This is a genomic window from Nitratifractor salsuginis DSM 16511 (genome assembly GCF_000186245.1).
Lineage (GTDB): Bacteria > Campylobacterota > Campylobacteria > Campylobacterales > Sulfurovaceae > Nitratifractor > Nitratifractor salsuginis.
The window spans coordinates 1,699,544-1,757,214 of sequence record NC_014935.1 but is presented as its reverse complement, the minus strand read 5'-3'; the positions used below and the strand labels follow the sequence as shown (position 1 = coordinate 1,757,214).

The 57,671-nt window shown below is 47.7% G+C and carries 54 protein-coding genes (1 of these 54 cut by a window edge); 37 read left to right on the top strand and 17 right to left on the bottom strand.

Annotation, left to right across the window (positions count from 1 at the left end; all coding sequences use genetic code 11):
* Window positions 1-105: 105 nt before the first annotated feature.
* Window positions 106-282, bottom strand: a complete 177-nt coding sequence (locus NITSA_RS11425) for a hypothetical protein (RefSeq protein WP_013554685.1) — start codon at window positions 280-282, stop codon at window positions 106-108.
* Window positions 283-309: 27 nt separating this feature from the next.
* Window positions 310-1,782 (bottom strand): NAD(P)/FAD-dependent oxidoreductase, encoded by a 1,473-nt coding sequence (locus NITSA_RS08880; RefSeq protein ID WP_013554684.1) that lies wholly within the window; start codon window positions 1,780-1,782, stop codon window positions 310-312.
* Window positions 1,783-1,988: 206 nt separating this feature from the next.
* Here NITSA_RS08880 and NITSA_RS08875 point away from each other — a divergent pair, with 206 nt between their 5' ends.
* The 9 genes from NITSA_RS08875 to NITSA_RS08835 all read left to right on the top strand — a co-directional run bounded on the left by NITSA_RS08875 (window position 1,989) and on the right by NITSA_RS08835 (window position 11,246).
* Entirely contained in the window at window positions 1,989-3,503 is a 1,515-nt protein-coding gene (locus NITSA_RS08875) for a peptide-binding protein (RefSeq protein WP_013554683.1), read from the top strand.
* 161 nt (window positions 3,504-3,664) lie between these two features.
* Window positions 3,665-4,339: an HAD family hydrolase gene (locus tag NITSA_RS08870; RefSeq protein WP_013554682.1), complete on the top strand. Its 675-nt coding sequence runs from the start codon at window positions 3,665-3,667 to the stop codon at window positions 4,337-4,339.
* A 62-nt stretch (window positions 4,340-4,401) separates the two neighbouring features.
* Window positions 4,402-4,965, top strand: a complete 564-nt coding sequence (locus NITSA_RS08865; protein ID WP_013554681.1) for a pyruvate flavodoxin oxidoreductase subunit gamma — start codon at window positions 4,402-4,404, stop codon at window positions 4,963-4,965.
* Window positions 4,966-5,034: 69 nt separating this feature from the next.
* Window positions 5,035-5,427: a 4Fe-4S dicluster domain-containing protein gene (locus NITSA_RS08860; RefSeq protein WP_042204402.1), complete on the top strand. Its 393-nt coding sequence runs from the start codon at window positions 5,035-5,037 to the stop codon at window positions 5,425-5,427.
* A 9-nt stretch (window positions 5,428-5,436) separates the two neighbouring features.
* Entirely contained in the window at window positions 5,437-6,678 is a 1,242-nt protein-coding gene (locus NITSA_RS08855) for a 2-oxoacid:ferredoxin oxidoreductase subunit alpha (protein ID WP_013554679.1), read from the top strand.
* Between the two features lies 1 nt (window position 6,679).
* On the top strand, window positions 6,680-7,633 hold the full coding sequence (locus NITSA_RS08850) for a thiamine pyrophosphate-dependent enzyme (RefSeq protein WP_013554678.1): 954 nt from the start codon (window positions 6,680-6,682) through the stop codon (window positions 7,631-7,633).
* 513 nt (window positions 7,634-8,146) lie between these two features.
* Complete coding sequence (locus NITSA_RS08845; protein WP_013554677.1) at window positions 8,147-9,226, top strand: TRAP transporter substrate-binding protein; 1,080 nt, start codon at window positions 8,147-8,149, stop codon at window positions 9,224-9,226.
* Between the two features lie 140 nt (window positions 9,227-9,366).
* Window positions 9,367-9,906: a TRAP transporter small permease subunit gene (locus tag NITSA_RS08840; protein WP_013554676.1), complete on the top strand. Its 540-nt coding sequence runs from the start codon at window positions 9,367-9,369 to the stop codon at window positions 9,904-9,906.
* On the top strand, window positions 9,903-11,246 hold the full coding sequence (locus NITSA_RS08835; protein WP_013554675.1) for a TRAP transporter large permease: 1,344 nt from the start codon (window positions 9,903-9,905) through the stop codon (window positions 11,244-11,246). The genes NITSA_RS08840 and NITSA_RS08835 overlap by 4 nt, the downstream gene beginning before the upstream one ends.
* 126 nt (window positions 11,247-11,372) lie before the next feature.
* Here the strand turns inward: NITSA_RS08835 and NITSA_RS08830 are convergent, their stop codons facing one another.
* Window positions 11,373-11,774, bottom strand: coding sequence for a tetratricopeptide repeat protein (locus NITSA_RS08830; RefSeq protein ID WP_013554674.1), 402 nt, complete (start codon window positions 11,772-11,774; stop codon window positions 11,373-11,375).
* Between the two features lie 129 nt (window positions 11,775-11,903).
* Between NITSA_RS08830 and NITSA_RS08825 the strand changes: the two genes are divergently transcribed.
* From NITSA_RS08825 to NITSA_RS11320, 4 genes are all read left to right on the top strand, one after another.
* Complete coding sequence (locus NITSA_RS08825) at window positions 11,904-12,908, top strand: TRAP transporter substrate-binding protein (RefSeq protein ID WP_013554673.1); 1,005 nt, start codon at window positions 11,904-11,906, stop codon at window positions 12,906-12,908.
* A gap of 115 nt (window positions 12,909-13,023) precedes the next feature.
* Entirely contained in the window at window positions 13,024-13,626 is a 603-nt protein-coding gene (locus tag NITSA_RS08820; protein WP_013554672.1) for a TRAP transporter small permease, read from the top strand.
* A complete protein-coding gene (locus tag NITSA_RS08815; RefSeq protein WP_013554671.1) occupies window positions 13,623-14,906 on the top strand; it encodes a TRAP transporter large permease in 1,284 nt (427 codons plus the stop codon). Before NITSA_RS08820 ends, NITSA_RS08815 begins: the two co-directional genes overlap by 4 nt.
* A gap of 273 nt (window positions 14,907-15,179) precedes the next feature.
* On the top strand, window positions 15,180-15,473 hold the full coding sequence (locus tag NITSA_RS11320) for a c-type cytochrome (protein ID WP_148224969.1): 294 nt from the start codon (window positions 15,180-15,182) through the stop codon (window positions 15,471-15,473).
* Between the two features lie 31 nt (window positions 15,474-15,504).
* Here NITSA_RS11320 and NITSA_RS08805 read toward each other — a convergent pair whose 3' ends face one another.
* The 7 genes from NITSA_RS08805 to NITSA_RS08775 all read right to left on the bottom strand — a co-directional run bounded on the left by NITSA_RS08805 (window position 15,505) and on the right by NITSA_RS08775 (window position 24,305).
* The gene (locus tag NITSA_RS08805; RefSeq protein ID WP_148224968.1) at window positions 15,505-16,611 is read right to left on the bottom strand and encodes a hypothetical protein; all 1,107 of its coding nucleotides are present in this window, start codon (window positions 16,609-16,611) and stop codon (window positions 15,505-15,507) included.
* Window positions 16,612-17,068: 457 nt separating this feature from the next.
* A complete protein-coding gene (locus NITSA_RS08800; protein WP_013554668.1) occupies window positions 17,069-18,502 on the bottom strand; it encodes a DEAD/DEAH box helicase in 1,434 nt (477 codons plus the stop codon).
* A 212-nt stretch (window positions 18,503-18,714) separates the two neighbouring features.
* Window positions 18,715-19,362 carry an outer membrane protein gene (locus NITSA_RS08795; RefSeq protein WP_013554667.1) on the bottom strand — a complete coding sequence of 216 codons (648 nt, stop codon included), beginning with the start codon at window positions 19,360-19,362 and terminating at the stop codon, window positions 18,715-18,717.
* A gap of 72 nt (window positions 19,363-19,434) precedes the next feature.
* Complete coding sequence (locus NITSA_RS08790; RefSeq protein ID WP_013554666.1) at window positions 19,435-20,451, bottom strand: glycosyltransferase family 4 protein; 1,017 nt, start codon at window positions 20,449-20,451, stop codon at window positions 19,435-19,437.
* Between the two features lie 3 nt (window positions 20,452-20,454).
* Window positions 20,455-21,186 (bottom strand): polysaccharide biosynthesis/export family protein, encoded by a 732-nt coding sequence (locus tag NITSA_RS08785; protein ID WP_013554665.1) that lies wholly within the window; start codon window positions 21,184-21,186, stop codon window positions 20,455-20,457.
* A gap of 24 nt (window positions 21,187-21,210) precedes the next feature.
* Window positions 21,211-21,966, bottom strand: a complete 756-nt coding sequence (locus tag NITSA_RS08780; protein ID WP_013554664.1) for a tyrosine-protein phosphatase — start codon at window positions 21,964-21,966, stop codon at window positions 21,211-21,213.
* Window positions 21,963-24,305, bottom strand: a complete 2,343-nt coding sequence (locus tag NITSA_RS08775; RefSeq protein ID WP_013554663.1) for a GumC family protein — start codon at window positions 24,303-24,305, stop codon at window positions 21,963-21,965. The genes NITSA_RS08780 and NITSA_RS08775 overlap by 4 nt, the downstream gene beginning before the upstream one ends.
* 210 nt (window positions 24,306-24,515) lie before the next feature.
* On the opposite strand from NITSA_RS08775, the gene tviB reads away from it, so the two are divergent.
* From tviB to NITSA_RS11165, 21 genes are all read left to right on the top strand, one after another.
* Entirely contained in the window at window positions 24,516-25,799 is a 1,284-nt protein-coding gene (gene tviB, locus NITSA_RS08770; protein ID WP_013554662.1) for a Vi polysaccharide biosynthesis UDP-N-acetylglucosamine C-6 dehydrogenase TviB, read from the top strand.
* Window positions 25,800-25,818: 19 nt separating this feature from the next.
* Window positions 25,819-26,691, top strand: a complete 873-nt coding sequence (gene rfbA / locus NITSA_RS08765) for a glucose-1-phosphate thymidylyltransferase RfbA (RefSeq protein WP_013554661.1) — start codon at window positions 25,819-25,821, stop codon at window positions 26,689-26,691.
* Window positions 26,692-27,768: a dTDP-glucose 4,6-dehydratase gene (rfbB, locus tag NITSA_RS08760; protein WP_013554660.1), complete on the top strand. Its 1,077-nt coding sequence runs from the start codon at window positions 26,692-26,694 to the stop codon at window positions 27,766-27,768.
* Entirely contained in the window at window positions 27,761-28,825 is a 1,065-nt protein-coding gene (locus NITSA_RS08755) for a DegT/DnrJ/EryC1/StrS family aminotransferase (protein ID WP_245526330.1), read from the top strand. The genes rfbB and NITSA_RS08755 overlap by 8 nt, the downstream gene beginning before the upstream one ends.
* Window positions 28,825-29,400 carry an acyltransferase gene (locus tag NITSA_RS11725; RefSeq protein ID WP_013554658.1) on the top strand — a complete coding sequence of 192 codons (576 nt, stop codon included), beginning with the start codon at window positions 28,825-28,827 and terminating at the stop codon, window positions 29,398-29,400. Before NITSA_RS08755 ends, NITSA_RS11725 begins: the two co-directional genes overlap by 1 nt.
* Complete coding sequence (locus tag NITSA_RS08745) at window positions 29,397-30,860, top strand: lipopolysaccharide biosynthesis protein (protein WP_013554657.1); 1,464 nt, start codon at window positions 29,397-29,399, stop codon at window positions 30,858-30,860. Before NITSA_RS11725 ends, NITSA_RS08745 begins: the two co-directional genes overlap by 4 nt.
* Entirely contained in the window at window positions 30,857-31,849 is a 993-nt protein-coding gene (locus NITSA_RS08740; protein WP_013554656.1) for a glycosyltransferase, read from the top strand. The genes NITSA_RS08745 and NITSA_RS08740 overlap by 4 nt, the downstream gene beginning before the upstream one ends.
* Before the next feature lie 76 nt (window positions 31,850-31,925).
* Window positions 31,926-33,266 carry a glycosyltransferase family protein gene (locus NITSA_RS08735; protein ID WP_013554655.1) on the top strand — a complete coding sequence of 447 codons (1,341 nt, stop codon included), beginning with the start codon at window positions 31,926-31,928 and terminating at the stop codon, window positions 33,264-33,266.
* Entirely contained in the window at window positions 33,259-34,449 is a 1,191-nt protein-coding gene (locus NITSA_RS08730) for a glycosyltransferase family 4 protein (RefSeq protein WP_013554654.1), read from the top strand. Before NITSA_RS08735 ends, NITSA_RS08730 begins: the two co-directional genes overlap by 8 nt.
* Entirely contained in the window at window positions 34,439-35,452 is a 1,014-nt protein-coding gene (locus NITSA_RS08725) for a glycosyltransferase family 2 protein (protein WP_013554653.1), read from the top strand. Before NITSA_RS08730 ends, NITSA_RS08725 begins: the two co-directional genes overlap by 11 nt.
* The gene (locus NITSA_RS08720) at window positions 35,439-36,701 is read left to right on the top strand and encodes an O-antigen ligase family protein (protein ID WP_042203928.1); all 1,263 of its coding nucleotides are present in this window, start codon (window positions 35,439-35,441) and stop codon (window positions 36,699-36,701) included. Before NITSA_RS08725 ends, NITSA_RS08720 begins: the two co-directional genes overlap by 14 nt.
* Window positions 36,698-37,894 (top strand): glycosyltransferase, encoded by a 1,197-nt coding sequence (locus tag NITSA_RS08715; protein ID WP_042203926.1) that lies wholly within the window; start codon window positions 36,698-36,700, stop codon window positions 37,892-37,894. The genes NITSA_RS08720 and NITSA_RS08715 overlap by 4 nt, the downstream gene beginning before the upstream one ends.
* Window positions 37,881-38,402, top strand: coding sequence for an acyltransferase (locus tag NITSA_RS11170; protein ID WP_013554650.1), 522 nt, complete (start codon window positions 37,881-37,883; stop codon window positions 38,400-38,402). The genes NITSA_RS08715 and NITSA_RS11170 overlap by 14 nt, the downstream gene beginning before the upstream one ends.
* On the top strand, window positions 38,395-39,411 hold the full coding sequence (locus tag NITSA_RS08710) for a glycosyltransferase family 4 protein (protein WP_013554649.1): 1,017 nt from the start codon (window positions 38,395-38,397) through the stop codon (window positions 39,409-39,411). Before NITSA_RS11170 ends, NITSA_RS08710 begins: the two co-directional genes overlap by 8 nt.
* 6 nt (window positions 39,412-39,417) lie before the next feature.
* Window positions 39,418-40,716 carry a phenylacetate--CoA ligase family protein gene (locus tag NITSA_RS08705; protein WP_148224967.1) on the top strand — a complete coding sequence of 433 codons (1,299 nt, stop codon included), beginning with the start codon at window positions 39,418-39,420 and terminating at the stop codon, window positions 40,714-40,716.
* Window positions 40,713-41,501: a formyl transferase gene (locus NITSA_RS10945; RefSeq protein ID WP_013554647.1), complete on the top strand. Its 789-nt coding sequence runs from the start codon at window positions 40,713-40,715 to the stop codon at window positions 41,499-41,501. The genes NITSA_RS08705 and NITSA_RS10945 overlap by 4 nt, the downstream gene beginning before the upstream one ends.
* Complete coding sequence (locus NITSA_RS08695; RefSeq protein ID WP_013554646.1) at window positions 41,491-42,414, top strand: polysaccharide deacetylase family protein; 924 nt, start codon at window positions 41,491-41,493, stop codon at window positions 42,412-42,414. Before NITSA_RS10945 ends, NITSA_RS08695 begins: the two co-directional genes overlap by 11 nt.
* Window positions 42,415-43,635, top strand: coding sequence for a glycosyltransferase family 4 protein (locus tag NITSA_RS08690; protein WP_013554645.1), 1,221 nt, complete (start codon window positions 42,415-42,417; stop codon window positions 43,633-43,635). It abuts the gene before it with no gap.
* Window positions 43,632-44,783, top strand: a complete 1,152-nt coding sequence (gene wecB / locus NITSA_RS08685; protein WP_013554644.1) for a non-hydrolyzing UDP-N-acetylglucosamine 2-epimerase — start codon at window positions 43,632-43,634, stop codon at window positions 44,781-44,783. Before NITSA_RS08690 ends, wecB begins: the two co-directional genes overlap by 4 nt.
* 6 nt (window positions 44,784-44,789) lie before the next feature.
* A complete protein-coding gene (locus tag NITSA_RS08680; protein ID WP_013554643.1) occupies window positions 44,790-45,662 on the top strand; it encodes a glycosyltransferase family 2 protein in 873 nt (290 codons plus the stop codon).
* Window positions 45,663-45,724: 62 nt separating this feature from the next.
* Window positions 45,725-46,645, top strand: coding sequence for an IS256 family transposase, variant Zn-binding type (locus NITSA_RS11165; RefSeq protein ID WP_083799710.1), 921 nt, complete (start codon window positions 45,725-45,727; stop codon window positions 46,643-46,645).
* A gap of 38 nt (window positions 46,646-46,683) precedes the next feature.
* On the opposite strand, the gene NITSA_RS08670 is transcribed toward NITSA_RS11165, so the two are convergent.
* The gene (locus NITSA_RS08670; protein ID WP_042203924.1) at window positions 46,684-47,922 is read right to left on the bottom strand and encodes a nucleotidyltransferase domain-containing protein; all 1,239 of its coding nucleotides are present in this window, start codon (window positions 47,920-47,922) and stop codon (window positions 46,684-46,686) included.
* 187 nt (window positions 47,923-48,109) lie between these two features.
* Between NITSA_RS08670 and NITSA_RS08665 the strand changes: the two genes are divergently transcribed.
* The 3 genes from NITSA_RS08665 (at window position 48,110) to NITSA_RS08655 (ending at window position 52,399) form a co-directional block, all read left to right on the top strand.
* Window positions 48,110-50,494, top strand: a complete 2,385-nt coding sequence (locus tag NITSA_RS08665) for an H-type lectin domain-containing protein (protein ID WP_042203921.1) — start codon at window positions 48,110-48,112, stop codon at window positions 50,492-50,494.
* A gap of 7 nt (window positions 50,495-50,501) precedes the next feature.
* Complete coding sequence (locus NITSA_RS08660; RefSeq protein ID WP_013554640.1) at window positions 50,502-51,281, top strand: hypothetical protein; 780 nt, start codon at window positions 50,502-50,504, stop codon at window positions 51,279-51,281.
* A 305-nt stretch (window positions 51,282-51,586) separates the two neighbouring features.
* Window positions 51,587-52,399, top strand: coding sequence for a phosphoenolpyruvate carboxykinase (ATP) (locus NITSA_RS08655; protein ID WP_052296618.1), 813 nt, complete (start codon window positions 51,587-51,589; stop codon window positions 52,397-52,399).
* A gap of 10 nt (window positions 52,400-52,409) precedes the next feature.
* Here NITSA_RS08655 and NITSA_RS08650 read toward each other — a convergent pair whose 3' ends face one another.
* The 6 genes from NITSA_RS08650 to NITSA_RS08625 all read right to left on the bottom strand — a co-directional run.
* Window positions 52,410-53,018, bottom strand: a complete 609-nt coding sequence (locus NITSA_RS08650) for a trimeric intracellular cation channel family protein (RefSeq protein ID WP_013554638.1) — start codon at window positions 53,016-53,018, stop codon at window positions 52,410-52,412.
* A 131-nt stretch (window positions 53,019-53,149) separates the two neighbouring features.
* The gene (locus NITSA_RS08645) at window positions 53,150-54,013 is read right to left on the bottom strand and encodes an amino acid ABC transporter ATP-binding protein (RefSeq protein ID WP_013554637.1); all 864 of its coding nucleotides are present in this window, start codon (window positions 54,011-54,013) and stop codon (window positions 53,150-53,152) included.
* A gap of 11 nt (window positions 54,014-54,024) precedes the next feature.
* Window positions 54,025-55,113 carry an amino acid ABC transporter permease gene (locus NITSA_RS08640; RefSeq protein WP_013554636.1) on the bottom strand — a complete coding sequence of 363 codons (1,089 nt, stop codon included), beginning with the start codon at window positions 55,111-55,113 and terminating at the stop codon, window positions 54,025-54,027.
* Window position 55,114: 1 nt separating this feature from the next.
* Entirely contained in the window at window positions 55,115-56,269 is a 1,155-nt protein-coding gene (locus NITSA_RS08635; RefSeq protein WP_013554635.1) for an amino acid ABC transporter permease, read from the bottom strand.
* Window positions 56,270-56,398: 129 nt separating this feature from the next.
* On the bottom strand, window positions 56,399-57,415 hold the full coding sequence (locus NITSA_RS08630; RefSeq protein ID WP_013554634.1) for an amino acid ABC transporter substrate-binding protein: 1,017 nt from the start codon (window positions 57,413-57,415) through the stop codon (window positions 56,399-56,401).
* 134 nt (window positions 57,416-57,549) lie between these two features.
* Window positions 57,550-57,671 carry the final stretch of a phosphoribosyltransferase gene (locus NITSA_RS08625; RefSeq protein ID WP_013554633.1) on the bottom strand. Its footprint extends 325 nt past the window's final position, so 122 of the gene's 447 nt are visible here — the last part of the coding sequence; the start codon falls outside the window, past its right edge — the gene reads right to left on this strand; the stop codon is at window positions 57,550-57,552.

Genomic DNA, 57,671 nt, shown 5'->3' with positions numbered 1-57,671 from the left:
CTTTTGCAAAAGACTTCGTGAAGTCCTTGACAAAGGCGACGTAGTTTATAAAAAAAGGTGGATAATTAAGTGAGGCTCGAAGGCTATGAGCAGCCTTCGGGGTCTTTAGCCGTGGCTTTTCTTCACGACCAGGATCATCTTGATGTTGATGATGATGAAACGGATGAATTGCCAAATCAGGCAAGTCCGGAAAAACTTGACCATGGGAGTGGGAACCATGGTCTCGAAGCTGGGCTCGTATGCTTGAACGTGCTTGGTGATGGAGTGATCTACACTGGCCATTCTTTCTCCTTTGTTTTATTGTTTGTATTATTCGGGAATCAGGGTCCAACCCGGCTTGAGCTTGGCTTTATAGATGAACAGGTGATGCAGGATATGCTTGATCCAGTGTCCTGCAAGACCGACTTCACCGAAGGTGTAGTCAAGATCACGACCGAGTCCGGGATACTTTTCGAAATCGGGAACGACGGGATAGACGGTCAGCGCAGCTGCCAAACCTTTGGTGAGGCTCTTACCGGCAGAGGCGACGCACGCCGCACCCATTTCCGCCATGGAAGCTTCGTGAAGCTTGGCGGTGGGGCCTTCTTTGATCAGATCGACGACGGTATGTGCGACGTTCTTCCCGATGATACCGGAGGGCATACCGGTTCTCGGAGGCGTCGGGTTGATGGGAGTACCTTTGGGTGACTTCATCGGCTTGGAAATTCCATGCGGGGGAGCGAAGGCGATTCCCACGGCGAAGATGTTCTTGTAAGTGGGGTTCTGATAGGTACGGGGCCAGTCGCTCGCTTTCCACTCTTCGTAAGGCTTGGCGGTATAGTCGGCATCCACTTTCAGGAAGCCGTTGGGTGCGAAGATCTCTCCGGTGATGTCCTCTCCCGCTTTGTTGTAGGCTTTGAGGCCGACACCGGAGAAGGGGGGAATCAGCATTGCGAAGTCGAACTCTATTTCTCCTTCACTTCCGTCGAGTTGCTCATAATGGAGCTTGCCTTCTTCGACTTTGTTTACATGGGCACCGATGGTCCAGTCAACCCCACGCTCGACGAAGAGCGACTCGGTAAAGAGCTTGGAACTCGCGGCATAACCACCACGTTTGATGTGCAGACCGCCGATACCGAAATCACCGAGGAACGATTCGTTGGAGATCCATTCGATGTCGAGCATATCGCGGATGCCGGCTTTTTGGGCTTCAAATTCGATGTTGAAGATATATTCAAACGCGGCTCCCTGGCACGTACACATTCCGTGACCGGTTCCGACGACGATCTTCTGTTTCTTGCCCTGTTTGGCTTTTTCGAAGATTTTGCGCAGTTCGTTATTGGCATGTACGGCATGATCGGCGGTACAGACAGAGACGGTATGGGGCCCGAGCTGGCCCTGGCCATTACCCAGTCCGGGAGTCGCGTCGAAGTTAAGTTTGGGGCCGGTGGCGTTGATCAGATAATCATAAGTGATCTGATCGGTCTTGCCCTCTTTGCCCTGACCGGTATACTCGATGGTGATGAAGGGTTTTTCCAACTCTTCACTCCCCTCGGGATGAATGGAGACTGCTTTGGCCTGGCGGTAATCGATCCCCGCTTTTTCGTAAACGGGGGCGAGGGGGAAGACGACTTCCTCCTTCTTCATTTCGCCAACACCCACCCAAATGTTGGAGGGGATCCAGTTCCAATTCGCATTGGGGGTGACGACGACTACCTCGTGTTCGTTGCCCAGCCATTTCTTGGCGAAGGTTGCAGCGGTATGTCCTGAAACACCACCGCCCATAACTACTACTCTAGCCATGCCTATCCTTTCGATTGATTTTGATTGGCTTCTATTCTAGTCCGGACTTGATTAAACTCCAATTAAAAATGAAAAATTTTCTATAAAAAATAGTAATGCTTATAAGTAATATATCTTTAATTAATACTTTAATTACCTATCGTCCGTTTCCTCTGGATAGAGCGGGGAAAAACTATGTTAAAATCCGCTCACATCAGGAGGTGTGGATGAAGCGATGGCTGGGAATCATGCTCTTTTTGACGGGAATGCTCCTGGCGGATTCTGCGACCTTCCACCGGGCGATCTCCTCCTCGCCCACCCGACTCAATCCCCTGCTTGCCACCGACAGCTCCAGCAGTGAAATCGCCGATTGGATCTTCAACGGTCTGCTCAAATTCGATGCCGACGGTTCGATCGTTCCGGATTTGGCGCAAAGTTGGCATTTCGAAGACAACCGGACCCTTCTTTTCAAATTGCGTCAAGGGGTGCGCTGGCACGACGGCCATCCCTTTACAGCCAGGGATGTGAAATTCACCTATGATTTCCTCCGCTCCGATAAAGTAGTCACCCCCTACAAGAGCGATTTCAAATATGTGAAATCGGTGGAGACTCCGGATGAGTATACGGTAAGGGTCCATTACGCCCAACCCTATTTCAAGGCCCTTTCGATCTGGATGATGGGGATGCTCCCGGAGCACCTCTGGAAAAAAGAAAAAGACCCCATGCGCAGCCGGCTCAACAAATTGCCCGTTGGAACCGGCCCCTACAAAATGACCAAACCCTTCGGCATCAACGAGCGGATCGTCCTCAAAGCCAACGAGCACTATTACGAGCATCCACCTTTTATCAAGAAGCAGATCTATCATTATATAGGGGATCCGGCCACCGAGTTTATGATGCTCAAAGCCGGCAAACTCGATATCGGCGGATTGAGCCCCCTCCAGCTCACCCGCCAGGCGGGTCCGGGATTTCGCGAAAAGTATGCCATCTACGAGCAGCTGAGCTACAGTTACACCTATCTGGGCTTCAATCTCCGCGACCCGAAATTCCGTGATCGGCGGGTGCGGCGGGCGATCGCCCTGGGGATCGACCGGCAGGAGATTATCGATCTGCTCTTCTTTTCCCACGGTTCTCCCTGTTACGGCCCCTTTATGCCCGGAAGCGCTGTCTATCCCAAAGATTTCACCCCCGAAGGCTATAACCCCCGAAAGGCGAAAGAGCTTTTGAAACAGGCGGGCTATGATACGAAGCACCCCTTGAAATTTACCCTGGTGACCAACACCGGCAACGAAACCCGCATCTACGCGGCCCAGATCATTCAGCAGCAGTTGCTCAAGATCGGCGTGCAGATGAAGATCCGCACGATGGAGTGGCAAGCCTTTCTCAATACCGTGGTCTTCCCCCGTCATTTCGAAGCGGTGCTGCTGGGCTGGAGCCTGAGCCTCATCCCCGACGCCTACAGCATTTGGCACAGTGACGGGGACAAAAAGGGGGGCTTCAATTTCGTGGGCTACCACAACCCCCAAGTGGATCGCCTCATCAAGGAGAGTGAACGCCTGGTAGATCCCGAAGCCTTCGCCGCCAACTACCGTAAAATTTTCAAACTCATCGTTCGGGATTACCCCTATGTCTTCCTCTATATCCCCAACTCCATCACAGCGGTGAGCCGGCGGATCAAGGGAGTCACTCCCTCCATCATCGGTATTCAGCACAACTTTATCGATTGGAAAATCAGGGATTGAGCGGAGCTCAATCCAGTGAGGAGTGAGGAATGAGGAGTGAGGAACCGAAATTGAGAATTTTTGATTTGCTGCAACCGAGAAAAACTCTCAACACTCAGCGCTCGACGCTTAACACTCAAAAAATACTTGCGACTTGTGACTATTTATAATATGGAGTAAAAATGCCAATATCCGACAACCGACGACCATACACCATCCTCTTCGATCTCGACGGTACCCTGATCGATTCGACGGAAGCGATTCTGGAGAGTTTCGCCCGGAGCTTCGAAATTCTGGGGGGTGAAGTGCCTGATGTGGAGGTGATCAAAGCACAGGTGGGGCATCCACTGGCCGATATGTATCGCAAGCTGGGGGTACCCGAAGAGCGGATCGACGACTATGTCCGGACCTACAAAGAGAATTACCGGCAGGTCCACACTCAAAAGACCGTTCTGCTCCCCGGGGCTGAAGCTGCAGTGAAAAAAGCGGCGGAGTTCGCCCGCCTGGGGATCGTGACCACCAAGACCGGCCTCTACTCCCAGGAACTGATGGAGCATTTCGGGCTGATGGAGTATTTCGATGTGTTGATCGGCAGCGAAGATGTCACCCGGCACAAACCCCACCCCGAGCCGATCCTCTCCGCTCTGAAGCGGATGGGGTGTCCCCCAAAGGGATGCTGGATGATCGGCGATACCTGTATGGACCTGGAGGCGGCGCGCCGGGCGGGGATCGAGGGGATCGGGCTGCTCTGCGGCTACGGGAAAGAGGAGGACCTGCGGCGTTGCGGAGAGCGTTTGGCCCCCGATGCGTTGAGCGCTGTGACACTGATCGCCCAAACACCCGTTGAACCCTCATAAAAAAGGCTCTTTTAAGCTCAGCCGATTACAATAGGTTCAATTTCCAAGTTCGAGGAGGATTTATGATAGAGATCAGATGGCATTCCCGTGCCGGACAGGGAGCCGTGACCGGTGCCAAGGGTTTGGGAGACGTCGTCTCCACGACCGGCAAAGAGGTTCAAGCCTTCGCCCTTTACGGTTCCGCCAAGCGGGGGGCGGCGATGCGCGCCTACAACCGGATCGACGATGAGCCGATCATCAACCATGAAAAATTCATGCGCCCCGACTATGTTCTGGTCATCGACCCGGCGCTTGCCTTTACCGACAACATCACCGAAAACGACAAGCCCGAGACACAGTATGTCATCACGACCCATATGAGCAAAGAGGAGCTGATCGCCCAGATCCCCGAGCTTCAGGATAAAAAAGATCGTGTCCATGTGGTCGACTGCATGCAGATCTCCATGGATGAGATCGGGCGTGCCATCCCCAATGCCCCGATGCTGGGTGCCTGGGTCAAAGTCTCCGGGATGTTCGAGCTCGACTTTTTCCTGGATGCGATGAAACGGGTTCTTGCCAAATTCCCCCAGAAGATCATCGACGGGAACATGCGCGCGATCACCCGTGCCTACAACGAAGTGAAATAAGAAAGGATCGACATGAAAGGTGTATTGGCAACCGACAAACGCGGTATCCGGGAACTGGGTGCCGAAGAGCTGGTAGGCTGGGATGAAGTGACCCACGGGGTCGTCCTCAACTCCTTCGAACAGGAAGTGGAAAATGTGGCGCATATCCGTCCTGAAGAGCGCCCCTACAGCGATTTCAGCAGCTATACGGCGACCGTCGCCTCCTGGCGGGTGATCAAGCCGGTCTACAACCGGGATATCTGCATCGACTGCCAAAACTGCTGGGTCTGGTGCCCCGATACCTCCATCATCTCCCGGGACAAGCAGATGCTGGGAATCGATTACGATCACTGCAAAGGGTGCGGCGTCTGTGTCGAAGTCTGCCCCACCAACCCCAAGTCCCTGCTGATGTTTGCCGAAGCGGAGGATCTGGAGAGTGCCCTCTCCCAGTGGCCCGAGAAGAAAAAGAAAGAGAAAAAGTAAAGGATTGTCATGGCTGAGAAAATGCAACTGAATGAAGTCGAAGTCTGGGACGGAAACTACGCCGCCGCCCAGGCGCTGCGGCAAGCCCAGGTGGATGTGGTCGCCGCCTATCCCATCACCCCCTCCACCCCGATCGTGGAAACCTATGGAGCCTTCGTCGCCAACGGGTATATCGACGGTGAATATGTCATGGTCGAATCGGAGCACGGCGCGATGTCTACCTGCGTCGGTGCCGCCGCTGCCGGAGGACGGGTCGCGACCGCCACATCGTCTCAGGGATATATGCTGATGGTCGAGGTGCTTTACCAGGCATCCGGAATGCGCCTGCCCATCGTCCTCAATGTCGTCAACCGGGCTCTGGCTTCTCCGCTGAACGTCCGGGGTGATCACGGCGATATGTATCTGGGACGCGACAGCGGCTGGGTCCAGCTCGATGCCTTCAATGCCCAGGAGGCTTACGACCTGAACCTCTGCGCTTTCAAAATCGGCGAAGACATCAATGTCCGCCTGCCGGTGATGGTCCATCAAGACGGCTTTGTCACTTCCCACACTGCCCAGAATATACATCCTCTCAGCGACGACGAAGCCTACGCTTTTGTCGGTGACTATAAGCCCGTCGAAGAGATGCTCGACTTCTCCAAGCCCGTCACCTACGGAGCCCAGACCGAGGAGGATTGGCACTACGAGCATAAAGCGAAGCAGCACCGCGCGCTGATGGATTCCTATACGGTGATCGACCGGGTCTTCGACGAGTTCGAGAAGAAGACCGGACGGAAATACAAGCGTCTGGAAACCTATATGATGGAAGATGCCGAAGTGGCGATCCTCGCCCTGGGCAGTACCGTCGAAACTTCCATTCTTGCCGCCAAGCAACTGCGGGAAGAGGAGGGGATCAAGGCAGGGGTCGTCGCTCCCCGCTGTATCCGCCCCTTCCCCTTCGAAGAGCTCAGAGAGAGCCTGGCGGGACTGAAATGCGTCGCAGCCCTCGACCGCTCCTGCCCTATGGGAGCCATGGGTGCCCTCTATAACGAAACCTGCGGAGCCTTGGCGACCATCCCCGCCGATCAGCGCCCGATGGTGACCAACTTTATCTACGGACTCGGAGGCCGGGACTTCTCCGTCGAAGAAGCCAAGCGGATCTTCAGAGAGCAGAAGGCCAATGCCGATGTCGGATACATTACAACACCCGTACAGCAGTTCAGCGGTCTGCGCGGACCCAAGCTGGGATTTTATGAGATGAAAAGGAGCTGAAATGGCATTGCAATCCATTAAAAACCTGAAAGAATTTTCCACCGCCAACGAGCGCTTCGAAGGAGCGCATCTCCTCTGTCCCGGCTGTGCCCACTCGATGATCGTTCGGGAACTGATGAACGCTACCGACGACAACCTGGTGATCGCAAGCGCCACCGGATGCCTCGAAGTCTGTACGGCGGTCTATCCCTACACCTCCTGGGATACCTCCTGGATCCACATCGGATTCGAGAACGCTGCCTCCGCCGCTTCGGGTGCCGAAGCGATGTACAAGGCCCGCAAGCGCAAAGGGACCCTCAAAGATCCCGATGCTCCCGTCAAGTTCGTCGCGTTTGGCGGGGACGGTGCGACCTACGACATCGGATTCCAGTGGCTCTCCGGTGCAGTCGAGCGTGGCCATGACTTTACCTACATTTGCCTCGACAATGAAAACTATGCCAATACCGGCGGCCAGCGCTCCTCTTCGACTCCGATCGGTGCCCATACGTCGACCGCCCAGGCGGGCCGGGTCAGCTACGGGAAGAAGCAGAAGAAAAAAGATATGGTCGCCATCATGGCTGCACACGGAGCCCCCTATGTCGCCCAGCTGGCTCCCAACAAGTGGAAGATCATGGCCAAAGGTTTCCAAAAAGCCCTCGAGACCGAAGGGCCCTGTTTCATCAACACCGTCAGCGCCTGTACCACCGAGTGGAAGTTCAACCCCAAAGATACGATCCACATCACCGACCTGGCGACCGACACACTGATGTTCCCCATCTATGAGATCATCAACGGGACCGAGCTCAACATTCTCTACCGACCCAAAAACGTCATCCCGGTCGAGGAGTACCTGGCGGCCCAGGGACGCTACAAGCACCTCTTCAAGCCGGAGAACCGGCACGTGATCGATCGGATCCAGAAAGAGATCAATGAGAAGTGGGAGTATCTGCAACGCCGCGAAGAAGCCAAGGTATAAAGTTTCGGCTTCGGCACATCTTCGTCCGAGTCGCTTCGTTGCACTCGGTCACTTACTTTGAGTAAGCTCCTTCGCTCCACTCACACGCCTCGAACGAATCTATACCAAATCCGAAACTTTCTACATCTAAGTAGTTTTTACCGTATCTTCGCCCGAGCTGCTTCGTTCTGCTCGGTCACGTACTTTAAGTACGCTCTCTCGCTTCACTCACGCATCTCGAACAAATCTACGGCAAATCCGTAATCATCCTTGATCGCTAAAAAATATTTCTCGACGTTTTGTCACTTACTTTGAGTAAGCTCCCTCGTTCCACTCACACGCCTCGAACGAATCTATACCAAATCCGAAACTTTCTACATCGAAGTTTGTTTTGCCATATCTTCTTCGATTAATAAATTACTAGTTACTCGTTTCTAGTTACTAGTTCTTCTCTCCTCAATTCTCAATTCTCAATTTGTCATTTAGTCTCTTTGAGCTACAATTTACCGTTATTCCATTTCCCAAGGAGTGAAAATGAAAAAGACGATCCTCAAGATCAGTGCGGTGGCAGCCGCTGCGATGGTGCTGGCTTCTCCAGTAGCGGCCAAAAAGATCCGCTGGAAGCTGGCGGAGACCTGGCCTTCCACCTTGACTCCTCTGGCGTCTCCTCCGGCGAAGCTGGCGGCTTGGATGAAAGAGATGAGCGACGGTCAGTTTATTATCAAGGTGGAGGGAAAAGAGAAGCACAAAGCGCCTCTGGGGATCCTCGATATGGTCAAAGGCGGCCAGTATCAGATGGGACACAGCGGTTCCTATTACTGGAAGGGTAAAGATATCAATACCGTTTGGTTTACCACGGTTCCCTTCGGCATGACCCCCTCCGAGCAGTATGCCTGGTTCTACTACGGCAACGGGATGAAATATATGAAAGAGGTCTACGACAAGTTCGGTGTCTACAGCTATCCCGGCGGAAATACCGGCAACCAGATGGGGGGTTGGTTCCGCAAGGAGATCAAGACCGTCGATGACCTCAAGGGGCTCAAAATGCGTATCCCCGGCCTGGCCGGAGAGGTCATGGCCAAGCTGGGCGTCAACGTGACCAACATTCCCGCCGGGGAGCTCTATACAGCACTCGACCGCGGCACCATCGACGCTTTGGAGTGGGTCGGGCCCGGTATGGATATCAAGATGGGCTTCCACAAAGTCGCCAAATATTACTACACCGGCTGGCATGAGCCCGCTTCCGAGATGCAGTTCCTGGTCAACAAAAAGGCCTTCGACAAACTGCCCAAGAAGTATCAGACGATGCTGGAAGTCGGGATGAAAGCGGCGGCGATGGATATGTATATCGAGAACTTTGCCGAATCGGTCGATGCATGGCAAAAAATGAAAAAAGAGCACCCCGATATCCAGGTCAAGACTTTCCCCCTTCCGGTACTCAAGGCACTGAAAAAAGCGGCAGACGAAGTCTACGACGAGTATGCGGCCAAAAACCCCAAGTTTAAAGAGATTCGCGACGACTACTTCTCCTATATGAAGAAAGCCCGCGACTGGTCGATGATGAGCCAGTATTACTATCTGCAGATGTCCAAAGAGCTGGGCATTACAAAGTAACGAACGCTGTAGCGTTCGTTACGCGATTAGTCATTGGTATTAGAGCTCTTTATAAAATGACTACTAATCCAATCTCCCAATCTCTCAATCTCCCAATGACTAATGACCAATGACTAATAACTAAACCCAAAGGATTCTCTTTGCTGAGCAAACTGGAAAAGATCACCGACAAGATCATCGATGCCGTCGGATACCTGACCGGGATTTTGATGATCTGGCTCATTTTCAATGTGGCCTGGGATGTGATGATGCGCTATGTCTTTCACGACAGTTCCATCGCTATGCAGGAGCTGGAGTGGCACACTTTTGCCGTGATCATGCTCTACGGCACCGGCTATGCACTGCGCTACAACGCCCACGTACGGGTGGACTTCCTCTACGATCGGCTCAGCCCCTGCAAGCAGGCCTGGATCAATATTCTCGGGACCATCTTTTTCCTACTGCCGCTGGCGCTGCTGGTGATCTACGGCTCCTGGGATTTCGTGATGGATGCCTATACGACCCACGAGATCAGCGAAGATCCGGGAGGGTTGCCCTATCGCTGGATCATCAAGGCACAGATCCCTCTGGCGTTTGCTTTCCTGATCTTTTGCGCTTTTAACTTTATGCTTCACAACATCAACATCCTTCGGGGGGTCGAGCCTCCGCTTCCCGAGCCCGAAGAGGAGGTGATCGAATGATCGGCCTGATTATGTTCGGCGCGGCACTGCTGCTGCTGGTGATCGGTTTTCCTGTCGCTTTTACCTTCGGGGCGGTTTCGATCTACTTCGGAGCCTTGGCGGCGCTGTTTGAGCTACTACCTGACGGCGGGGTGACGCTGGCGGATTGGTGGGATGAATTTCTCTCCATGTTCAGCATGATGCCCTTCCGTATCTACTCCATCATGACCAACAAGATTCTGATGGCAGTCCCTCTCTTCATCTTTATGGGGATCGTCCTGCAAAAATCCCAGCTGGCCGAGCGGCTGTTGGAGAGTATGGGGACGCTCTTCGGCAAGGTGAGGGGAGGTTTGGCGATCTCTACGGTGCTCATCGGGGCGCTGCTTGCCGCTTCGACCGGGGTGGTAGGCGCCTCGGTCGTGGCGATGGGAGTCATCAGCCTGCCGATCATGTTGCGTCACGGCTACGATAAACCGCTTTCTACCGGAACCATCTGCGCGGCGGGAACCCTGGGGCAGATCATTCCCCCCTCCATCGTGCTGATCGTCCTGGCTGATGTCTTTCAGCTGCCGGTCGGCGACCTCTTCAAAGCGGCCATTTGGCCGGGAATGGCCCTGGTGGGAGTCTATATTCTCTATATTCTCGTTATTTCTTTTCTCAAGCCCGAAGTGGCTCCGGCTCTGGAGCCGGAAGAGGGGATGAAATACGGGGCCAGTGTCAAAAAGGCCCTCATCGCCATCATCCCGCCCCTGACCCTCATCGTCCTGGTGTTGGGATCGATCTTCGCCGGGATCGCCACGCCGACGGAATCGGCCTCCCTGGGCGCTTTGGGCAGTCTGATCCTGGCGGCGCTCTATCGTAAACTGAGTTACAAAATGGTCAAAGAGGCATCTTTGGAGACCGTCAAGACCACCTCCATGGTCTTCGCCATCCTGGTCGGCGCCACTGCCTTTTCGATGGTCTTTATCTACAGCGGTGCCGACGAAATCGTGGAGCACTTCATGACCCAGCTTCCCGGTGAGAAGTGGGGCTTTCTGATCCTCTCTATGGCGATCATCATGTTCCTGGGCTTCTTCATCGACTTTTTCGAAATCTCCTACATCGTCGTGCCGATCCTGCTGCCCATTGCCCAGACGATCGGGATCGATCCGATGTGGTTCGCTATCCTGATCGCACTGAACCTTCAGAGTTCCTTCCTGACACCCCCCTTCGGCTTCAGCCTCTTCTACCTCAAGGGGGTCGCTCCGCCGGAGGTCAAGACGACCGATATCTATCGGGGGGTCATTCCTTTTATCATCCTACAGATATTGGTCCTGGCTTCGATTGTTCTTTTTCCCACGCTTTATGGATTCCACGGGTAATCTGCACAGAGAGCGAGAACCCGGAGATGCGACTTCAGTCGCATAATAAAATTGCATAAAAGAGTCGTTGTGTTCAATGACCAAAGTCACTATCCCTGAAAAAGAGGGTTTGTTCGAGAGAAGTGATCAATGGGAGGCACGCAGCTCCCGCAGCTTGTCCTGGGCCAAATCATAATTGGCACAGCCGGTCCGATCACCCAGCCGGCAGGCACGGCTCCAGTAGTCCAGAGCCTTTCTATAGTCCTGCTTTACGCCCCCTTCGGCATCGGCGAAGATGAAGGCGGCTCCATTGCAGGCGCTGGCACGCCCCATGCTGCAGGCCCGTTCCAGATAGCTCACCGCTTTGTAGCCGTCGATTGGCACGCCGTCACCGGTGATATAACGGACACCGAGATCTTCATATTGTTTGGCACTATGTGCTCTTTGTCCAGTAGGAGTATGCTCTCGATGACCGTCGGGGGCTTCGGGTGAAGGAGCACAGGCGGTAAGGAGCAGAGCCATAGCCGAAACCAACATTGTTTTTTTCATTTATATTCCTATCTTCGCTTTGTTGTAAAATTGTAGCATAATGATTAGTTATTTGATAAATTTCGAAAGTCTGTCTAAGCCATCTTCCCCTATACTTGAAGCTTCAAACCCAAATTAAAAGGAGAAAAAATGAAATTGGTACGAAATGCTCTGTTGGCCCTGGGAGTCTCTGCGGCAATGTCTCTCTCTGCTTCGGCTGCGGATTATGTGCTTAAATTCAGCCACGTCGTCAGCCCCAACACTCCCAAAGGCAAAGCGGCCGACTTCTTCGCGAAACGTCTGGAAGAGTTAAGCAAGGGGCGTATCGATGTGCAGGTCTATCCTAACAGTCAGCTCTACAAAGACAGCGCTGTACTCAAAGCACTACGCCTCAATTCGGTCCAGATGGCATGCCCCTCCTTCTCCAAATTCGGCAAAATCGTCCCCCAACTGGCACTCTTTGACCTGCCTTTCCTCTTCAAAGACATTGATCATCTCCACCGGGTCCAGGACAGTGCCGTGGGTCAGAAGCTCAAAGATATGGTGACGGCCAAAGGCTTCGTTGCTCTCGATTTCTGGGACAACGCCTTCAAGCAGATCACCGACTCCAAGCGCCCTCTGATCCACCCCACCGACTGCAAAGGGCTCAAATTCCGCATTATGAGCTCCAAGGTGCTTGAAGCTCAGTTCAAAGCGGTAGGTGCCATTCCACAGGTTATGCCCTTTTCCGAAGTCTATTCGGCCCTTCAGCAGGGAGTCATCGACGGTCAGGAGAATACCAACTCCAACATTTACACCAAGAAGTTCTACGAAGTACAGAAATATATGAGCCTCACCAACCACGGCTACCTGGGCTATCTGGTCGTGATGAGCAAAAAATTCTGGAATTCGCTTCCCGATGATCTCAAAGCCGATGTGAAGCAGGCGATGAAAGAGGCGACTGCCAAAGAGCGTCAATGGGCTATTGAGCTGGACAAGAGCCAATTTGCCAAGATCAAAGAGTATGCCGACAAGACCGGCAAGCTTCAGATCACCAAGCTGACTCCCGAGCAGATCGCCGAATGGAAAAAGGCGATGGAAGTGATCTACCCCGAGTTCTACGACCCCAAACTCATCGGCAAAGACCTGATCCAGGCGGCACAGAATACCAAGTAAGCGCTCTGTCGCTTACTTGGGTCTTGGTCGTTAGTGAGTGGAATTGGATTTAGATTTTTAATCAGTCGAGTTGAAAATTTTTGAGAGTTTTGAACTCGATTGAGGGGAGGGGCAGATGAAGTTTCTTAAGAAAGTTTTTGCCTGGATTAGTCGGGTGATCGGTTGGATTAATCAATCCATTGCTGCTATCGGGATTGCCGGCGGAGTGGCTCTGGCTTTCTATAATGTCGTGGCGCGTTATGTCTTCGGCTCTTCTCTCACCTGGGCAGGAGAGTTGACGGTCTATCTTTTTCTTTGGAGTGCTTTTTTTGGGGCGGCCTATTGCTTCAAGGAAGATGCCCATATCGCCGTGACGATCCTCTTGGAAAAGCTCTCCCCCCGAGTCGCCAAAGCTTTGATGCTCTTCTCCCATTTCGTTACTTTCATCTATCTGGCAGCGGTGAGTTGGTACGGTTATCAGTATCTCCTTCTGACGATTGATTTAGATGAGCGCTCTATCGATCTGGATATTCCGATGTGGATTCCCTATTCGGTGATCCCTGTCTCTTTCGCCTTCGCCGCCTGGAGGGTGGCGGAAAAGTTCATCGAGATTTGGCACACTCCAGCCGAAGAGGTGGTACGCCACAGTGAAGCCGAGATGATCCTGGCGGAGCTGGAAGAAGCTGCGCCAGAGGAACTGGTGCGCCGGGTTGAGAAAAAGACAGGAGGGATGCTATGAGTGTTGCAGCACTCTTTGGACTCTTCGCCTTTTTGATGCTGATCGGCACTCCTCTGGCCGTGGCTCTGGGGGCCTCCACCTTTCTGACGCTGGTGAGCTTTACCCAGCTCTCACCCATCGAAATCTCTTCGATGATTTTCGAGAAGGTCGAAAGCTACTCTTTGATGGCGATTCCAATGTTCATCCTGGCCGGTAGCCTCCTCTCCAAGGGGTCCAGCGCCCGACGGATCATCGAATTCGCCAAATCGATGGTCGGCCATTTCCCCGGGGGCCTGCCTATGGCGGCGATCTTTGCCAGCATCATCTTCGCCGCCGTTAGCGGCAGCTCCCCGGCGACGGTGGTTGCGATCGGTTCGATTATGTTCGGTGCCATTGAGGAAGCAGGCTATCCCAAGCGTTACGCCATCGGTACCGTGGCTACGGCGGGAAGCCTGGGGATTTTGATCCCCCCCTCGATCGTCATGATCGTCTATGGCGTGACCGCGGAGCAGAGTATCGGCAAACTCTTCATCGCCGGGATCGTTCCCGGTTTGATGATCGGGGCGATGATGATGGCGGTGACCTACATCGGTGCCCGTCGCCTGGGTTTCAAGCGAACGGAGCCCGAGCCCTGGCGGGTCCGCCTGAAAAAGATGCGTGAAGCCTCCTGGGCGCTGATGACCATCCTCATCGTCATCGGCGGGATCTACGGGGGCATCTTCACCCCGACCGAGGCGGCGGCGGTGGCGGCGGTTTGGGGCTTCTTCGTCAGTATGTTCATCTATCGGGACATTCCCTGGCGGGACCTGCCCCGGGTTTTCCTGGATGCGGCCAAGACCTCCGCGATGATCATGTTCATCATCGCCAATGCGATGCTTTTCGCCCACTTCCTGACCTTGGAGAATGTACCGCGGATGATTACCGAGTGGCTGATCGGGATGCACGTAGGGCCGATACTCTTTCTACTCTTCGTCAATATCCTGCTCTTTTTTGCCGGGGACTTTATGGAGCCCAGCGCCATCATTATGATTATGGTGCCCTTGCTTCTTCCGGTGGCCATCGCCCTGGGCATCGATCCCATCCATTTCGGGATCGTCGTGACGATCAATATGGAATTGGGCATGATTACCCCACCCATCGGGCTGAACCTCTTTGTCACCAGCGGGATTACCGGGGTGAGCCTCAAGGATGTCATCGTCTATTCTCTTCCCTGGAGCTTGACCATCCTCGTCGGGCTCTTGTTGGTGACTTACATTCCTCAGATCGCCCTTTGGCTGCCCAATATGATGTATGGGCATTGAGCTGTTTTCATTGAGTTACCTTGATATTGGATTGAAAAGTAGAAGGAGTGGAACATAAAATATTGGCGCTGGACCATCCGATTGACGGTTGTGATCATTGTGGCTCTGGTGCTTTATGGGGTCATAGAAAGTTTGCGGAAGAGGGCAAATGAACACTCTATCCATCAAAGCCCCTCCTCGCTCATATCAAAGCCTTCGATAGACAGAGATAAGGCAAGAGAGGAGCTGCGGCAAATCGATACGCCGGAATACCTTTACCACTATATCGTCAATGTGATCAATCACGGTTCCCATACCCTGGGATTTCCCGGCGGTGAAATGGAGGGGGGATATGTGCCGCCAGAGTCGGCTCCGGAGATTGCATGCTATGTGATGAAGCTTGGCGGCCATCGATGCCCTCACTCCTATTCCCGGGATGCGCAAATGTATTTCAGCAGTGTCTGCGCCGGGTGTCACGGGCTGGATGGCAAAGGCTTGCACGGAACCTACCCCGACCTGACCCGTCCGACACTCTTGGGCATCGAGCGTCGAAAAATATTCTTGAAAGGTATCGTCCATCCCCACTGAGATACTCCCCAAGCGGGGAGATGAAGAGATTTTATTGAAACGGGAAGAAATTGTCCAAGAGATCACGGTAGATTTTGCTACATTGTGGATCGGTCAAATCGTCCCAGGAAACATTTTCATCGGGTCCACCGACAAAGGTTTGAAGTATACCCCCACTGTTGTTCAGGAATGTGACGTTTTCCTCATTGAAGACGACCGTCGCTTCACCGTCGTTCAGACTGAGGTTGCCATCCATAGGAACACTTTTGTCATTCCATTGGGGCCCTACGGTACCCTGGTAGGTGACGACTCCCTGCATACAAGCGTCACCGAACTTTCCACTGACGGTGAGATTGTCGTCTTCGCTATCATTGTCGTAAACATTGTCGATGGTCACCCCCTCGGCATAGAACTGATAGGAATCCAGAGAGGTAAGATTGCTCTCGTCATCTTCACGGAACTGCCCCTGCAGACCGGCATAGCCATCCAGGTTCACACGGACACGCTCCGGTTCATTGCTATGGTTTTGAGCCATACTCTTGCCCTGCTGTCGCACGAGAGGTTCGATCTCTGTCGTAGAGTTGATATCGACATTTAACCGGTTGAAACTTAGATTCGCTTTGAGCAGGTATCCGTCGTTGTCCGTGCCGTCAATGGCAACGCATCCGTCGGCTTGGAGTGAAGCGTAATGGATATCGTCGCTGTCGGGTCCTGCCCCTGCCCAGAGTGAGAGGTTCATACCGAAGGAACCGTTGACGTCTTCATCACTCCGTACCGTTGTTGCCGAGAACTGTGATGCATTGAAGCTCAACTCCTCGGCATAGGCACAAGATTCTTCTCCACACTCTTTCAATTCTTCAGAGACGGTCCCATTGTAATGGAAAATCGTATCGTTGGATTCAGGCTCCGGCTGGGCCATGGGCTCTCCGTTAAACAAAGCGTCAAACAGTTTTTCCATGATTTCAGAGGAATCTTCACACTCCGAGAAACGGTAGGTGTATTTGAAATCGTTTTCCACACTGTCGTTTGTAAAGCTCAGGGTTCCGCCGAATTGACACTCATAGGTCCAGTTTTGATCTGCGACGCGCAACTGTATACCTATGAGCGACGCCTCTTTTCTCTTATCCAACGTCTGCAGCATCCACTTCCCGCTCGCCATACGTTTGAAAATCCGCTTTGTAGAAGAGCTCGATTTTTCGGAGATTTGAACGGCCCCTTTACTCAACATATAAAAGTCACCGTTTTTGATGATCCAGGCAGGGGATAGAGCTTTTTTGATGTCATCAACGCTCTGTATGGAACGGGTTTGCTTTGTCCATTGTGGGACGAACTTATTGCAAACACCATTTTGGGATACCGGGGGCGTTCCACCGCCCCCTCCGCATCCGACCAACAAAACTACGCCACCTACCGTCATAGCAATAAGCCCATATTTTCTTAATATTACCATATTATCCTCCTTTTATATGGTCTATTTAATTATAGTATTGCGATTACCATTAAATAATAATTAAAATTGTTTATACATATATGCATCTTGATTAAGTTTGTCATAATATTAAATGGATTAGATGAAAGAAAAGAGGAGAAGGATTAAGAGAGGTCAGTCGTGAGCCTCAGCGGCGACCGGACTCTTTTTTGCGATATCCTCCAGAACGGTCGTTGCGGCGGCGATTGTTATTGTAGTTTCGGCCGCCCCGTCCCTTCTTGTAATGACGCTCCTCTTTCATACGGGTGAATAGACGCTCGATCTCCTTGAGATCCTTGCCAATGCGGTCAGCTCCCCGGACTTCCTCCTCGTCCCGAAGCATACTCAGAAGTTTGCAGGCGAGAGTCGTGAGGTCATACTCCTCTTTGAGTTCTTCGATCAGTTCGTAAGAGGCGGTATCGACCTCCTGCTTTTCGATGCGCTGAATCAGGGCATCGCTGCGCTGTGCGCGTACCTCTTCGATCCTCGGAATGATGCGGCTTTCGATGGAGGAGCCGACACTCTTCTGGATTCGCTGGAGGGAGCGGAACTCGTGGGGAGAGACGATGGAGATTGCCGTTCCTTCCCGTCCGGCACGTCCGGTCCGGCCGATCCTATGGACATAGCTCTCGGGATCAAATGGGAGGTGGTAGTTGAAGACATGGCTGACATCGTTGACATCCAAGCCCCTGGCGGCGACATCGGTGGCGATGAGGATCTCTGCCTGGCCGTTTTTGAAAGCGCGGATCGTCGCTTCGCGTTGACGCTGATCCATATCTCCGTGCAGACCTTTGGCGTCGTATCCCTGGGCTGCCAGGAAGTCTCTGAGGCGGTCCACCTCTTTTTTCATCCGGCAAAAGATGATGCTCTTGTCGGGATTTTTGTAATCGAGCAGCCTCACCAGGGCATCATCCCGCTCCGGCTCGTCGACGACGTAGAAGAGTTGGCGGATCTTTTCATTGGTGACATTGCCTCCCGTGATGGAGACGGTGGCGGGATCCTTGAGGATGCGTTGGGCCAGAGTGCGGATCTCTTTGGACATGGTCGCGGAGAAGAGGAGGGTTTGCCGACTCTCGGGGAGATGAGTGAAGATCTCTTTGATATCGTCGAGAAAGCCCATGTCAAGCATCTCATCCGCTTCGTCAAGGATGACGAATCGGGGAGAGAGGGAAATCTTACCGCTTTGGAGCAAGTCGATGAGGCGGCCGGGAGTGGCGACGACTACCGAGGCACTCTGGACATGCTGGATTTGCCGGGTGTAGGAGCTGCCTCCATAAACGGTGGCGGTGCGGATGCTCAGAGCTTTGCCGAAGCGGAAGATCTCATCGCTGACCTGGGTGGCCAGCTCCCGGGTGGGGACGATCACCAGGGCTTCGACGCTGCCATCGCAACTGAGCTGCTGAAGCACGGGAAGTCCGAAGGCGGCGGTTTTGCCGGTACCGGTATGGGCCTGTGCGATGAGGTCGCGCCCCTCCAGGATCAGGGGGATCGCCTCTTTTTGTACAGGGCTGGGTTCGCGGAATCCCGCCTCTTTGATGGCCTGGGCCAGTTGGGGTTTGAAGTTGAAGTCTTCGAAGGTCATAGTCTACTTTCATTTCAGGCATAGCGAGAGCCTCATTGGGTGCGGGCTGAATGCTGCCGGTGAAATGAGAGTGGATCGTGAAGCGATACAGTCTGTGACGCGGAGGTACTCAGGATCGTACGGAAGAAAAGCTCACCATGTCCTGGTGGGTTGATTTGGTGCCGTATTCTAGCGGCTTCCTCCCCCAAAAGCAAGGGGGCACGCAGGAGGGGTCAGAAGTGGTAGAGCAGACCGATGTTGATATTATCGATACTCAGTTTGTGCCATCGCTTCGGCGGATCGTAATTATAGAGTTTTTGAGGTGGAATCGATTTATTGTGAAGCATCCAGACATAGTCGGCGAAGAGCGTCCACTTTTCATTGATGTCGTAGCTGGCCCCCAGGCCCCATTGGAAACTTCCGGTAGAGACGATGGTATCCCCGATCTCGTTGGCCGGGGCGGGAACGTGTCCATCGTACTTTTCGGCATGGGTATATCCGTAACCGAGCAGACCGTAGACGGAGAAATCGTTTGTAACATCATAGATCGGCTTCAGGAAGATGCTTGCATACCAGGAGTCGGAGTAATCGCGCTCAAAGAAGCTCTTGCCTATCCGCCCTTCGATTGCCAGGTATTTATGGAAACGACATCCGGCTACCGCAAAGAGGTCAGCTACTTTGTCCTGCCCCAGTATAGTGTCGAATCCCCAATCCAGCTTGTCCGCATAGAGGCTGCGTGCACCGACTCCTCCACCGATATAGAGACAGCTTGTTCCATTCTCTACCGGCACGACAGGCACGGGTGCGACGTCACCGCCCGCAAGCAGCAGAGAGGACAAAACTACCCATCCTCCCACATACTTTCTGATCTTTTTTTGCATACTTTCCCTCTCCCCAAATAGTCTGATTCGAGTATAACGTAAGTTTTCTTATAGATTATTCAATCAAACTTTTCAACATTCAAGCCCCTGGCGACGGATCTCTTTTAGGACCCAACGATAAGTGAGCCAAAGGATCAAAGCGAAAAAGATAAGCAGTGGAGCCTGATTCGTTCCCTCAGGTATCAACACTGCCGTAAGCAATCCAAACGTTTGCAGGACTATGATCAACAGCACACTCTGAGGCACCCTGCCGAAGCGATTGAGAATCAGATGGTGGATATGGCAGCGATCGGGTTGGCTGGCGGAACGTCCGGATCTTTTTCGCCGAATCATCGCCACGAGTGTATCGACGATCGGGTAGAGACCTATGAAGAGTACCGACACCGAGGGAATGTATTTTAGAGCATAAATCGACAGAACGGAGATGAGAAAACCCAGGCTGAGCGATCCACTGTCTCCCATAAAAATTTTTGCCGGATGCCAATTGAAAAAGAGGAAAACAGTCACACTTGCCAAAAATACCGAAGAGAAAATGATCAGAAAATGATCGTGGTGAACCCACCCCAGCCAAAAGAAAAAGGCGAGGATCATCCAGGCGATCCCTCCGGCCAAGCCGTCCAGACCGTCGATCAGGTTCAGGGCATTGGTAAACCCTGCCACGGCAAAATAGGTGAAAGGGAAAGCCAACCAGCCCAGGGAAAGATCGAAGCCGAGATAGTTGCCCACTTGATCGATGCGCAAGCCGCCTTCCCAGATCAGCGCTGTCGCGGCGAGGATTCCCAAAAATTTTATTTTTGGTGTCAATTCGTGACGATCATCGAGAATCCCTGTCACCAATATGACAAGCATTGCGATATAGATCCACCAAAAACCGTTAAGATGGTTTTTGTCAAAAAGGGCGAGCACCAGAAGGGAAGAGGCGACAAAGGCAATCCCGGCCCCGCGCGGAACGGGTCGAAAATGGACACTGCGTTGGCAGGGGGTGTCCAGTAGAGAAAGCGCCTCAGCCTGTTTGATCAGGAGGGGAATCGTCACAGCCGTCAGCCCGGCCGCCAGGGCACTTGTCAAGAGTACTGCCGCAAGCTGCACGGTTTAATCGTCGAAGAGATAATGCAGGGTGACGAAGGGTTGGGCGATGTCGGAGATCGTTTTGAAGACCGAGGTGAAATTTTGACTGTTGATCCGAAACTCTTTCCAACTGCTGGGCGGTACATAAATCACATCGTCGGGCTTGATGGTGATATTGCTCAGCGCGATATTGTGGTAATTGCTCAAATCGATACGCCGTAATTCCAGATTGCCTCGGCTGTCATGGCTGAGGACCAGGATATTGTCCCGTACGGCATCGTCGGTCAAGCCTTCTCCCATCGCAATGGCTTCGAAAACAGTGGTCTTTTCCCGATCCAGCGGCACTGGACCGGGTTTTTTGACTTCACCCAGGATATAGGCGCGTTTGTTCATCACTTCCAGGTTGAGAGAGGGATCCTTCAGATATTTCCCGTAACGACGCTCCAGCATCTTCGCCGCCTGGGTCTGGGTCAAGCCAGCCAAATGGACCCGGTGGATCAAAGGGAGGGATACATACCCCTGGGAATCGACCAAAATTCCTTTTTCACTCATGCTCGTGGGGGTCAATTCCGGATATTTATAGACGGTGATCGCCACCCGATCGTTCGGTTTGATCCGGTAATCGTAAGAGATCTTTCCCTTCGTTTTGATCACGACCGGTTGATCGGTTTGCAGGAGTGTGCGGTCCCGTCCACACCCCGAAACGGCAAAAAGCACTGCAAGACCAAGCATTCCCAGCACTATTTTTCTATACATCCTACCCTCACTTTTTACAAATCGTCAAATTGTATCATTTAATATACAATTATTGCTTATGGCCTCTTTAAAGGCTTCTGCTCCAAAGCTTTTTTGCAAAAATTCCAAATGTTTCGTTCCGTGCATGTCGCTTCCCAGATAATCGATCCATCCTCTTTTTGCCAACCATAATGCCTTGTCACCGGCATCTTTTCCATAGTATCCCCCCAGTGAGTTGATATTCACCTGAAAGAGGACCCCAAGGGATTTGAGTCTGCCGTAAAAATTTTCGGGATCCTTGACATATCGATAGCGTTCGGGGTGAGCCATCAGGGGCTGATACCCTCTGGCCGAGATTTCGTAGATACGCTCTTCCAACTGCAGGGGTTCATTGTAGTAGGAGGTTTCAAAGAGCAGGAGGCGGTTTCCAACGGTCAGGACATCCCCCTGATCGAGACGCTCGAAGAGCAGTTCATCCAGATAATACTCCGCAGCCGCATCGATCTTCAGGGTGAGGCCTTCCTCTTTGGCTGCGCTTCGTAGTTTCTCCAAACCTTTTCTGATCGTTTCGCTGCTGTTTCGGTAGCTGTCGCTCATAATGTGCGGGGTTGTGTAAATCCTCCGATATCCCAATGCTTCCAACCCGCTCAAAAGCTTCAAAGACTCCTGGAGGGTTTTTGCCCCGTCGTCGATGCCAGGCAAGAGATGGGAATGCAGATCGGTCACGAAGGGCAGTACGACTTTCTCTCCGTTATCCTCTGTCCGGTCCATCCTCTTTTTTTTGAACCATCGGCCGATCACTTTTTCTTCTTTCTACCCTTTTTGTCTTCTTCCCCATAATAGCCATATCCGTAAGCATATCCGTAGCCGTAACCATAAGCATAGCCGGCATGGTGTTTGGGGTTGAAGGCGTTTAAAATGTAGCCGAGCCCTTTGTTCCCGTTGGCTTGATAGAGCTCATTCATCAGCTTGACAAAGGGTTTCCGAGAATACCCCGCCTTAAAGAGATAAATGGTGATATCCGAGAGTCGCATGATCAGTCTCGCATCGGTGACGAGGCCGACGGGCGGAGTGTCCAGCATAACCACGTCATAGTGTTGTCTCAGGACCTTCAGCGCTTCCGGGAGGATTACCCCGCCGATGAGTTCGCTGGGGTTGGGAGGTGTGGGGCCGGAGGGGATGATATCCAGGTTTTCGATCCTGCTCTTCTGGATCACCTCCTGTAGTTTGGCATGTCCGGAGAGCAGGTTGCTCATCCCTTTTTGGTTGGAAAGGTTCATCTTCTGATGAAGGGTGGGCTTGCGCATATCCAGATTCAGGATGATCACCCGCTTGCCCGCCATCGCCATAATGGCTCCCAGGTTGGTACAGATCGTCGTCTTTCCCTCTCCTTCGATCGTCGAAGTGACGGCCACCACCTGCCCGTTCTCTCTGGGGTTCATAAAGAGTAGATTGGTCCGGATACTCCGGAAAGCCTCCGCCGCCGCCGATTTCGGATCTTCCAAAACCACCATTTCGGGTGCATTTTTCGGAAAGAGGGGTACGACTCCGAGTTTGGGAACCTGTGTCGCCTCGGAGATCTCCTCTTCGCTATAGATTTTATCGTTGAGCAATTCCCGGATAAAGGCATAGGCGATGCCTGCAATGAGCCCCAGCAGAAGCCCTACGATCAGAATGATCTTTCTCTTGGGGCGGACCGGAGAAGATGGATAGAGGGCGGTATCCAGGATCCGATTGGCGCTCACGGTCGAAGCCTTTCGGATCTCCGTTTCCGTCTTCTTTTCCATCAGGTAGGAGTAGAACTTCTCGTTGGAGGCGAATCGCCGTTGCAGGGCCAGGAAATTTCGTTGGTCTTCCGGGAGCGAAGCGAGCTGCCGACGAAGCTTGTCCATATGAGCCTGGAGAAATTTCTCTTTCTCTCTGATGGAGTGGTAGAGGTTGCCTACGGATTGAATGATGATCTGTCGAAGCTGATTGATCCGCGATGTGAGCTTTTTGACCTCGGGATAGGCCGATGTGTAATCCCGGAGCAACTCTTTTCTCTTGAGGATCGCTTCGCGGAGGTTCCCGATGATCCCCGCCAGAGAATCATCTTCAACCCCCAGGCCGGCCAGGGTGAGGGTTTCCAGATTTTTCCCTTTCCTCACCTTCTTCAGCATCGAATCGAGGATATCCCCCTGCAGTTGCAGCGTGGCCAACTGCGCTTCATACTCTCCCAGCTCTTTGGAGAGGCGCTCCACTTTCTTATCGATATCGATGGTTTTGTTTTTCCGTTGGAAGCGTTCCAGATTCGCGGCGGAGATTTTCAGGTTCTCCGCCAGTGTCTTGAGTTGGGAATCGATGAATTCCAGGGTCTTTTCGGCTTCCAGAGTCCGCCGTTCGATGTTTTGCTCCAGATAAGCTTTGGCCAGGGCATTGGTAAATTCCTGATCCCTCAGAGGCACCGTATCGTTGAAGGATATTTCGATGATGGAGGCCCGTTTTCCGGCAGGTTTGGCATCGACCCGGCCGCTGAGTTGTGCGGGAAGTTTCCGAGGGTTGTCCACCCTGAAAAAGTAGTGATCCTCCTTCAGCTTGTCCCCGGGCTTTCTGCGAACGACGAGAGTAAAGTGGGAAGTGCGCACCTCTTTGCCATAATGGTGTACGGCACTATAATGGCCTCCACCCGGAAGTTTGGCTTCGAGTCGAAAACGGTTCTCATCCATGGGATAAAGGGTAAAGAAGATCCCATATCCCCGGGTCAACTCCACTGTAAAGGGGGATTTTTTGTAGAGTTCTTTGAGTTTGAAACCATGTTTTACAAAATAGTGATGGGCGAAATCGACCTGTTTGAGTGCCTTAGCGACGACGAATCGGGAGCGAATAATTTTGGTTTCCGTGGCCAGGCTGCTCACGGTCCCTCCGGTGAGTGCCACGTTGACTGCGCTTCGCTGCCCCCATCCCCAGGGGTTTTTTACTTGCACTTCAACCGTGGCCGTCGTTTGATAGATGTTGGGCTTGAAATAGGCGACATAGGCGCTGATCAGCAGTCCGAGAATGGTGGAGATGGCGATGACCCAGCGGTGTCGCCATACCGTAGTGATCAGCTGTCGAAGATCGAGTTCGTCTTCGTCTTTTTGGGTATGTACCGTTTTATTCATCAACTACACTCATCCCCTGCCCAGATCTCTTATCAAACATAAATCCGGTTATTAAAATAGACAGATTATATATAGAATAGCTTATAATCAGCTCATAAACACAATTTCTCAATGCTTGAAGCCAGCTAGTATTCTGGTTAAAAACATATAATTTATTTTTCAGTCAAGAGAGAGTACTCTACGCTTAAATATAGGATGGGAGAGATTTGAATGGCAAAAATAGCCGTAATAGGGCTCGGGTATGTCGGCTTGCCGCTGGCACATGCCTTTAGTGAAAAATATCCGGTGACAGGCTTCGATATCGCCCAATGGCGGATCGATGAGCTACGCCGCGGCTACGATCGGACGCTGGAGCTGAGTGAAGCGCAAGTCAAAGAGGCGATCGCCAACGGAATGCAATTTACCAATAAGCTCGATGAGATTGCGGAGTGCAATGTCTACATCGTGACCGTACCGACCCCCATCGACAAACACAAGCGCCCCGATCTCACCCCTCTGATCAAAGCGAGTGAATCGATCGGAAAGGTGCTCAAGCCCGGCGATATCGTCATCTACGAATCCACCGTCTACCCCGGTGCCACCGAAGAGGTCTGTGTCCCCATCCTCGAAAAAGTCTCCGGTCTGAAATATATCTCATCCGACTCACCAACGACCGAAAATGGTTTCTACTGCGGCTATAGCCCCGAACGTATCAACCCCGGCGACAAGGAGCATACGGTTACGAAGATTCTGAAAGTCACTTCCGGCTCCACCCCCGAGATCGCCAAAAAGATCGATGAGCTCTACGCCAGCGTGATTACTGCCGGAACCCACCTGGCTCCCAGTATCAAAGTGGCCGAAGCGGCGAAGGTCATCGAAAACTCCCAAAGAGATATCAATATCGCCTTCGTCAACGAACTGGCCATCATTTTCAACAAACTCGGCATCGATACCCAGGCGGTGCTGGAGGCGGCGGGGACGAAATGGAACTTCCTCCCCTTCCGGCCGGGTCTGGTGGGTGGCCACTGCATCGGGGTCGATCCCTACTATCTGACCCACAAAGCGCAAGAAGTCGGCTATTATCCCGAGATCATCCTCGCCGGACGCCGGCTCAATGATCAGATGGGGATCTATGTCGCCAATCAGGTCGTCAAACTGATGATCAAAAAAGGGCAAAGAATCGAAGGGGGCAAAGTGCTGGTCCTGGGCATCACCTTCAAAGAAAATTGCCCCGATATCCGCAACTCTCGTGTCATTGATGTTATTAGAGAGTTGCAAGAGTTCGGCACCCAGGTCGATGTCTTTGACCCCTGGGCCGATCCGGAAGAGGTGAAGCACGAGTATGGCATCTCTCTTGTTCCCGAAGAGAGTTTACAGCTCGATGCTTACGATGCAATTGTGCTTGCGGTTGCTCATAATGAGTTTAAGAATTTGGATCTCGAGAGTGATGAGCATCGAGTAGTCTACGATATCAAGTCGATGCTCGATGGTAAGAGAGTGGATGGAAGGCTGTAATAAGGTTGATGGAGTCGATATGAAAGGCATCATATTGGCTGGGGGAAGCGGTACACGTCTTTATCCTCTCACAAAATGTATTAGCAAACAGTTATTGCCGGTGTATGATAAACCGATGATCTATTATCCATTGTCCGTTCTTATGCTAGCCGGCATTAAAGAGATTTTGATTATTTCTACGCCCAATGATATTACTCGTTTTGAAGAGTTACTGGGTGATGGATCGCAATTGGGAATGAAGTTTTTCTACAAGGTGCAACCAAGTCCCAAAGGATTGGCGCAGGCATTCATCTTGGCTGATGATTTTATCGGTAATAACAGGGTGGCCTTGATCTTGGGTGACAATATTTTTTATGGACAGGGCTTTACACCCCTTCTGAAAAAAGCGGCTTCATTGGAGGAGGGAGCAATCGTCTTTGGTTATCAGGTCAAGGATCCTGAATGTTTTGGTGTCGTCGAATTCGATGAGAATCAAAGGGCCATCAGCATCGAGGAAAAACCGGAAAAGCCAAAATCGAACTTCGCGGTGACCGGACTCTATTTTTATGATAACGATGTAGTGAAGATCGCCAAATCCATCAAGCCTTCAGAGCGGGGAGAACTGGAGATTACATCCATCAATGAAGAGTATCTCAGAAGAGGTAAGCTGAAAGTCGAGCTATTGGGAAGAGGTTTCGCCTGGCTGGATAGCGGTACCCATGACTCTCTCATGGAGGCTTCGCTCTTTGTGCAAACGGTTGAACAGAGGCAGGGCTACAAAATTGCCTGTATCGAAGAGATCGCCTACCGTAACGGATGGATTGACAGGTCACAATTAATCGGTTTGGCGGAACCACTCAAAAAAACGGGCTATGGTCAATACCTTCTGGATATAGCGAAGGAAAATATTTAAATGCTCTCCAATGATAAAAAGAACATTTTGGTCACTGGTTGTGCAGGATTCATAGGTAGTAACTTTGTTCCTTACTTTTTGGAAAAATATGACAACTACAATATTGTCAATCTTGACCTACTGACTTATGCCGGTGATCTTGATAATTTAAAAGAGATCGGAAATCATCCACGATATAAATTTATCAAAGGGGATATTTGTAATCGTAAACTCGTAGAATTTATATTTGATGAATATGATATAAAGGGTGTTATTCACTTTGCCGCTGAGTCTCATGTGGACAACTCCATAAAAAATCCTGGAGTCTTTGTCGAGACAAATGTCAATGGAACGTTCACGTTGCTCGATGTCGCCTACAAACATTGGATGAAGAGTCCCTTTGTTTTCAAGGTTAAATATGAGGGATGTAGATTCCATCATATCTCGACCGATGAAGTCTACGGAAGCCTCGGCGACGACTCCAACGACCTATTTACCGAAGAGACGCCCTATGCACCCAATAGCCCCTATAGTGCAAGCAAGGCAGCCAGTGATATGATCGTGCGTAGTTATGTAAAGACCTATGGTATGAATTGCGTCATTACCAATTGTTCCAACAACTACGGTCCGAAACAACATGACGAGAAGCTCATCCCCACTATTATCCGCAAAGCTCTGGCTGGAGAACCTGTTCCCATCTACGGTGACGGAAAGAATATCAGGGATTGGCTCTATGTCCTTGACCATTGTAAGGGGATAGACCTTGTCTACCACAAAGGGAAGAGCGGTGAGACATACAATATCGGCGGTCGTAATGAGCGGACCAATCTTCAGATCGCCTATACCATTTGTAAAAGACTGGATGAAATTTATCCGGTTAAGGATAATCCTTCGATTTCAGATCCAAGATCAACCATCCAAAACTATAAAGATCTTTTGGTCTTTGTTGAGGATCGCGCCGGTCATGATAGACGTTATGCCATCGATGCGACAAAAATCGAGAGCGAACTCGGTTGGCGAGCGGATGAGAATTTTGATACAGGCATTATAAAAACAATCGACTGGTATTTGGAGAAATACATTGATCAACGTGACTAAAACTTATCTCCCAAACAAAGAGAAGTACAAGCAGTATGTCGATGAGATCTATGCCAATGGGTGGGTGACGAACAATGGCCCACTGGTCCAAATGCTCGAAAAAAGACTTGCCGAATACCTTGAGGTTAAAAATGTAGTTCTGGTAGCCAACGGCACAGCGGCTTTGGAGATCGCTTACCGGACATTGGATATCAAGGGTTTTGCCATCACCACTCCTTTCAGTTTTGTTGCGACGACGAGCTCTTTGGTCACCAATGGGATTCTTCCGATTTATGCGGATATCGACCCTAGAACCCTCAACATAGACCCCGATAATATTGAACCGCTTATTACTCCACACACCTCTGCCATCGTGCCGGTGCATGTTTTCGGTAATGCCTGCGAAGTCGAAGTGATCGATGCGATCGCAAAAAGTCATGGTCTGAAGGTGATCTATGATGCGGCGCATGCTTTCGGCGTAAAGTATAAAGGAAAGAGTCTGCTGAACTATGGCGATATTTCGACATTGAGCTTTCATGCGACGAAACTCTTCCATACCATTGAAGGTGGAGCTTTGATCATCAACGATGACCGATTAGTTGAAAAGGCGAGGTATCTAATCAACTTCGGTATCAAAAATGCAGAGTCCATTCCCGAGCTGGGGATCAATGCCAAGATGAACGAGTTCGAAGCGGCGATGGGGCTTTGTATGCTCGATGAGATGGAAGAGATATTATTGAGAAGAAAAAATGTTTATGAGCGGTATGAAAAAGGTTTGGATGGGGTTGTGGAGTTTCAGTGCAAAAACCCAGATGCTACAAAAAACTACAGTTATTTTCCAGTTATTTTCAAAAACGAACTTCAAATGTTAAAAGTAAAAAAAGCTCTTAATGATGCACAGATTTTTCCAAGACGTTATTTTTTCCCATCACTTGATAGTCTAAGTTATATTGAACCAAAGCAATATTGTCCCATATCAAGAGATGTGTCAAATCGAATTTTGGCTCTGCCTATGTATCCAGAATTGAGTGAGATTGAACAAGTAGAAATTCTGAATATAATTAAGAAAGTGCTTTGATGGATAAATTTCAAATTCCCTATGTGAAAACTTTTGAATTTACTAAAATTATCGGAATCGAAAATATTGATTTTGGGAAATATATCATCATCGATGATTTTGTGCTCATCTATGCCAAGGATAATATACGAATAGGCAATTATGTGCATATCGCTTCTTTCACCTCAATCAGTGGTGGCGGAGAATTAGTAATGGAAGATTTTAGTGCAGTTTCATCAGGTTGCCGTATTGTGACGGGAACAGATGATTTTAAGGAATATGGATTTGGAAATTCAACGATTTCCAATGAGTTTAGAAATATCAAAACTGCCAAGATTCATATAGAAAGATTTGCAATTATTGGGGCCAATAGCGTGATATTACCCGGGGTGACTATTGGAGAAGGGGCATCAGTGGGTGCCGGCTCTGTTGTGACTAAAGATTTGGAGCCATGGGGTATTTATGTTGGGAATAGATGTATAGGCAGGAGAAATAAGGAAGAAATCTTGAAAAATTATGAAAAATTCCAAAGATTGCCAGAGAGAGAACGTATAGGTTTATTATTTCGAGACAATATTAAGGATCGAGATTCTTGAGTAATCTCAGGCAGCAAGGAGCCAAAGCTTTCATTTGGGATTTTACAGGTAAAATTGCCAAACATGGTATGAGCTTTGTGATCTCTGTCATTTTGGCAAGACTACTTGAACCGTCGGATTTTGGGCTCATAGCTTTGGCTGCGGTTTTTATTGGCATAGCGAGTATTTTTGCCGATATGGGATTGGGGTCGGCTCTGATCCAACGGAGAAAAGTATTACCCATTCACTATTCATCTGTGTTTTATTTTAATCTTGTTTCCTCTCTTTTACTCACGATAATCGTGTGTATTGCTTCTAATTCTATTGCAGGTTTCTTCAATAATGATGCATTGAGTGTTCTTATTCGCGTTATCTCGCTAACATTTATCATAAATGCTTTCAGCAGTGTGCAGCGTACTAAATTGCGGAGAGAATTGAACTATGCTTTGTTGACAAAGATCACATTGATTTCTTCGCTAATGAGTGGGGTGGTAAGTGTTTCTCTGGCCTTTGCATCTTTTGGTGTATGGAGTTTGGTTGTGCAGTCTCTGCTTCAAGGTTTGTTGTTCAATATATTTATATGGTCCAAGAGCAAGTGGAGGCCATCACTAAATTTTTCGTGGAAAGCTCTTACACAGTTGTGGGGATATGGTTTTCGAATGTTCCTTTCCGGATTGATGGAATCGATATTCACACGTCTGGACACTCTTGTGATCGGAAAGCTTTTTTCTGCTGCGGATCTTGGATTCTTCAATAGAGCGAAATCTTTAGATCGCATGATAGTGAAGTACTCTTCTGGAAGCCTGATGTCTGTACTTTTTCCTATTTTAGCCAAAGTTCAAAGAGATCTGCCTAGATTTCAACACATATTTCTAAAATCACTTGGAATTATAGTTTTTATTTCTTTTTTTCTGATAGGACTATTATATGTCCTTTCCCACGAATTGATCCTTTTGCTCTATGGTCAGAAATGGTTACAGACGGTAGATTATTTTAAAATACTGGTCTTGAGCAGCTTTGGATACCCGGTAAGCGCTTTATTGGTTAATGTATTGAGCAGCAGGGGAAATTCTAGAGCTTTTTTACGTCTAGAGATCTATAAGAAGATCATTGGATTATTAAATTTAATTATAGCATTTCGATGGGGAATTGAAGGATACTTATATGGTTATTTGGCTGCTATGAGCCTGGCTGTCTATTTGAATGTTACATTTGTTCATAAGGAAATATTTATACCGATATGGAAGATCATAAGGCCAGTTTTGATACAAGGGGTTTTGACTTTGGGTATAGTCTTGATCGTTCAGTCATTAAATAAATATTTATTCTTTCAACCATTTACCAAGCTTGTTTTTGAAGGACTGATGTTCTCCTTATTATATTTGATCCTAAATAAATATCTTGGAATCCGATCATATGTTTATTTCATATCTGAGGCAATGCCAGTTTGTAAAAAAATATATAGTAGGATAAAAATATGATTAATAGAACTGAGCAAGAGATAATGAAAAATTGGCGAGGTGACATAAAATCACCTACTGTCAGTATATGCACCATTACTTACAACCATGAGAATTTCATTGAGGAAGCACTCGACAGTTTTCTTATGCAAGAGACGGATTTTCCTATTGAAATAGTTATTGACGATGACTGCTCTATAGACAAAACACCTGATATTATTAGAAAGTATGTCGAGAAATTCCCGAATATAATAAAAGCAAACCTGAGAGAGCAAAATGTTGGCATGATGTCAAATTTCATAGAGAATTTAAATAGAGCAAAGGGTAAATATATTGCATTATGTGAGGGAGACGACTATTGGACTGACCCTTTAAAGTTACAAAAACAAATAGGCTTTCTAGAAGAGAACAATGAATATATATTGGTAAGTGCCAATACTAAAATAGCATACGAAAAAGATGGTTTTGTGAAAAAAGAAATACACAAGAATTTTTCCAGAGACTTTGATTTTTCAGTAAAAGAACTTATGGTATTGGATACTAGTCCAGTTGCGACACTGACAGCTTCATTTCGTAATATAGTAAAAGATTATTCCAAAATTCCATTTGAAAGATATTGGGCAGGAGATAAACAATTGTGGATGTATCTGATGCAGTTTGGTAAAGGTAGATATATGAATCAGATTTTTGGTGTTTATCGCAAACACACGGGAGGTGTAACCTCCAATCTAAAAAAAGATAGAACGAGTAAAATCTTACACATTAGAAATAGAATGAATAATCATGAGGAATGGAATAAGTTTTATACCAATAAATATAATGATGAAATCGAAGCATTAAGACATAAAGAATATTTTGCTCTATCTATTCTATATTTGAAGGGTTTTGAAATCAAGGAAGCAATATATTCATCTAAATATGTCAAAATAGATAGACTATATAAAAAAAGGCACAAGGTTCTAATATCAGCTTTAAAAATTTTAAGAAAAATATCTACTGGTGAACGATGAATTGGAGCCAATTAAAGTTCAAAGCGTGTTTTTGCTTATCACGAATAAAACAATTTGGTTTGGATAACCTATCAATATGAAACAAGAAAATAAGAAATATCTATTCATCGTAAATTATGGAGTAGAATATCGCAATTTCTTTCTTAGTGGTTTAAGTAATCAATTTCCAAATCATATAGTTTTCGAGAGGAATCTCAACAGCTCATTATTTGTTGATTACATAGAGAAATATATTTTAGAAACTAAAAGAGTAAATCGCTCTGTTTTTGAAAAAAAACGTAATTTTATAGAAGATATATTCCAATCAGTTAGACAATCACGTATGACATTGAAGAAAATAGGGATATTTAAGAACTATAACATGAAAATCAATAAAATAAGTATAAGAGATCATATCAAAGGCAATATGGTAATATATAATATTTTGAGAACACTTGTTTTGTCGATCATCCCTAGGTATTATCGTGATGAACAGATAGTAAAGCTATTTAAAGAAAATAAAGTGACTGATATTATTATTTCCGGATACTCTTCGACAGCGAGTATAGCTTTTGCTGTGAACGCAATATCAAATGACATCAATGTATGGGTATTGGTCAATAGCTGGAAAGATCTTTACATCAACGAATTTGTGCCATTTTCACCTTCGGGGCTATTCGTCTGGAGTGAGGAGATGAAACACAATTATTTGTCGTTGAATACACATCTGAATCCTTCAAAGGTATATGCGTATGGCAACCCCGTGTTTGACAGATTCTATAAATATAAACCGAAATATTCTCGTTCATATTATGAAAAGAAGTATTCAATAAAGCCTTCTCAGCCTATATTACTTTACACTATGCTTGATCCTGATAGATATTCAAAGGAACATGTCATCATCGGGATGATAGGTGATGCTTTGTTGGAAAAGTATGATGAAGCGGTCAGACCTAAAATTGTCGTACGCAGAAATCCATTTGATCCTTCTGAAGAACTCTTGAAATATTTTGCAGATCATGAAGCTATTAGTGTTGCTGATCACTTTTCCGAAAGAGATAAGGACAATGACTTTTTCGTTCAAAGTATTGAGGGAGAAGACGAATGGATGGATCTTCTATATTATTCATCTATGAACATAGGAGCCGCCTCCACGGTCGCCTTGGAGGCTCTGATGCTGGGCAAACCTGTGATCACAGTGGCGTTCGATCATGACGATAGACCATCACGTTTATTGCTTTCTATGGCAGAAGCACCGTTTTATAAGTCGCTTCTGGATCGCCAGGACGTTTCTCTGGTCAAAAGCTGCAAAGAGTGCTTGGAAAGTATAGATAACTTTTTGAGACAGACTGGCGGGCAGGAAGGTTTACCTGAAATTTTAGGTATTGTCGATGGCAGGGCTGCCCAACGTATAGCGGAAGAGATAAAAAATGGATAAGAAACCTCATATAGGCTTCATATGTCATGAATATCCCCCTTGCAATCACGGAGGAATAGGATCATTTACGAAAGATCTTGCAGAAGGTTTGGTACAGGCTGGTTTTAAAGTAAGTGTAATAGGAATGTATTTACCTCATATATTAGATCTCAATAAAATAACCATTGAGAAAATATCAGGTGTTAAGATCTATAGATTACCTTTTGAAAATAGGATGAATCAAAAACACTTAAATGCGTTATATCAGCGATTGAAATTGTTGCGTTTTGTTTTAAGCACGATAAAAGAAACGGGCATAGACATTATCGAATCACCAGAGAATCAAGGATGGTTACCATTTGGTCTGTTAGGAAAAGTTCCTTTGATTACGCGTTTTCATGGGGGTGAGGCATATTTAGGCAAAACATTAAATAGACCATACTCCAGATTTACATCACTAATGGAAAAATCACAATTATTGTTTAGTGATCAGTTGGTGTCTGTTTCTAGTTTTGTGGGAAAGATGACGTTAGATGTATTAAAAACTGAAAGAAATTTTATAACTATTTACAATTCAGTAAAAATCACTAAATCAATATATCATAAAAATCTAACAAAAGTAGATGTAGAACCATATTTAATCGTTTTTTCCGGATCAATTATTAGAAATAAAGGTGTTGAAGAACTTATATTATCTATGAATATAATACTTAAAAAGTTCCCTGAAGCTAAATTGATTCTTGCCGGTAAAAATAATCGCTGGATGAATGATAAAAAATACGATGAATATCTTATGTCATTGTTGGATGATAGAAAATATGAGAAATCAATTAATTTCCTAGGTGCCATTGATAGGGAGAGAGAACTATTTCCACTTTTGTCTATGGCTCAGGTGTGTTGTTTTCCCTCATATGTAGAATCATTTTCATATGCACCCCTTGAAGCTATGGCTTTAAGAAAGCCTGTTGTGTTTACAAAGTCATCATCTGGTCCAGAAGCAATTGAAGATGGTGTTTCTGGTTTGCTTTGTGACCCAAAGGATCCCAAAGATATAGCAGAAAAGATCATGTTTCTCTTTGAGAATCCAGACAAAGCGGAGGAGTTGGCGAGAGAGGGGCAAAAACGTGTACAGACAATATTTTCATATGAAAAATGGTTGAAGAAGAATATTGATCTTTACAAGAAAGTTTTAGATGAAAATTGATGTTGTTATAGCAACTTATAACCGTCCAAAAAGCCTCAAGGGTGTCGTTGCAAAACTCCTTGATTCTAATGCTGATCTCAATAAAATCATAGTGATAGATTCTTCACGGGATGAAAATAAGCCGATTCAAGTTATGGAAAAGGTGCTTTATGTGAGATCGTCCCATGCCAATCAACCGTATCAGAGATATCTTGGATACCGCGCATCGGATGCAGATATATTGATTTTTCTGGATGATGATATGGAGCTTATAGATAACGGATGGATGGATAAGATAAAGAAAGCATTCTCGGAAGCCTCTGTAGTCGGAGTCGCTATGGCATTCGCTAACGATAATGAATTTTTAAATTCAAAAATACCAAAGTCGAAATTTGGCAATCCAAAGCGGCCTGGTTATTTCAGGCGCATTTTAAAAGCTTTCTCAGGTCATCCCTATTTGAAACCAGGCAAATTCTGGTTATGCGGCATTAGGGGGATGCAGCCACCAGAAGGAGGAGAGACTCAGTGGGTTCACGGCGGTGCTTTTGTCGCAAAGCGCTCAGCTTTATATAAAAACTTTAACTTTCGACTATTTGATCTATTTGAAGAGAAAATGGGAATGGGCGAAGATGTTTTGCTAGGGTATACATTATCCAAACAGGGTAAAATCGTTTATATTCCAGAAAGATCTTTTTATCATAACGACCAAAAAGACAGTACTTATACGATGGACCTTGAAAGTTACGGTAGGCGTGTCGCCTATTCGAGACTATATTTATCATTCGAATATGGTAGACTATCGAATGTCCCCAAAAATTTTGTCTTATTGCATTATATTTGGTATATGCTTTGGCGTTTTACCGGAATGGGTATGAATTATCTGATAGATCCCAGCACGAGTAGGAAAGAGTTGATAAAAGGATATGCAAGTGGTATAAATAAAGCGTTAAAAGATAGAAAAATTCTTTCATCTTATCTCGAAGATACTCGGTGGAGAAGGGAAACAGAAATTGATCTCAAATGATGGTGCGCATGTAGATACAGAGTATTTGTTTTTGTCTACGCAAAAATATTTAAATATATTTGCGTTTTTTTCCGTATTCCCACTTATAAAGATCTCTGGTATTTCAATAACATTTTTCATTTTTATAGTTATTGTATATAAGTTTTTAAAAAATAAAAAGAAATTATTTAGAATCACACAATGGACGGACTTGTTCTTGATGTTGTTTCTGATTTTTGTTTTAATTTCGGCATTTTTGTCGGAAGTTACCTATCGTGACAGGAGCATTTTTTCTATCTTGAAACTCCCGATACAATATGTATATTGGGTTACACTGGCGTTATTCGTAAAAACTTGGATTTATAACTATAGTTTTTATAATTTGTCAAGGTATATATTCTACGCATCAATTATTGATATCTTTTATTATGTATTTTTAAATCCAATTTTTCATGTATTTTACCCAAATTCATTCGCATATATTATAGTTGTTGCTATGCCACTCGGGTATTATTATGCTATGAAGCGTTTTAGTGTTCCTATGGTTATACTGATATCAATCGGTTTTGTACTTGGGGTATTGTACTCCGGTTCGAGAACAGGGACTGCTTTGATTGTATTTGAATTAATAATGTTGTTGAGTTTGGGAAACAGTCAATTGAAAAAAGTTTCATTGATCGTCGGTGTTTTTTCTTTACCTATTATCATTATGGTCTCTGCCAATGTATATGATTATGATATCCGACAAGCAAAACTAGACCTGGCAGATATTTTAGAAGACTATAGTCCAAAGATTGCCCATACGTTAAGGATGGAGGAAAACGTTTTTGATCGTGATAAATCATTTCTTATTAGAAAACTTATGATTCAAAAAGGAGAGAGAATATTCCAAGAGCATCCATTTTTTGGGGTTGGCCCAGGTAATTTTACAAGATATTACACTTCCCTTGATATAGACTCTGTAAGCAGTTGGTTGCATGGGAATGAACTTAAATACAATAGAACTTCTGCTCAAAATTCATATTTGATGATATTGGCGGAAAATGGTATATTGGCATTGACGAGTATTTTATTTGTAATTTTAAATATTTTATGGAAAGGCTTTTACTATATAAGGACTTTCAAGAATAATGCGGAAATATATATTTATGTTCCTTTTGTCGCATTAATATTTTATGGATTTATTTTGGTGACGACTATGGGAACACTTTTTTGGTTTTTTTTAGGACTTGCGTTAACGTTGACTCAACGTAGAAGGCATTTATCATGACATTGGGATTTCATTATCATATACCAGCGATAAAAAAATCAGATGGAAAAATATACATGCCTGGGTATTTGGGTGTATTTATTGAATCGCTTGCCAAAGAATGTGAAGAAGTTATTTGTTTTTTACACAGGCCTTTGGAAAGCGAACTTGATTCGATGGATTACATGATAAAAGAAAATAATGTCTCTTTGGTAAATCTTGGCATACACGACACTATGTTTAATAGGGTCCTGAATTATAGGAAACACACCTCCAGGATCAAGCCATATCTTTCAACTGTCGATTTGATGTTGATTCGGGGACCGTCACCACTTTTGCCGTTTGTGGCCAAAATGTGTAAAAAAAATAATGTCCTCTATGCCTTTTTGTTGGTTGGTGATTATCTCAAAAGCTTGGCTGGTTCCAATATTAGACATCCACTTAAAAAATTTTCACTATGGTCCTTTTATAAAATCAATAAAACATTACAGGACCACTATGCTCGCCATGCTTTAATATTTGCCAACAATAGGGTTGTTTATGATGAATATAATGAAAAACATAATAATGTTTTTGAGATTAGAACGACCACGTTGACCGTCAATGATTTTTTTAAAAGAGAAGATACTTGTGTAAAATTTCCTATAAAACTGGCCTATGCCGGAAGGATTGAACCAGCAAAAGGTATTGATGATATCATTGATGCTTTAAAACTCTTGCGAAGAGATGGAATTGATGTGGAATTACATATAGCTGGATGGGATCCTTCTGCTGAAGGGAAGTATTTAAAAGACTTGACACTCAACATTAAAAAGAAAGGGTTGGAAGATCTTGTTTTTTTTCATGGGAAAAAGCGTGTTGGGAAAGAGCTTTTTTCATTTTATAGAAGTTGCGATATATTTATTGTCGCATCGAAAGGCAACGAAGGGTTTCCTCGAACGATATGGGAGGCTATGGCACAAAGTATGCCGATAATTTCGACTCGAGTTGGTTCTATCCCAGATATGCTTAACGAGGGAGAAGATGTTCTTTTGGTCGAGCAGTCCAATCCCAGGCAGATATCCGGAGCTGTTAAAAGATTATTGGAAGATGAAAGATTACGGAAACGCTTGATTATCAATGGATATGATCTCGCAAAGCTCAATATTATGGAAATTCAAATAAAAAAAATGATTGATATTATGAAGGATTATTCTGATAATGCGCAACATTAGAAGATTACTGCGTTATGACATACCTTTGCATTTTGCATTACTTTTGACAAATTGGTTACCTGACATTGTACCTGTATTGCGTATTCGGGGATATTTGGTCCATTTTTTTTTAGGTGAATGTGGGAGAAATTTAAGGTTAGGAAGAAACGTAATTTTTTACAACCCTAAAAATATTCATATAGGTGAAGATGTTTATATTGCATATGGCACATGGTTCTCTGCCGGAGAAATAATCACGATCGGAGATGAGGTGATCATAGGACCATACTGCGTATTTGCTTCTTCTGATCATACAAAAGTCAACGGTTCATTTAGATATGGTATGCCAAGAAAAAAACCCATAACTGTAAGAGAAGGAAGTTGGATAGCTGCACAGTGTAGCATTCTTGCCGGTAGTGACATAGGAAAGGGTGTGGTTGTAGCGGCGAATAGTGTCGTAAAAGGGAAGATGCAAGATCAAACACTTTGTGCGGGAGCACCCTGCCGGAGTATAAAAAGATATGAATAAAAAGAGAATAGTTTTTGTGGGCAGTCATCTCTCCGATAAGAGAGGTACAAAAGGGATTTCTGAGAAGATTTCAATATTGTTAAGAGATAAATACGAAGTAGTTTTGGTATCACGTTATGAAAATTTGGCCTTGCGTTCAATGGATATTATATGGACTTTATTAAGCAGCAGATTTGATATTGTACATATTGATGTTTTTAGTAATAAAGCATTTTATTATGCCGATATAGCGTCAAGAATAGCCAAGGCTAAAAAGGAAAGATTAATAATGACCCTTCGTGGTGGGATGTTGCACGAAGAATATGAACGATATCCTTCAAGAATGAAGAAAGTGTTTGAACGTGCGGATATTTTACAATCACCATCATTGTTCCTGATAGATTTTTTTAAACGGAAAGGTTTCAATGTAAATTATATGCCGAATTTTATAGAAATTGATAGATTCAACTATAATCGCGACAACGTACATCCAAATACTATTCTTTGGGTACGGGCCTTTGCTGAGATATATCAACCTGAATTGGCTGTCAGGACCATTGGCAAATTAGTAACGAAATATCCGGATATCAAGTTGACAATGATCGGGCCGGATCATGGTCTTTTGCCAGGGATTGAGAAGCTGATCATCGAATTGGAGCTTGATGATCACGTTGAAGTTGTCGGAAGAATCCCAAATGAAGAGCTCTATCGATATTATCAAACCCACGCAGTCTATTTGAATACAACGCGTTATGAAAGCTTTGGTATGGCTGTGATTGAGGCTGCGGCTTGCGGTATACCTGTTGTTTCAACAAATGTCGGTGAAATACCATATATCTGGAATGACAATGAAAATATATTGTTGTCCAGGGCCGATGATGAAGATATGGCGCAAAAAGTAGATATCCTTCTTTCTGATCCATACTTGGCTGCATCAATCTCTAAAAATGCCAGGAAAAAAGCTGAAACTTTTTCTTGGGAACATATCAAAGCCAAGTGGATGAGGCTGCTTGATGGGAAGGAGAGTTAAATGTCGTTGTTCGAGCTGATCTATAAATGGCGATATTATAATATCGATACTATCGTTAAAGAGATCGAAATGTTACGATCGCTTCCCAAAGAAGATTTTTTGCAGTGGCAGGAGAAAAAGAAGTGGGAAATTGCGCAATATCTCTATGATAACAATACTTTTTATCGTGATTATGTAGGCGATGTGTTTCCGGAAAAATGGGAGGAACTTCCGATTATCACAAAATCAGATCTTCAAATAGACTTAGATAGGCTTATTTCAAAGCCATACAATATAAAAAATCTTTATATTAATAACACCTCTGGTTCATCTGGTCACCCTTTGACGTTTACAAAAAGTTATTACACACAAGCTAGGGTTTGGGCATATAAAAAATATTTTTTGGCTCAACATGGACTAACATTATCTTCTAAAGAGGCTAGATTTTATGGTATGCCAAAAAGTTTTAAAGGTAAGATAATTCAAAAAACAAAAGATTTCATATTGAACAGAAACCGCTTTGTCGTTTTTGAATTCTCTGATGAAATATTTGAAGAATGGATTAAGAGATTTAAAAGAATAGCATTTGAGTACATATATGGATATACAAGTGCCATCGTTCTATTCTCGAGATATTTGATAAAAAAAAGATTGATTCTTAAGGAAATATGTCCAACATTAAAACTTGTCATAGTGACATCAGAAACATGCAGTGTAGAGGACAAAGCAATCATCAAAAAAGCAACAGGAGTAAAGGTAAGGAATGAATATGGATCAGCAGAAGCAGGAATTTTTGGCTTTGAGTGTGACAGGGGACATATTCACTTATTAGAAGAAAATCTTTATTTTGAAACCAATGATAGAAATGAATTATTAGTGACCGATTTGTCAAATAAGTCATTTCCTATGATTCGCTATAATATTGGAGATATTGCTTCCTTGGAAAATCAAAAGTGTACTTGTGGCAATAGAAACAGATATATTTCCAAATTGGAAGGGAGAACAAATGATGTTGCACTTCTTCCAAGTGGAAAGCAATCACCTGGACTAACGTTTTATTATGTGTCACGTGCATTGCTTGAATCCTCTGGAGTATTAAAAGAATTTATTATTCGACAAACAGCCTTGGATACATTTGAGTTTGATGTAGTATCAGACAAGAAAATATCTCAAAAAGACATAGAAGAATTGGAGTATAGTGTCGCAGAATACCTGGAACCAGGACTTAAAATTATTGTAAATCAAGTAGATAAAATAAATAGACCATCTTCTGGAAAAATAAAACATTTTTATTCTGAAATCAATAGGAAACTAGACAGCAAATGAAGATATGTATTTTAAAAGGACCTGATCCGAGGCATGCGTATTTTGCACAGAAGGTATCAAGTCTTCCCTCACATGACTATTTATGCTTGACGCATAGAAGGGTCAATAAAAATAGATTGTTGAACATGATGATTAAATCACCAGTAACATTTTTTAATAGAGTTAGTAAATATATTTTTTATACTTTTGTTAAATGGAAACTAAGAGAAAAAGTTTATTTTAAAATAAACAAAATACCTGATGAATTTATTGTTGAAAGTTATAATTCAGATGAAACATTTGATTTAATAAGTGATTTTGGTCCTGATCTTATAGTTGTTTTTGGTACACCAATCATTTCAAACAGGATTATGAATTTGGCACAATTTGGTGCCATAAACTTACATGGCGGTATTTCTCCAGACTACAAGGGTGGCAATACCATTTTTTGGGCACTTTATAATGGCGAAGTAGAAAAAGCTGGTGCTACTTTACATTATATGATTGAAAAAGTTGATAGTGGGGATATCCTTGCTAAAGTCTATCCAGACATTAAATCAACTGACGACGAGTTTACTGTTTCTGCAAAAACATTTGAGTACGCAACTAATGAAATGTGCAGAATCATAAAAAAAATTGATTCTGAACATAGAATTCTACCTGGTGAAAAACAAACAGAAAAAGGAAAGTTATACTTGGCAAAAGACAGGACATTATTAAAGGATTTTATTGGTTTATTTAGGATAAAAAAAAACCTTAAAAATGTTTCCTTGATAAAAAGAATAGAACGATATTATGACAAGTGACAATATGAGAAAAATATATTTAACATTTGATATTGAGACAATTACTAGTCGTATGAGCTATAATCCAAATTTTTACACTAATATTTTGCTTGGTGCACTATATATCGCAAAAGAATTAAAAAATAGGGATTTGAAGGCCACATTTTTCATAAGCCTATCTCCCAAAACAGATGACCTTGGTTATGATGATTATTTTGAAAATATTAATTATCTAATTGAACTATTGCTGCCCTTTGATAATATAAAGCTTCAGCCTCATATGCATATGAAAAATTTACCTATGGAATTCAATACAAAGAGCGATAAGTTTTCAGATTATACTTTAGATCAACAGGTCTCTGCTTTGATATGGGCCAAAAGAGTCTTTGAAAGACATGGAGTCAAGGTTGATTCTTTTAGACCAGGTGGTTATAGTGTAAATAAACAATATTATGAAGCCTTATCCAGAGCAGGTTATCAATTCAGTTCTATTATGAAAAAAGATACAGTTCATATTGATACAATGGAACATAAAATAAATATAGAAGAACCATATGAAAGCTATTTTAATATAAAAGAATATCCTGTTACATCTTTGCTTATACAATCTATAAAAAGAAAAAGAGAGATCGTTAATCTTTCACCTGATTTTTTCACATATAGCAGTATGAGGCAATATATTGATAATAGTAACTATGTTAATATAAACTTCCATAGTTTCTCTGTTTTTACGAATCGGTTTGCTCGAGAAAATCATGATAATATATTGAAACATAATATAAAATACTTTTTTTTCGAAAAACCTTTCATAAAAATATTAAAATATTTTAATTATGAAGTAATAAATCATAACACACTATTCAAATCTGCACTAGAGGAGTGGCTTACAGAAATTGAAGTATACTCATTAAATACTTATTTTATTGGAGAATAGATGAAACTCCTCTTCATCACCGACAACTTCCCTCCAGAAACCAACGCCCCGGCAACGCGGACCTATGAGCATTGCAAAGAGTGGGTGAAGGAGGGAGTGGAGGTGACCGTCGTTACCTGTGCACCGAATTTTCCGCAGGGCAAAGTTTACCAGGGGTACAAGAACAGGTTTTATCAAAAAGAATATATCGATGGCATTGAAGTCATCCGTGTCTGGAGCTATATCACGGCCAACGAGGGATTTGCCAAACGCGTAATGGATTATTTCAGTTTCGCTTTTACGGCGTTTTGGGCAGGGCTCTTTCAAAACTATGATGTGATCATCGCCACTTCTCCGCAATTTTTTACGACCTGGACAGCCTTGGCACTTTCAAAGATACGCCGAAAACCCTGGATCTTCGAACTGCGTGATCTCTGGCCGGAGTCCATCCGTACCGTGGGGGCTATGAAACAGAGCCGTGCGTTAGATTGGCTGGAAAGGGTGGAGCTTTGGCTTTACAGAGATGCCGCCAAAGTCGTGGCGGTGACCGATGCCTTCAAACAAAATCTTATCGACAGGGGTATCGATGCGGAGAAGGTGGAGGTCGTGACCAACGGCGCCAACCTCGAGCTCTATGAGCCGAGAGAAAAAGATGAAGAACTGCTCTCTGCCCTTGGATTGGAAGGAAAATTCGTTGTCGGATATATCGGAACCCACGGTATGGCGCACAGTCTCGATTTTATCATCCGCTCCGTCGCGAAGGTAAAGGACGATTCGATCCATTTCCTTTTTGTGGGAAGCGGTGCGGCCAAGGCGGGTCTGGTCGAAGCTGTCAATGAACTGGGATTGGAGAATGTTACACTGCTTGATCCTATCGCCAAAGAAGAGGTGCCTCGGTATTTGAGCATTGTCGATGTCTCCCTTGCTCCGCTGAAAAAGTCCGAGACGTTCAAAACCGTCATCCCCTCCAAGATCTTCGAAGCCTCGGCTATGGGAAAACCCACTCTGCTTGGCGTCGAAGGGCAGGCACAGGAGATCATCGAGCGTTACGGTGCCGGGCTCTGTTTCGAACCGGAGAACGAAAAGGATTTCCTGGAGAAGCTGATGCGGCTCAAAGAGGATGAGGCGCTTTATCGCTCCTGTGTGGAGGGGTGTAAGAAACTCGCGATAGACTTTGACCGAAAAGGCCTGGCAATGAAAATGTTGAAAATTATCGAACAAGTGGGAGAGAGGGAACAATGAAAATCATCTCCGTAGTGGGGGCTCGTCCAAATTTTATGAAGATCGCTCCGTTTATCAATGCGATCAGAAAACATAATGTGAATACCGGCAATGAGGCGATAGAGCATCTTTTGGTTCATACCGGGCAGCATTATGATGAGCGTATGTCCAAAGTTTTCTTTGAATCGCTTGGGATTCCAGAAGCGGACATCCATCTGGGGATCGGTTCCGGAAGCCACGCGGAGCAGGTGGGGAATACGATGATCGCTTTTGAAAAAGTACTTCGGGAGGAACGCCCCGACTGGGTCGTGGTCGTCGGGGATGTCAATGCCACGCTTGCCTGTGCGGTGACGGCTAAAAAAGAGCATATCAGGGTGTGCCATATCGAAGCGGGATTGCGTTCGGGCGATATGGATATGCCCGAAGAGATCAATCGTCTGGTAACCGATAGGCTCTCTGATCTTTTGCTGACTCCTGACAGGCTTTCCAATGAGAATCTGCGTAAAGAAGGTGTGCCGGAGGAGAAGATCCGATTTGTCGGAAACATTATGATCGATACCCTCGAAGCCAATAGGCAAAAAGCCGCGGCACTGGATGTCGGAACGATCATTCGCGACAACCTGCTGGAATCACGGACGGAACTTCCCGACAAGGTGGAGTCTTTTTCCATTCTGACGATGCACCGGCCCTCCAATGTCGATCGCAAAGAGGTGCTCGAACCGATCATCGATTTCCTCCTGGATGAAGTCTGTGCGCGGGAGGTGCTGATCTGGCCCATACACCCGAGGACGCGCAAACAGCTCGAGCGATTCGGGCTCTGGGACCGGGTGACGGCTGAGCCGAACCTTATTTTGTTGCATCCCGTCAATTACTATGAGATGCTCAAGCTGAATATGGAAGCCAACACTATGCTGACAGACAGCGGAGGTTTGCAGGAAGAGTGCTGCGTACTTGGAACGCCCTGCATGACGTTGCGCTGGAATACCGAACGGCCCATTACCTTGCGGGAGCACGGAGGAGCGTCGATCCTTGTCGGCAATGCCGTCGATAAAATACGCCGAGCCTATAAAGAACTTTCGCAAAGCACACGAAAGCCGCAAAGACCCGAATTGTGGGATGGACAGACTGCCCAAAGGTGCTTGGATGCGCTTTTGGAAGCGCAGGGATAAAGTCCGATGGTCGGTCGCACTCTGTCACATCACTTGAAGCACGGAAAACTCACTTTTCTCGGCAAGCCCCTCTATAACTCGCTGATCGCGATGGAGCTTGGCTATGTGCGATGGAAAGATAGAAATAAATATTTTGGGCCGACGTCGTTGGTCGATGAAAAATTGACGGCGATCGTCAAGACCTTTGAACGCCCCGAGACTGTAACGCGTTTGCTGGAGAGTATCAAGCGCTTCTATCCGAATATGAGGGTCATCGTCGTGGACGATAGCCGTGAGCCGCTGGAACTCGAAGGTGTAAAGAGGATCGTCCTACCCTATGATAGCGGTGTTTCTGCGGGAAGGCAGGCGGCGCTTGAAGCCGTAGAGACCTCTTATGTTTTGCTGCTCGATGATGATTTCGTCTTTTATGGGGAGACCGATCTGGAACCGGCGATGCGAGCGATGGAAGCGAATGAGGCCATAGATATTATGGGCGGAACGGTTGTCAACCTACCCTCTTTCAAGTCTGCCGACTACAGGAAGGCGGGCCTGCATCCGACTTCGGGGGAATCGGTTTTACCGGAAGGGGCATTACTAGGCGGTTTCCCTGTCTACGACAAAGTGGCGAACTTTTATATCGCCAGGACCCAGCGGCTGAAGCTCGTGGGGTGGGATGCGCGGATCAAACGGCTGGACCACGCCGACTTTTTTAGCCGGGCAAAAGGAGTGCTGAGAACGGTATACAATGAGGGATTCAAAGTCTTGCACGCTCAAACACCGTTCAATAAAGTCTATATGGAAAAACGCCGGGATGTGGCTATGGACCGCCTGGTGATTATGGCGAAGTATTACAAGAAAAGAGAGCTAAAGCGGTTTTTCGGGTTGCTAAAAATCCTTTAAACCTTCGGTAATATGGTGCCTAAAAAGGACTTTTTTACAGATGGCTTGTAAAAAAGTGCCCTATCTGTGGTTCAAAAGCGACGAAAAAGAATGGTAAAAGAGCAGGAATTCAGCGCTATTTTTGCCAAAGTTGCCGGCAGAGCTTCTCTTCTCGTAGACGTCCCTCCCGCCTCAGAAAACGACTCTTTACTGCCTACTTCTATGAGCACCAAACCCTCAAAGCCTTATCCCGGACCTATCATAAGGATCGGGAGTGGATTCAACGTCAGATTCATAGCTATGAACCGCCAAAGACTTCACCACATCCCAGACCGGTCACTTTGGTTATCGATGCGACATTCTTCGGAAAACGGGGAGAGGGCTTTGGTGTTCTTGTAGCTAAAGATATCCTGAGTGGCCAACTGGTAGCGTATCGTTTCATTCAGACTGAGACGCTCAATGAATATGCGATGCTTCGGCAAAGCCTTCTGGATCAGGGCTTTATCATCCAGGCCGTCACCGTCGATGGCCGACGGGGATTGTTTGGGCTCTTTGCCGACCTTCCGGTTCAAATGTGCCATTTCCATCAACAAGCCATTCTCACTCGTTATCTGACGCGCAGACCTACCTATCAAGCCTCTAGGGATCTCAAGCGTATCGCTTCCTATCTTGGACAGACAACCCCCTGCCGTTTCCGCTATATGCTGGAAGCCTGGCTCCAACGGCACAAAGATTTCTATGAAGAGAAAACCCCTGACGATTCTCCACGTGGATGGCATTACACCCATGATCGACTCCGCTCGGCCTATCGAAGTCTTGAACGCAATCTTCCTTATCTCTTCACGTATAAAACCCATCCTCATCTTGGCATAGCCAATACAACCAATACTTTGGATGGTGGACTCTTCTCTCCTATGAAAGCTTTATTGAAAATCCATCGGGGTATTGGAGACTCTATGAAGAAGAAACTCATCACTGATTTCCTAGAAAAAGCAATGAAATAGCAACCCGAAAACCCGCTTTAAGTCAGAAAAGATAAATCTCAATCTCGCTGTTCGCACAGTTTCATAAGACGGCAGAAGAGGAAACGATACACCATTCCGATCGGCCGCAGGGGCCAGTAGAGCCAGAAAAGATTGTCCGCTAGAACGATCGTTCTGCGTTCGTTGATCCCGGGACGGAAGAGAAACTCCAGCAGAGTAAAAGTCTTATAATAGAGATTGTCGCGCAGGGCGATGACCTTTTTCAGTTTGACGAGACTGTCTTCGGGTGTGGGGTTCTCCCACTTGAATTCGTCGACGACGAAAGCGATGAGGTTGTCGAAACGGGCTTGTCGGCAGAGTTTTTCTATTTTTTCAGGCAGCGGCGTGTTGAAAAAATACCGGGCAAGCGCCGGGCCGAGGAGGAACATCCGCAGCGCTCCCAGCTCTTTGGCCCTGTCGATGATGTCGTCCCAGTCTAGATCCGGTACGTTGCGGATGAAACGGTCGATATCGACGATCCAGCACATGCGTTCCCAGATATGTTTGGAGCCATGGAGTGAATGATAGAGTAGATGAGTTTCGTACCGGAGCGTTGGGATCGCCGAGCCGTTGATGGTGACCTGAGCCGTTTCTTCCCAGGGTTGGAGTTTCTGGGTCGACAGGGCCAGCTTGCGAAAAAAATCCCAGTGGATTTCGATGGCCAGGCCGCGTTTCCTGTCATAGAAGGGGCAGTCATTGTTCATCTCGAACATGACTTTGTCCCCCGTGAATGTTTCGATCGGAAAACGAGGTTCATACCCTTTTTCGGTCATTTGTGAAGCGATCTTTCGGAAATCTTTGCGGTGGATCAGAATATCCAGGTCTCCGAACTGTCGCAGAGTAATATCGCCGTAGGCGATCTGTGCGAGGGTAGGGCCTTTGAAAGCCAGTACTTCGATGTCGTTCTCTCGGAGCAGGCGAAAGATTTTGATGAGCTCTGCGGACATCAGGATATTTCTCTGGACGATGGCGAAGTATCGTGGCTTGAGCTCGATAAGGAGATTCCGGATTTTGGATTTTGGATTTTGGGTTGGGGGTGTGTCATTCTGGGATGAAGAGGTTTGGATCGATTTCTCGATCGCTTTGAGATTTTTGTAAACCAGGGGAAGGACCCCGTGCCGGCTCGAGAGCTCCAGCAGATTTTGAATGTCGAATTTCGGGTCCCGGATCGTGTCGAGGATCAAATCGATGTCGTCTTGTGACGGCTTTGCCTGGCAGCAGGCGATGAGGAGACGGAGCTCCCGGGAGAGAGTGTGCACTTCTTGGATTTTGGATTTTGGATTTTGGATTTTAGGTTGGGGGTTGGATGGGCCGGTTTGCATCCGGTATTATAGCAGGGGGGTGTCGATGAGACGATTTGTATGATTTTGCTATAATATTCTGTAGGCTGGAAGAGAATTTGAGTTATTAATTCTTTGAAGGTGTGCGGGGAAAGAAGGAGAAAAGGTGAAAAAAATTATCACATTACTTTTTATTCTGGTACTACTCCCTTTATCACTCTTTGGATGGAAAATGGAGAGTGGGACGATTACCCTTCCCGAGACGACAACGGGTTCGACGACGTGGCAGCACGTGACCTTCAAGCAGAGCTATGATGCTGCGCCGCTGGTCTTTGCCATGCCCAACGAAGGGAGCGGCTATGACGGGGATGACCCGGCGGCACTGCGCATCAAAAATGTAACGACTACGGGCTTCGATATCGTGCAGGTAGAAGCAGAGGGGCAGGATGGCCCCCACCCCGAAATGATGCCCATTCACTATTTGGCAATGGATGCGGGAGAGCATACACTGCCGGATGGCACGAAGATCATAGCGGGGACAGTTGATACCACCGCGCATCAGGGGAAAAACACTTCGGGAAGGAGTTGGGAAACGGTAACTTTTTCCTCCTCTTTTGCATCGACCCCGATTGTCCTAGGGATGATCCAAACGGTGAATAACGAGCAGAATCAAATTCCTGGGGATGTTTCCGTTCCCTGGATGGTGACGGCGATAAGTAATATCGATTTGGATGGTTTTGATACGGCTCTGGATATGGTCAAAACAGATGAGGGTACGATAAAAAGCAACGAAACGATTGCCTATCTGGCTATACCGGAAGGCGTATCCGGAGTGTTCTATGACAGCAATGGCACTTGTCGGAAAATCGCTTATGAAACGGATTTGATAACGGATGTGAAAGGGTGGGATAACGGATGTTATATCCAGGATTTTAACCAGGCCTATAGCAGCGCTCCCAATGTGATCGGTAATATGCAGACAAGAAATGGAGGAGATGGGGGTTGGCTGCGACGGTGCAGTCTCAGCGAAACCCAAATCGGGGTGACCGTGGATGAGGATGTGTATAGGAACCGGAAACACGGAAAAGGTGAAAATGCGGGACTGCTCATATTTTCTGAAGATTTCACCTACGATTCAACCGTCAATACAACACATTGTGATTTAAGTGCCGAATACCGTCTTGATGAGTGTTACTGGCTGGGAAGCGGCAATTTCGATGTGATCGATTCGGTTGGAGGGAACGATGCGGAAGCCTACAACGATGCACAGCCAGACCGGAACGATGCTATTGTGAATTTCAGCGGTGATTTCGTTTCAGATCGTTATGCACAAACAGAAAATTCGATTTCAATCTCATCGGAATGGACCTTTTCTCTCTGGATGAAGTTCCCACTTGATGCAGCAGGGCATCAGGACTTTTCAAGTGATTCATTGGGTTTTGATTACTATTTTTCGACCGGTTCATTGAATGGGAGAGGGGACCTCCCGGCCTTTACGCTTGATGGTACAGATTTGGGATGGGCAGTATATGATGAAGATGGAGACTTGACTGTACAGGATCTCGATGACAGTATCAACGATGCTGGTTGGAAGATGGTTACTTTTGTGAAACATAGTGACGATACTACCGATCTTTATATAAACGGTCAATTCATCGACTCCATAGATCTGGGAACCGATGGTGATTTTATGTATCTTTTCACCAGTGATGATAATGTAACGGGACAAACTCTTTCAACAAAAGTCGATGAGGTTAAACTCTGGAATCGGGCACTGAGTGCCCAGGAGATCCAGGAAATTTACAATAACGAATCCAGCGGGAAGAATTATGATGGCACAAGCAGGGAGCCGGTGAGCTGCAGCGCTTCCATCGCGGCTAATACCTGGGAGCTGGTCGGTATTCCCGCCGATTTCCGAAACCCGAACAATACCAAAAAGACAGTCGCGGACATTTTCGGTGATGATATGAACGGAACGTATGGGACAGATTGGCGGGTCTATCGTAGGGACTACAGTGACAGCAATAACTCATCCTCGTATACCTTTCTTGACACCAATGATCCGCTGGAATTCGGAAAAGCCTATTGGCTGGGGAGTAAACTGGACAGTCGTTGGAGCGAAAACGGTGCAGTGGCGGTCGATTACAATTCGACCAACCCCGACTGCCCCGCTGCCCGCTGCGTCGAAATTGACCTCAAAAGCGTTTCACTGAATTTCGGCCCTCCCGACAATGATCCCGATGATGGGACGGGTCCTTATCGATACAATATGACCGGTTTTGTAGGCAAGTCGCCTGTGGATTGGGCTGACTGCCGTTTTATCGTCGACGGGGCTGCTTATACGCCGAGTGCTTTTGAAAATGCGGGGTACGGTTCTAAACAGATTTGGCAATATAATCCCGGCGACGGCAATGCCGACAGTAATGGGTACACCACCTGTGACGATACGACTCCGGGTAGTTGTAAACTCGAACCCTACAAGGGATTCTGGGTGGAGTTGCACGGCCCGAGCAAGGGTAAAACGATCAAACTACTGATCCCGAAGGAGTAGAACACCGATGAAAAAAGTAATATCTCTTATTATCGTGTTGAGTGTGGTCCTGCTCGTTGGATGTGGTAGGGGAGGTAATACCGCCGGCGATGCTCCGAAAAGATCGGGCAAACTCGTAACGGTGGAGAAAGAGGCTTCCCAGTGGTCCGTTCGATTGGTGGCACGGGATGAACGGGGGCTTCAGTCGGCCGATGCCCAGTTGGGTGCTGTGGAGGAGGGCGACGCTGAACAGCGACATACCCTCAAAGCCTTGAGTCCCTTTGGCGGAAGCTATCTCGATATCGTCTTTGTCGATCCCGATGGTGTGGAGCCCGGCGAATACAAGAGCAGCTTTCATGAGAGTGTGCCCGGGCAAACCGATGAATGGACCTTTACCGTTCGAGCGGATGCAGACTACAGCGGCAAAGTGTCGCTGAGCTGGCGAGGGCTCTATGTATTAGAGTCCTATACAGACGAAACGGGGCGCATTCGCTATCGGGAACACCGATCTCTGACCAATCCTCTCCTGAAAAAGATGCGGGTGGTAGACATGAAGAGCGGAGAAACAGTCCCGGTGATAACGAAGGGAAAGATGAACTCCATCACATTCGCTATGACTGGAAGCCACAGCCGGACCTTTCGCTGGGAACTTTTGACTGAAGAAAATATGGCTACCGAAGCTGCCGTATCAGAGGAAAAGGGAACTTCAAGCCTGTGGAAGAGGGTAGAACGCATAAGGCAAGAGAAGAAGGTCAAGTTTGATCTGAGCAAGCCTCCAACAATAAAAGGGAATCAGGATGGGACCTAAAAAGGCTTTAGGGATTACGGAAAAAGTTTCGGGAAGAAAAGGAGAAAAACTTTCCAGGTCGAGACGTCACTTCCTGAAGAGAGCTGCCTGGTCTGCGCCGTCTTTGATCGCTTTGGGGCAATTGGCCAAACCGGAGGTGGCGCACGCCGATGGAACAGGTGGGCCGCCTCCGCCTCCCTTCGGCGGCTGGCTTCCGTAATAAGTACTTCTCAAAGCTCAGAGAACGAGAAAGTGTGAAGAGTTTTAATTATGTAGTTTGTTTTGGGGATGAATCCCTTTTGACTGCTTCCAACGATGATGGAGAGATGTCACTTTTGCAGGTGCGGGAGCGGAGCATGCTTCAAAAGCCTTTTTTGCTCAAAAGCCCCTGGGTCGAGTTGTGGGGGCGCCGGGCCCGTTATCTCTGTGACCGGCCCATCCATGCGGCCGATCCGTTACTGGGCTGGGGATTGGAGATCGAGGATCTCGTCACATTGATCTGGCAACCGGAAGAGCGGAGGGTCGAGTACATCCGAGGAAAACACTTTACCTCCCAAAAACTACGCTACTGGGTGCTGCATGCCTTTTTGCCACTGGTCTTCGAACTGGAGGGGCGATGGCGGATGCTCCACGCCGGTGCGGTGAGTGTGGGGGGAAGCGCTTTGGTTTTCACTGCTCCATCCTACGGTGGCAAATCGACCTTGACCGGCTATTTTCTGAAACGGGGGCATAGGCTCTTTTCCGACGATGCTTTGGCGATAGAAAAAAGAGATTCTACCTACTATGCCATTCCCTCCTACCCTTTTCATCGACCCTACCGAAAAGTCGAATCGTTGGGGGAACAGGCCGGAAACTTCGCTTCGGGACCTGCAGAGATCCGGGCTCTCTATAGGCTGGAGCGAATCAATACCGGAACCGATATAGAGATCGAAGCGTTACAGGGCATCGGGAAATTCAAAGCGCTCTACGAGAGTGCATTCGTCGATTTTGATTTTCTGAAGCGGGAACGTTTCGCTTATTTCAGTGATATGGCCCGAGCACTTCCCGTCTATCGGCTTGCCGTGCCCTGGGATAGGAATCGGCTTCCGGAGGTTCATGAAGCCGTTACGGCTCATTTCGAGGGGATAGAGAAAAGATAGATTAGGCTTCCTATCGTTCATAGAGCCTTGGCAATTCCCAGCTCCGACGGTAGGCGATCATACGTATCGCGACTCCCGTGATGAAGAGCAGCGTCAGGAGGAGGGGGTGGTCCCATCCGAGTCGGTGGAGAAGCCAGAGGATCAGCCCGATCCCGATGGCGATAATGCCGTAGAAGCCGCCGTGGAGGACGTAGGGGACTTTGTTGATGAGGATGTCCCTGAGGATTCCGCCTCCGACGGCGGTGGTGAAGGCGAGGAGGGTGACGCCGGCGATGTTGAACCCGGCTTGCAAGCCTGCAAGGGCACCCGAGATAGCGAAAGAGACCATTCCCAACGCGTCGATAAAGACAAAAAGAGTCCGGGATTCCCAGGGGTGCTGATGCATTCGTCTCCAGACCAGCAGGCTGGTGACCAGTATGCCCGTGGAAGCGGGGAGGGAGTGGGTCAGGGAGTAGGGGAGGCGATCGGCGAGCAGGTCGCGAAGGATCCCTCCCCCCAGGGCTGTCAGAAAGCTGCTCAGATAGATCCCCAACAGGTCAAGACGATGACGTACGGCGATGTAGAAGCCGCTGGCGGCGAAGGCGGCGATGCCGAGATATTCTGCGATCAGGAGCAGCATGGCTTTTCCTGATTGCTGAATGAGAAAATAGAAAAGAGAAATGAGAAATTATGGTAGGCGTTGCTTTGCAACGCTTTTTTCCTGGCACTTAACGCATAGCACATAACACGCAAGTCCGATCTCCCGGATCGTCAGTGGTTGAGGATCTGCTGGAGGAAGAGTTTGAGGCGTTCGCTTTCGGGGTGGTGGAAGAAGGTCTCGGGATCGTTCTCTTCGACGATCTGTCCGGCGTCCATAAAGATGACCCGGTCGGCCACTTTGCGGGCGAAGCCCATTTCGTGGGTGACGGTGACCATGGTTTTGCCCTCTTCGGCGAGTTTCATCATGACATCGAGGACTTCGCCGATCATCTCGGGGTCCAGCGCCGAGGTCGGCTCGTCAAAAAGCATAATGTCGGGGTTTTTGCACAGGGCCCGGGCGATGGCGACCCGCTGCTGTTGGCCCCCGGAGAGCTGATTGGGGTATTTGTTGGCCTGTTCGGCGATGTTGACCTTTTCCAGGTAGTGCATCGCGGTTTCGATCGCCTCTTTTTTGGGTTTTTTGTAGACCCAGACGGGGGCGAGAGTGAGGTTTTCGAGGATGGTCAGGTGGGGGAAGAGGTTGAAGTGCTGGAAGACCATCGCCACGTTGGATCGGACCTGCCGCAGGTTTTTGACATCGTTGTTGACTTCGATCCCGTTGACCTTGATGCTGCCCTCCTGATACTCTTCCAGGCGGTTGATACAGCGGATCATCGTCGATTTTCCCGACCCGGAGGGACCGGCGACTACGACGATCTCCCCTTTTTTTACGTCGAGATTGATATCTTTGAGGACGTGGAAATCCCCGTACCATTTGTTGACATTCTGCAGTTGGATGATCGGCTCACCCAGCTGCTTCTCTTTGGGCTTGTCACCCTTCTTCTCCTCTGCGGCCTGGGCCGGGAGTCGGCTTTCGGCCTTTTTATTCTCTTCCTGAGTCTCAATCGTTGATTTCGTTTTTTGTTCTTTCGCCATGGTTCGCGCCTTTAGTGTTTGTTGGTATCAAGTTTTTTCTCCAGCCGCTTGGAGTACATCGACATGCTGAAGGTGAAGATCCAGAAGACGAAGGCGACGAAGACGTAACCTTCGGTATCCATACCCAACCAATCCCGGTCGTTGGCAGTGACGTTGACCATCGCCAGCAGGTCGAAGAGGCCGATGATCATCACCAGGGAGGTGTCTTTGAAAAGACTGATGAAGGTTCCGACCAGGTTGGGGATGGTGACCTTGATCGCCTGGGGAAGGATGACCAGCGCCATCTTCTGCCAATAGCCCAGTCCGAGGGCGTCGGCGGCTTCGTATTGGCCTTTGGGGATGGCCTGGAAGCCGGAGCGGATATTCTCGGCTACATAGGCGGCTTCGAAGAGGGTGATCCCGATCAGCGCCCGGGCGAGTTTGTTGAAGTTGACCCCTTCGGGGAAGAAGAGGGGCAGGACTACCGACGCCATGAAAAGGACGGTGATCAGAGGAACGCCCCGGACGAATTCGATGTAGAAGACGCTGAGGCTCTTGATGATGGGGAGCTTCGATTGACGTCCCAGTGCCAAAAGGATCCCGATAGGGAAGGAGAGGACGATCCCCACCGAGGCGATCACCAGAGTCAGGAGCAGACCGCCCCATTTGCTTGTTTCCACTACAGGCAGGCCGAAATAGCCGCCGTGAAGGAGGATATAGGCATAGATCGGGAAAAGCACGATCAAAAGGAGTTTGAATTTATGAAGCCCCTTGACGAACTTGGCGAAAGCGACCAGGGCCACGGCCGAGGCAAGCACCGTTTTGGGGCGCCAGAGCTGATCGTGGGGGTAGAAGCCGAAGAGGAACATATCGAGCTTCACTTTGATAAAGACCCAACACGCCCCGCCGCCGGCGCAGTCGGCTTTGCTGTGTCCGGCGAAATGGGCATCGATGAAAGCCCATTTGACGAAGGGGGGAATGGTCCAGTAGAGGATCGCCAGCCCCAGAAGGGTAAAGGCGATGTTGAAGGGGCTGGAGAGCAGGTTGTGACGAACCCAGGCGATGGGCCCGCGTTCGACCAGAGGCGGCTCTTTGGCCTGCTTGGGAGGATAGACGGCCATCTTAGCGCTCCTTGATTTTCATTTTGGCGTTAAACCAGTTGAGGATCAGCGAAACGATCAGGCTGATGAGCAGATAGGTTAGCATCGTGATCAAAAGGATCTCCAGGGCCTGGCCGGTCTGGTTGAGACTGGTACCGGCAAAGATCGTCACCAGCTCCGGATAACCGATCGCGGCGGCCAGAGAGGAGTTTTTGATCAGGTTGAGGTACTGGTTGATGATGCTGGGGATGGCGATGCGCACCGCTTGGGGCAGGATCACCAGGCGCAGCTGCTGCAGGGGAGAGAGTCCGAGGCTGGTTGCCGCCTCCTTTTGCCCTTTGGGGACCGCTTCGATTCCGCTGCGGATCGCTTCGGCGATGAAGGTAGCCGTATAGATACTCAGAGCAAAGAGGAGGGCGAGGAATTCGGGGGTAAAGGTTTTGCCTCCCCTGAAGTTGAAGCCGTGGAGCTCCGGATAGACGGCGGTGACGGGACGTCCGGCGATGAGGTAAGCCAGTAGAGGCAGGCCGATGAGGAGGATGATCCCTGTGAGGAAGACAGGAAACTGCTCCCCGGTCTCCTCCTGGCGCTTTTTCGCCCAGCGATGGACGAAGATGATCCCGATGATCGCCGCGACGATGGCGGCTCCGATCATCCATGCTCCATCCTGGAAGACGAGTTTGGGCATAAAGAAGCCCCGGTTGTTGATGAAAACGGCATTGAAAAAGTTGAGGCTGTGCCGGGTGGAGGGGAGGGTGGCCAAAACGACGTTGTACCAGAAAAGGATCTGCAGGAGCACGGGGATGTTCCGGAATGTTTCGATGTAAGCGGCGGCGATCCGGTTGATGAGCCAGTTGGGCGAGAGGCGCCAAATACCGATGAGCAAGCCGATAAGGGAGCTGAAAACGATTCCCCAGAAAGAGACGATGAGGGTATTGAGTAGACCGACTTCGAAGACCTTCAGATGGGTGCTGGCGGGGGTGAAGGGGATCGGCGATTCGGTGATGTCGAATCCGGCCGTGTCATGGAGAAAAGCAAATCCCGTCTTGATCCCCCGCTGCTCGATGTTGTGAGCGGTATTCTGGGCGATGTAGAAGAGAAAGCCGACAAAGAGGGTGATCGCGATGATCTGGTAGAGAATACCGCGGATCTTTTCGTCGCGCAAAAATGATGGCACGTGAATCCTTTGTGAATTAGGAGTTAGGAATTAGGAGTTAGGAATTTTGGCAAATGAGACTTTTTGGGCTCATTCCTACTTCCTAATTACTAATTCCTAATTTTCCAAGCCCCGCAGGGGCGTGGAATTTTAGCGGAACGGGGGAGAGTACTGCAGGCCGCCCTGGGTCCAGAGGGCATTGAGGCCGCGCTGGATCTTGAGCGGGGTTTTGACGCCGACGTTGCGCTCGAAGATCTCTCCGTAGTTGCCGACCTGCTTGATGGCATTGTAGAAGCAGCCTTTCTCGAGTTTGAGGTTGTCACACATTTTGCCCTCGACACTGAGCAGGCGCTTGACTTCGGGATCGGTGCTCTTGGCTTTGGCTTCGTCGACATTGGCCATAGTGATTCCCTTCTCTTCCGCCGTCAGCAGAGCGTTGCGGGTCCACTTGGCGATGTCGAACCACTGATCATCACCGTGACGGACGGCAGGTGCCAGGGGCTCTTTGGAGATGATCTCGGGAAGAACGACATATTTTTCGGGGTTGGCCAACTTGGTCCGGGTGGCGTAGAGGCCGGAAGCATCGGTGGTGAGAACGTCACAGCGTCCCGCTTCGAAAGCTTTGGTCACCTGATCGTTGGTATCGAAGGTGATTGCCTTGAACTTCATATGGTTGGCGCGGAAATAGTCGGCCAGGTTGAGTTCGGTTGTGGTACCGGCCTGGATACAGACGGTGGCACCGTCGAGTTCTTTGGCGCTTTTGACTCCCAGAGACTTGGGAACCATAAAGCCCTGACCGTCGTAGTACATTACGCCGGTGAAATTGATCCCCAGAGAAGTATCCCGAGTCTCGGTATTGGTAGTATTCCGGGAGAGGACATCGATCTCACCGCTCTGCAGTGCGGTGAAGCGCTCTTTGGCGTTGAGGGGGACATACTTGACCTTGGAAGCGTCGCCCAGGACGACGGCGGCCAGGGCCCGGCAGTAGTCTACGTCCAGTCCACGCCACTGACCCTTGGAATCGGCTTCGCTGAAGCCGGGGAGTCCGGTGTTGACCCCGCACTTGAGGATGCCGGCCTTTTTGACGTCATCGAGAGTTCCGGCCGTCGCCAGGGTCGCAGTCGCCAGTGCGGCGACCGCGGAGAGCTTGAGTAATTTTTTCATCATACGATTCTCCTTTGATTGATGGTTGACGCTTTAGTTTAGAATGATTTGGGTTAAACAAAGCTAATAATTTGGAATAAGCTTTACAATTGTTGTGAAAAAATCCCCTACGCCCTCGTTGGGGAAGGGAAAACGCATTAGAGCGGGTCCACTTCCCAGAAAAAGTCGATCCAGGCGGGAGGCTCTTTGAGGGTGAAGTCGGGGCGGATGAGGGATTCGGGCTTGTGAAAGAGGGTTGCGATTTTGAATTGGACTTCGG

What these genes read in the sequence shown, in the direction of transcription:
- NITSA_RS11425 (WP_013554685.1), bottom strand. Translation starts at nt 282, where the DNA reads ATGGCCAGTGTAGATCACTCCATCACCAAGCACGTTCAAGCATACGAG.
- NITSA_RS08880 (WP_013554684.1), bottom strand. Translation starts at nt 1,782, where the DNA reads ATGGCTAGAGTAGTAGTTATGGGCGGTGGTGTTTCAGGACATACCGCT.
- NITSA_RS08875 (WP_013554683.1), top strand. Translation starts at nt 1,989, where the DNA reads ATGAAGCGATGGCTGGGAATCATGCTCTTTTTGACGGGAATGCTCCTG.
- NITSA_RS08870 (WP_013554682.1), top strand. Translation starts at nt 3,665, where the DNA reads ATGCCAATATCCGACAACCGACGACCATACACCATCCTCTTCGATCTC.
- NITSA_RS08865 (WP_013554681.1), top strand. Translation starts at nt 4,402, where the DNA reads ATGATAGAGATCAGATGGCATTCCCGTGCCGGACAGGGAGCCGTGACC.
- NITSA_RS08855 (WP_013554679.1), top strand. Translation starts at nt 5,437, where the DNA reads ATGGCTGAGAAAATGCAACTGAATGAAGTCGAAGTCTGGGACGGAAAC.
- NITSA_RS08850 (WP_013554678.1), top strand. Translation starts at nt 6,680, where the DNA reads ATGGCATTGCAATCCATTAAAAACCTGAAAGAATTTTCCACCGCCAAC.
- NITSA_RS08845 (WP_013554677.1), top strand. Translation starts at nt 8,147, where the DNA reads ATGAAAAAGACGATCCTCAAGATCAGTGCGGTGGCAGCCGCTGCGATG.
- NITSA_RS08835 (WP_013554675.1), top strand. Translation starts at nt 9,903, where the DNA reads ATGATCGGCCTGATTATGTTCGGCGCGGCACTGCTGCTGCTGGTGATC.
- NITSA_RS08830 (WP_013554674.1), bottom strand. Translation starts at nt 11,774, where the DNA reads ATGAAAAAAACAATGTTGGTTTCGGCTATGGCTCTGCTCCTTACCGCC.
- NITSA_RS08825 (WP_013554673.1), top strand. Translation starts at nt 11,904, where the DNA reads ATGAAATTGGTACGAAATGCTCTGTTGGCCCTGGGAGTCTCTGCGGCA.
- NITSA_RS08820 (WP_013554672.1), top strand. Translation starts at nt 13,024, where the DNA reads ATGAAGTTTCTTAAGAAAGTTTTTGCCTGGATTAGTCGGGTGATCGGT.
- NITSA_RS08815 (WP_013554671.1), top strand. Translation starts at nt 13,623, where the DNA reads ATGAGTGTTGCAGCACTCTTTGGACTCTTCGCCTTTTTGATGCTGATC.
- NITSA_RS08805 (WP_148224968.1), bottom strand. Translation starts at nt 16,611, where the DNA reads ATGGCGAGCGGGAAGTGGATGCTGCAGACGTTGGATAAGAGAAAAGAG.
- NITSA_RS08800 (WP_013554668.1), bottom strand. Translation starts at nt 18,502, where the DNA reads ATGACCTTCGAAGACTTCAACTTCAAACCCCAACTGGCCCAGGCCATC.
- NITSA_RS08795 (WP_013554667.1), bottom strand. Translation starts at nt 19,362, where the DNA reads ATGCAAAAAAAGATCAGAAAGTATGTGGGAGGATGGGTAGTTTTGTCC.
- NITSA_RS08785 (WP_013554665.1), bottom strand. Translation starts at nt 21,186, where the DNA reads ATGTATAGAAAAATAGTGCTGGGAATGCTTGGTCTTGCAGTGCTTTTT.
- NITSA_RS08775 (WP_013554663.1), bottom strand. Translation starts at nt 24,305, where the DNA reads ATGAATAAAACGGTACATACCCAAAAAGACGAAGACGAACTCGATCTT.
- tviB (WP_013554662.1), top strand. Translation starts at nt 24,516, where the DNA reads ATGGCAAAAATAGCCGTAATAGGGCTCGGGTATGTCGGCTTGCCGCTG.
- rfbA (WP_013554661.1), top strand. Translation starts at nt 25,819, where the DNA reads ATGAAAGGCATCATATTGGCTGGGGGAAGCGGTACACGTCTTTATCCT.
- rfbB (WP_013554660.1), top strand. Translation starts at nt 26,692, where the DNA reads ATGCTCTCCAATGATAAAAAGAACATTTTGGTCACTGGTTGTGCAGGA.
- NITSA_RS11725 (WP_013554658.1), top strand. Translation starts at nt 28,825, where the DNA reads ATGGATAAATTTCAAATTCCCTATGTGAAAACTTTTGAATTTACTAAA.
- NITSA_RS08740 (WP_013554656.1), top strand. Translation starts at nt 30,857, where the DNA reads ATGATTAATAGAACTGAGCAAGAGATAATGAAAAATTGGCGAGGTGAC.
- NITSA_RS08735 (WP_013554655.1), top strand. Translation starts at nt 31,926, where the DNA reads ATGAAACAAGAAAATAAGAAATATCTATTCATCGTAAATTATGGAGTA.
- NITSA_RS08730 (WP_013554654.1), top strand. Translation starts at nt 33,259, where the DNA reads ATGGATAAGAAACCTCATATAGGCTTCATATGTCATGAATATCCCCCT.
- NITSA_RS08725 (WP_013554653.1), top strand. Translation starts at nt 34,439, where the DNA reads ATGAAAATTGATGTTGTTATAGCAACTTATAACCGTCCAAAAAGCCTC.
- NITSA_RS08715 (WP_042203926.1), top strand. Translation starts at nt 36,698, where the DNA reads ATGACATTGGGATTTCATTATCATATACCAGCGATAAAAAAATCAGAT.
- NITSA_RS11170 (WP_013554650.1), top strand. Translation starts at nt 37,881, where the DNA reads ATGCGCAACATTAGAAGATTACTGCGTTATGACATACCTTTGCATTTT.
- NITSA_RS08710 (WP_013554649.1), top strand. Translation starts at nt 38,395, where the DNA reads ATGAATAAAAAGAGAATAGTTTTTGTGGGCAGTCATCTCTCCGATAAG.
- NITSA_RS10945 (WP_013554647.1), top strand. Translation starts at nt 40,713, where the DNA reads ATGAAGATATGTATTTTAAAAGGACCTGATCCGAGGCATGCGTATTTT.
- NITSA_RS08695 (WP_013554646.1), top strand. Translation starts at nt 41,491, where the DNA reads ATGACAAGTGACAATATGAGAAAAATATATTTAACATTTGATATTGAG.
- NITSA_RS08690 (WP_013554645.1), top strand. Translation starts at nt 42,415, where the DNA reads ATGAAACTCCTCTTCATCACCGACAACTTCCCTCCAGAAACCAACGCC.
- wecB (WP_013554644.1), top strand. Translation starts at nt 43,632, where the DNA reads ATGAAAATCATCTCCGTAGTGGGGGCTCGTCCAAATTTTATGAAGATC.
- NITSA_RS08680 (WP_013554643.1), top strand. Translation starts at nt 44,790, where the DNA reads ATGGTCGGTCGCACTCTGTCACATCACTTGAAGCACGGAAAACTCACT.
- NITSA_RS08660 (WP_013554640.1), top strand. Translation starts at nt 50,502, where the DNA reads ATGAAAAAAGTAATATCTCTTATTATCGTGTTGAGTGTGGTCCTGCTC.
- NITSA_RS08655 (WP_052296618.1), top strand. Translation starts at nt 51,587, where the DNA reads ATGTCACTTTTGCAGGTGCGGGAGCGGAGCATGCTTCAAAAGCCTTTT.
- NITSA_RS08650 (WP_013554638.1), bottom strand. Translation starts at nt 53,018, where the DNA reads ATGCTGCTCCTGATCGCAGAATATCTCGGCATCGCCGCCTTCGCCGCC.
- NITSA_RS08645 (WP_013554637.1), bottom strand. Translation starts at nt 54,013, where the DNA reads ATGGCGAAAGAACAAAAAACGAAATCAACGATTGAGACTCAGGAAGAG.
- NITSA_RS08640 (WP_013554636.1), bottom strand. Translation starts at nt 55,113, where the DNA reads ATGGCCGTCTATCCTCCCAAGCAGGCCAAAGAGCCGCCTCTGGTCGAA.
- NITSA_RS08630 (WP_013554634.1), bottom strand. Translation starts at nt 57,415, where the DNA reads ATGATGAAAAAATTACTCAAGCTCTCCGCGGTCGCCGCACTGGCGACT.